This window comes from Photobacterium sp. TY1-4 (assembly GCF_025398175.1).
Classification (GTDB): Bacteria; Pseudomonadota; Gammaproteobacteria; order Enterobacterales; family Vibrionaceae; genus Photobacterium.
Genome location: NZ_CP099734.1, coordinates 457,955 through 512,329 on the forward strand (window position 1 = coordinate 457,955; position 54,375 = coordinate 512,329).

The window sequence follows — 54,375 nt, forward strand, 5'->3', positions numbered from 1 at the left end:
CAATGAGGCGAATACCTATCGTCCTCACCGGGTACTGCGATGGATGTGGTCAACTGACAGCACGCAAGAGCTGTTCCGGGAAGCCGATCTGGCTTGGATGGTGTCGATTTATCCGTCGACGTCAGGCCAGTATGTGCTGATCCAGAGTAACAATCACAACAGCAGTGAACAACATCTGGTGGACCGCAATACCGGTCGCGGGCCGGGCATGATCCGGGCGCGGGAACCCGGGGTGGAGTATTACGCCGATGTCCGTCATGACACTCTGTATCTGTCGAGCAACCTCGACGGCGACTTTGCGCTCTATCAGGCCGTGCTTACCGAACCGAACCAGCCCTGGCAGGCCATCTGGCAGACACCGCCGACGCAGCATTTGAAAAACTGGCTGCTGTATCCGCAGCACATTGTATTGGAAGTGACCCGACAGCAGCACAGCGATCTGGTCGTGCTGAACTATCAGGGGAAGACGCTGTACCAGCAAACCATCACGCCGTCCGGTGGGGTTGCCTGGTTGTCCGGTAACAGTAGTCGCTATGGCCAGTCGGTCCGGATCCGCCGGATGTCGATGGCGCAGCCGCCGCAGTGGCTGGCGCTGGATCTCGAAACGTTCGAGATGAGCGTACTGGGCGAAGACCGCTATCAGAATATTGAGCCGCAGCTGTATCGCAGCGAGCAGATCCAGGTCCTGCATGATGGTGTCTCGGTGCCGGTGTCCCTGGTATACCGGCCGGATCAACTGACGGCACATTCCCCGGTGGTGCTGTATGGCTACGGCGCTTACGGCACACCGATGCGACCTTACTTCATGTCTCAGGTACTGAGCCTGCTTGATCGCGGCATGATATACGCTATTGCCCACGTGCGCGGTGGCGGCTATCTCGGTCCGGCCTGGTACGAGCAGGGCAAAGGGATGAACAAACCTAACGCCTTCGCGGACTACCTCGCCGTGGCGCAAACCCTGAAGCAATACCGGGGCGGAAAAAATCGTCCGTTGCTGGCTATCGGCGGCAGTGCCGGCGGCACGCTGGTGGCGACGGCGCTCAATCAACAGCCGGCGCTGTTTAGTGCCGCAGTACTGCAAGTCCCATTCGTTGATGTGGTCGCGACCATGTCTGATCCGACGCTGCCGCTGACCCGCCAGGAATATGCCGAATGGGGCGATCCGAGCGATCCGGCGCAGCGTGCCGTGATGGCCGCTTATAGCCCGGTTGATAATATTGCCCGCCAAGCTTATCCGCCGATGCTGGTGACGGCCGGACTATACGACAGCCAGGTGCCTTACTGGGAGCCGGCAAAGTGGGTGGCCAAAGTGCGTGACCTGAGTGTCGACACCGGCCCCTATCTGTTGCAGACCGATATGCAGGGCGGCCATCGTCAGGATGCTCGCCAGGCCCAGCAGCAGCAGGCCCGGGAGTATGCTTTCTTACTCCGCCAGGCTGCTTCGCTGCGCCATACCGATACCCGATAACCCGAATTTGTGATGATCTTGCCGGCTGCCAGGCCGCCGGCAGGGATCCGTCATGCTGAAATTTGTCTTTCATCCCATTGTTCCGGAGAACCGACCATGCAATTAAAGCCCGTGCCATTGGCTTTTTTGTCTTTATTTGGCCTGAGCAGCCACAGCGCTGTTGCCGAAGATGTGACCGCGATTTCGACCATTGTTGTCACAGCCAACAAGATAGAGAAGCCGCTGTCTGAGACCAATGGCTCGGTGGCGGTGATCACCAGTGAAGCGATGGCCCGGGAAGGCGCAACTGAGCTGTACGATGCCCTCAATCATGAGCCGGGGATCAGCGTTTCCGGCGGGGCCGGGCGGCCACAGAATATTACGATCCGCGGGATGAGCGGTAACCGGGTTGCGGTGATCAAAGACGGCGTGCGCGTGGCGGACGGGTATGGCGCCGATGATCTCAATGATGTGGCCGGTCATAACAGTTTCGACCTGGGGGATGTTAAACAGGTTGAAGTCGTCAAAGGCGCCGGCTCGTCCCTTTATGGTTCGGGTGCGGTCGGTGGGGTGGTGGTGCTGACCTCGAAAGCGCCAAGCGATTATCTGGGGCAACGCGACAGTTACTGGGGCATTGAAGGCGGCTATGCCGGGATCAGTGACAAATACCGGACGACCTTGACGACGGCGCAGCGCTTCGGCGATGCCGATCACCTGCTGCGCCTGAGTTACTGGGCAGGGAATGAGTCGAAAAACCATGACGAATCACTTTACCTGCGTGATGTGGACGGCTTTCAGGCGGCACTGACCAGCGAATGGTTTGTCAGCCCGCAGTGGATGCTGAAGGGCAAACTCAGCTATTACCAGCAGGAGGCGTTGCGCGAGGAAGGCCAGCCACCGATCCAGCAGGATGGCAAAGGTTGGATGGCAAAAGGTTTTCATGAGCAAGGCCAGGTCACGACCCTGGAATCCCGCGTCGGTGCGGCATGGGAAGGGGCTGGGATGTTGGCCGATCAGGCCGATTTCAACCTGTATTACCGCCTGACAGAAAATGACAGTGATTTACGGGTCGCAATGGTGCGGGTACAGGAATCTCTATTGTTTAAGCGTCGTCAGATTGACAGCCGCCAGTTCCGCGATGCGCTGATGGGCGGCTCTGCCGAGATGCAAAAGCAGGTCTCCCTGGGAAGTGCCAACCATACGTTCGCCTGGGGGATGACACTGGAGTCGACCCGGCATGAGCGCCCGGTGGAAAAGCAGATCATCGACTGGAACGGTGAGCAGCGCACCGAATCGGCGCCGTTTGCCGAAGCAACCACGGAACGTTTTGGTGTGTATGTGCATGACGATATTGCTTGGGGCCGCTGGAATCTGACGCCCGGATTGCGGGTTGACTACCAGCGCCTGAGTCCGGGCGGCGCAGATTCGATCGGCACGGAAGCGTTGGGCAGTTATACGCTGGAAACTGCCGATCACAGTGAAGTCTCGCCAAGCCTGTCGCTGGCTTACCAGTGGACCGATGCGCTCAATACCTATCTGAGCTATACCCACGGCTTCCGGGCGCCATCCTATGCCAAGGCTTATGGTTTCGTGCCGCACCTGAACGGCGATTTGGGCAGCTTTGTGATCCTGCCGAACCCGGAGCTGGATGCAGAAACCAGTGACAATGTCGAGCTGGGCAGCAAATACGATGATGGCCGACTGGCGGTCTATGGTGCCCTGTTTTACTCCGTCTTTGATGACTTCATTGATGAACAAGTGGTGGGCTGGGACGATGCCAACCAACATGCCATGGTGCAATACCAGAACCTGAACGGGGTCAAAACCTACGGCGCCGAGCTGACGGTCCGCTATGCGTTGACCGACTCGCTGGCGATCAGCAGCAAGCTGGGGATTGTCGACGGTGAAGATGAGCAGGGTGAGGAAATTCGCGCGCTCACGCCGCTGGAAGGCAACACCCAACTGGACTACAAGGCCGAGGAGTGGGACGGCTTTGTTCGCGCCAACTATGCCGGGGCGATGGATCGGGTACCGACCTGCTACGGCGATTTGGGGATGGAACAGACCTGTGCCGAAACATCCGGCTGGCTGACGGTGGATCTGGGCGCGGGCTATTTCGTGACACCTGATTTTCGCATCAATTTAGCGGTTCATAACCTACTGGATCGGGACTACACCCGTTACCAGGATGTCGCCGGCGTTGCCGCCAAGGATACGACCTTCTCTAGCCAGCCGGGCCGTTACTTCAATATCAACGCCAAATACAGCTTCTAGGGGGCGTCATGAACCGATTGAATCTGGCGGCTTCTCTGGTCGCTGCCGTTGTCGCTGCGCCGTCCGTTGCGGCGCCGCACCTGGATTATCCTCAGCAGATGCCGGCGATTGGCTCTGTGGCAGAAGCGAAAGCTTATGTGCAGTCCCGCTATCCGCATACCGAGACTTTGGTCCACCGCTATACCCGTCATAGCTTGCTGGGGACCCACTATAACTTCGTGCAGCAGAATACAGACGGCCAGCCTTGTGAAGGCGCGGTTGTGGTGACCACGGATCAGGATGGCGTGCTGCATAGGGTGTTTCATACGCTGGTGGACAATCCGGCGTCCTGCTCCCTGAATCAGCCGCTGCCGCCGCGTGCTCACCGGCTGGCGGTGCCGCCTGCCGGTGAGGTTGTTCAAACTCAGATGCAGGTATTCGATCCGGATCCACGTACCGCCGTCGGCTGGTCCATTGAAGGTGAGCACAGCAATGTCGCTGAAATCACCATTCCGGCTGAAGCTTACCAGCGTGTTTCCGGAGTTGATGTCACCCGCAGTGACGGCCAGCTCTATCTGGCCAATTCGCGGGTGGTCGCGGTGGACTTTACCGAGATGCATGCGCTGGATCTGGGGCCGCAGCAGGGGGTGGTCACCGTACAGGCCGGGGACGGGTTTGATTTTACCCGCCAGGAGTCTGCGTTTCGCGATGTGAACGCCTTCTATCACTTAGATCATGCATTGCAGTATCTCGAACAATTGGGGTTTGTCGCCGATAAAGCCCTGTTCACTGTCCCGCTGAGAATTGATGCCCAGGGTCAAAGCACCAACAACTCCACCTACCTGAGCGATGTCGGGATGCTGGCGATGGGCGTCGGCGGGGTACCGGATAGTGAAGATGCCGATGTCGTGCTGCATGAGTTTGGCCATGCGATCAACGACAAGCTGGTGCCGGACTGGAAGGGGGGCGACAGCGAGGCCATCGGCGAAGGATTCGGTGACTACTGGGCCGGGGCATACAGCTTCTGGGTGCAGCGCGATCGCAGCACTCCCTTTGAACTGGATGTGTTTGCCAACTGGGACGGGGCTGCCGGGGCGAATAAGTCGATGCGCTCGCTCAATGACACCGAAGCCCGCTATTACCCGGAGATGGACTACCGGGCTCATGTCTCTGTTTACGGGACGCTGAGCGATCAGTTGTGGTCGACGCCGTTGTTCCAGACTCTGAAGCAGGGCGTGGCGATTTATGGCAACGGCGCATTTGACGAATTCAACCGGATCGTGCTGGAAGGGATGGCCGGGATGGGTTTCGGCATGAAAATGTCTGATCTGGCGCGCTCAACCGTTGATGCCGCGCAGCGCCTGTATCCGAATAAGGATTATGCCCGCCTGTTAGCCGCACGATTTAAGCAGCATGGGATTTTGCGTGATGTTGTGGTGCTGGCCCAGCATGATTCGGCAGTGACGCTCCCGACAGTGCAATCTGAAGCCCAGGCCGCAACTCTGACAGCAACCCTGGTCAACACCACCGATCAGCCATTGGAGAGTTACCGGGCCGAGTTGGCAATCCCAGCTGTCGGCTGGCACCGGGTGATCAGTCAGGAATCCATTGCCGCAGGCGCGCAACAGTCCATTCAAGCAGAATTGCCGCAGCCTTCGACCCTGCAGTGCGGGGAGCGCTTCGAGATGACGGCTGGCGTTGAAGTCCGCCATGATGCCAGCCAACGTGCGCAGTACAGCCAGCAGCAACTGACCTTCACCTACGGTCAGCCGGTGCTCTCACTGCCGCTGCAACAATCAGCCCGTCCTCTGGCTGATGCCCGACAAATCGATGAGAGCAGAATAGTTCTGGGTGAATCCTTGTCCGCGTTTAAAGCCGGGGATGCAAGCGGAGTCGTGGACGATGACTTTGCGGTGCACCTGTCTCTGAGCCATCCGCGGTTTGCTGAGCTGAAAGTGGTGCTACGGGCGCCTTCCGGTGCTGGTGTGAGCCTGATGGATTACCAGGATCATCCGCTATCTGACTTTAGCCATACCCTGACCCTGGCCAATACGCCCAAGCTGGCGACATTGCGCGGAGAGCCGCTGGCGGGGAACTGGATCCTTGAGATCACTGACCGGGTTGTCGGGTCGAGTGGTCAGCTACATCGTTGGGGGATCGGCCATGTGACCGGTTATCAGTGCGGCGAACACCAGGATACGCCGGTAACACCGACCACGAGTCAACCCGATGGTTCGGCGGGAGATTCAGGATCATCCGGTGGCGCTGCCGGATGGCTCAGCCTGTTGGCCGGTTTGGTCATCGGCGTCTTCAGACGCAAATCAAATCACATTAATACAATAGAGATAGCCTGATGAGAAAGTTTCAACTTGCGATGCTGCCGGTTGCGCTGACGGTTGCCCTGAGCGGCTGTAACAGTTCCAGCTCGGATTCGGCAACAAATGATGCCAGCTTTTTAAACTATGACGTTTCCGGTGAAGTGACTTCAACGGCGGTGCAGGTCCCGTATACGGTTTGCGCCGATATCAACCGTGACTGGGCGTGTGGCAGCAATGAGCCTGCGCTCAATGCCGAGCAATATCGTTTTACGCTCTCCAGTCCGGATATCCGGGTGACCACATCTCCTTTGGTGGTGAAGGCAAGCCTGTCCGCCGTGACCAAATCCGGCGCGAATGCTGAAGTGCTTCTGGCAGCGCCGGCTGCGATGGATAACGCCCATACCCTGATCAACGGTATTACAACGTTGGTGGTCGGGGAGATGCTGATCGGCTCCAGCCGGGAAATTGCCGTAGCGACGGTGACGGCAAACCTGAAGGCACTGGGGTTGGCACTGCCAGCGGATATTATGCACGACAGCAACCAGGCTGCTCTGGCTAAAATGGATTTGCAAATACTTCAGACCCTGACGGCACTGGCTGGAAGCGACCTGTCTTACGGGCAAGTGGTGGCCGGGATGGCCCGGGGCCTCAAGCTTTACGGTCAGGATATTCTTGACGGTACGCTGGAAAAAAGCCAACTGGAACATATGCAGGCGCTTGGCAAAGTCGCCTATAAGCCACTCAACGATACCGGTCTGACGCAACACCTGAACCTGGCTGCCGGCGGGATGGATACCCAAGCTGATCCGGATGCACCGGGTCAGGATGCCAGCTACGGCCTGGATGTGACGGACGGCGGATTCAAGCTAACCAAACTGGATGCGACCGGGACGCCGTTGGCTGAGGACAGCACAACCTGGGACTGTGTGAAAGATGAGCGCACGGGGTTGATCTGGGAAGTGAAGGCGGATGATCCGGCATCTTACCGCGATAAACACCGCCTGTTTGCCTATGAAAGCGAGACGCTCAAGCCTCATGCCGATGATCTGGCCCTGGCGTCCTGCCAGACCGATGGCGTTGGTGTTTGTACCACTCTGGAATATGCCAACAAGCTCAATACGTCCGGCTATTGCGGCAAAACCAACTGGCGGGTCCCGACGATGAACGAGCAGTTTGACCTGCTGGACTTTGGGGAAAGCGCCACAGACGAGGCCGGAAATACCTATGGTCTGCCGGCGAAGTACTTTAACGATCAATACATAGGCCATCCGGATTTGGCCTACGGCTATTACTGGTCATCGACTTTGCTGCGGACTGACCCGGGTTATACCTCCGGCCAAGCGATTGCTCACCTGACCCAAATGACCGTCAAGGACGGGACCGGGTTGGGGGAAATCACGGCTTATTACGCGCTATGTGCGCAAGGGCAGGCGTGTGATTCTCCAAACGCATTAACACTCCGTATGGTTGCAGAATAAGGGATCTAAGATGTTGAAAAAAGCACTACTTGCCGTGACTTGCTCTGTGTTGATGGCCGGCAATGCCGCCGCAAGCCTACAGAGTTGTTACAACGATTTGCCAAACAGCGCCCCGGATATTCGCTTTCAGGATAATGGCAACGGGACGGTGACTGATCTGCAGACCAAGCTGATCTGGCGTCGATGCCTGCTGGGCATGACCTGGAATACGACCACACAGCAGTGTGATGGTGAGCCAAGCGTGTATAGCTGGAAGCAGGCGCTGTTTCAAACAGCGCTGAACTATCAGGATACCGCTGACGGCGGCAAGTCCTGGCGGGTGCCGAATATCAAAGAGCTGGTGAGTCTGCGTGAAGTCGCCTGCATCTCTCCGGCGTTGAACCTCAAAGCGTTTCCTGGCTTGTTTCGGGAGGACGCGGATAAGTGGGAGATGAACAGAACGGTCTGGTCGGCAACGCCTCATGCACAGAGCCAGACGATTCTGACCTTTGGTCTGAATGACGGCATGACAACGCATTTTGGTCCACAAGACGTTGAGCTGGGGGTGTTGCTGGTCAAAGACGGCCAGTGATCACGCCGTAGTTTGAAACCGCACTGAGAATACCGCAGCACGACTGCGGTATTTTTTTCACCTTGATGTCGAGAGCAGGGCGGAGGGTTTGCGGGTAAATTTGCGAGTAAAAAACAGGTATAAAAAAAGCCTCGTCTTTCGACAAGGCTTTCAAAGTGGCTCCCCCTGCTGGACTTGAACCAGCGACATACGGATTAACAGTCCGCCGTTCTACCGACTGAACTAAGGGGGAATTGTTTGTTACTGTGTTGCTATCGTGATGAGCACCACATTGTAAAATGGTGCCTCGAGGCGGAATCGAACCACCGACACGAGGATTTTCAATCCTCTGCTCTACCGACTGAGCTATCGAGGCAAATGGTGCCGACTACCGGAATCGAACTGGTGACCTACTGATTACAAGTCAGTTGCTCTACCTACTGAGCTAAGTCGGCACACAAATTTGGCTCCCCCTGCTGGACTTGAACCAGCGACATACGGATTAACAGTCCGCCGTTCTACCGACTGAACTAAGGGGGAATTGTTTGTTACTGTGTTGCTATCGTGATGAGCACCACATTGTAAAATGGTGCCTCGAGGCGGAATCGAACCACCGACACGAGGATTTTCAATCCTCTGCTCTACCGACTGAGCTATCGAGGCAAATGGTGCCGACTACCGGAATCGAACTGGTGACCTACTGATTACAAGTCAGTTGCTCTACCTACTGAGCTAAGTCGGCACACAAATTTGGCTCCCCCTGCTGGACTTGAACCAGCGACATACGGATTAACAGTCCGCCGTTCTACCGACTGAACTAAGGGGGAATTGTTTGTTACTGTGTTGCTATCGTGATGAGCACCACATTGTAAAATGGTGCCTCGAGGCGGAATCGAACCACCGACACGAGGATTTTCAATCCTCTGCTCTACCGACTGAGCTATCGAGGCAACGGAGCGCTATTAAACGGTTTTTCGCCCTTGGCGTCAACCTCTTTTTTCACAAAAATGACCGCTTGCTCGCTTTTTGTACATGCGGGTAGGTTTACGCTATTTCATTGTCATTTCATCAGATTTTGCCGCGATTGAATTCCTGTTGGAACTTGGTCACTTTCTGCAAATAGCGGCGCGCTTCCGCTTTGGGGTGCTTGTTGGTCAGTGCCCAGTAAACCTGATTCGGTTGTAACTGGTTGAGATCCTGCATAGCGCGTTTGCGGTCGGTGTGGAATGTTCTCAACACCCCGCCGGTGCCACCGTTGTAAGCCGAGATCATGCTGTAGTGGAGTGACAGGGGATCGCGGACGGCCTTGAGGTAGCGGTTGCGCAGAATATAGAAATACGCGGTGCCGGTATCGATATTTCTGGCTGGATCGAACAGGTATTGCGGGGACGGCTGACCGGATTTGTTCTTCACGAGCTTAAATACGTCCGCCCCGGCCGTGTTGGGGACCACCTGCATCAGTCCATAGGCGTTGGCGTGGCTCACCGCATACGGGTTGAAACTGCTTTCGGTTTTGATGATCGCGTAGATCAGATCCTCAGGGATCCCGTAACGACGGGAGGCATCCCGGACAATATTGGCATACTTATAGCTTCGCTTGTTGACGTGATCAGCCACCATGGGGATCTCGACATAGTAGGCCTGCTGGTAGCGGACCTGGCGTTTTTGGAGCCGGGTGGCGATCAGGTGATCGGCAAACTGGTTGGCCCGCCAGGACCATTCAATCGGCTGTTTATCCTGATCCAGCACCTGACCGTAGAGAAACGGCTTGCCGTTGAATTCAATCCCCGAATCTGAGTAGAGATCGACGCCGGCCGGATCATCCGGGGTCAGCAGGGTGGTGGTGATGGCTTCTTTGAGATGCTTTTCGGGCTCGGTGGTGGCGACGGTTTCAACAACGATCACCCCGCGAACGAAATCGACATGGGCCCGGCTTTGGTAGCCGTCGGTATATTTCACATACTGGCGTTTGCCGGCCACCAGATTGTCATCGTCGCCCCAGTAACGGTGCACCTGGCCGCTGAAGCTGTCCATCAGGCGGTCTAAGGCGGCGGCATCTTTGGTAAACTGGCCGGGTAGGGGCGCCAGGTTTTTGGCAAAACGGTTGGTGGTGCCGTAGTCGACATCGTAAATATTTTCGACAAATTCTCGGCTGCAGCCGCTAAGCATCAGCAGTGATAAAATGAGGGCGCGTTTTTTCATAATCCCCGGAAAGAAAAATGACATCACTTGTTGGGCACAAATGATGTCATTTTCTGGCACTTAGCGTAAGTGTTTTTCACCCGAAAGCGGGGAAAGCGTGAGATGCTGGCTTATTTCTCGCTTGGCGGCGTGTAGCCGTCGATCACCACATCCTGGCCTTCGAACAGGAACTTCACCATTTCGGTTTCCAGCAGCTTGCGGTGCTCCGGATCCATCATGTTCAGTTTCTTTTCATTGATCAGCATGGTTTGCTTGCCTTGCCACTCAGCCCAGGCTTCTTTGGAAATGTTGTCGAAAATACGCTTGCCCAGCTCGCCCGGATACAGTTGAAAATCCAGACCATCCGCTTCTTTTTTCAGGCGGGCGCAAAATACGGTACGGCTCATCGGGTGGCTCCTTCAGTTAAATCTTCATGAATACGGCTCCATTTATACCAGAGAGCCGCTTGGGCTGCCAGATTTCCCCGGGGCGGGGCGCCGAGCCATGAACGGATGTGCGTTCGCCGGGCCCAGTCATGGACTGAGCCCAAGATGTCGGGGTTGGCGACTATGTTCTTGACGGCGTATTGCGGGTCAGGAACTTGCGGATTGGGGTCGGCAGACCCAGTTCATCGCAGGCTTCGAACGGAAACCATTGCTGGTTGTCCGTTTGTTCGCCTAAGCGGTCGACGTGCCAGACTTTGGCATCGAGCTTATAGTGGGTAAAGGTGTGCTTAAAGCTGCCTTTGAGCCGGACATGATCACCGAGCTGTTCGGGCTCGAGGTGAATTTGCGGCAGGCACCAGAGGGCGCCCCAAATCCCATTGTCGGCCCGTTTTTCCAGCAGTAGTTTGCCATCGGATTCAATCCACAGAAACTGTCCGGCCCGGGTCGGGATGGTTTTCTTCGGCTTCGGGGTCGGCAGCTGATCGACCCGGTTGCTCTGATAGGCGATGCACTCCGGCTGGAAACTGCAGTCATCACAGATCGGATTTTTCGGCTTGCAGACCGTCGCGCCCATATCGAGCAGCCCCTGGGCAAAGGCCCGGTTGTTTTCCGTTGGGGTAAAGGTTTCGGCCAGGTGCCAGAGGGTTTTATCGACCTGGGTCGTGCCCGGTACGCCCTCGATGCCGAAAAAGCGGCAGAACAGGCGCTTGACGTTGCCATCGACAATTGGGCCATAGGCGTTGTAAGCAAAGGAGGCAATGGCCCCGGCGGTATAGCGGCCGACGCCCGGGATTTTCAGCAGGCTCTCAAGCTGATCCGGAAACTGACCGCCGCATTCTTCGGTAATGTACAGGGCCGCTTTACGCAGATTGCGGGCCCGGGAGTAATAACCCAGGCCCTGCCAGTGATTCATCACTTCATCTTCCGTGGCGGTTGCCAGGGCCTCAATGGTCGGGAAACTGGCCATCCAGCGCTCGAAGTAGGGGATCACCGTGGCGACCTGGGTTTGCTGGAGCATAATTTCAGACACTAGCACCCGATACGGGGTCGGGTCCTGCTGCCAGGGGAGATCGTGGCGGCCGTGGGTCCGCTGCCAGGTGATGAGTCGTTGTTGAAAGCTGGTCGGTGTCAAAGGCGGGTGCATCATAAATATACTTCTTTGAATTGCTCACTTTACGGGCCGCCTGGGAGCGTGCCATGATGATGTTGGTTATCATTTTTGCTGCTGATTGCACCATAATCTGAGGGCGGTCGCAAACGATAGACTTGCACTCGGCGCGTATCTTTGGATAATGCCGACGCTTAGTTTTTATTCTTTTCTAGTTTAGGTAATACGATGAGCGAAGTTTCTAAAGCCTCTGGCGAAGTCACCCTGTCTGAATTTAACGAAGACGGTAAGCTAATCCGTAAAATTCGCAGCTTTGTTCGTCGCGAAGGTCGTTTGACCAAAGGCCAGGAAGCGGCCATGGAGAACAATTGGCCGGCGATGGGGATCGACTTTGCTCAACAGATGCTGGACTGGAAGGAAGTCTTTCATCGTGAAGCGCCGGTGGTGCTGGAAATCGGCTTTGGTATGGGTGCTTCTCTGGTTGAAATGGCGAAAAATGCCCCGGAGAAAAACTTCATCGGGATTGAAGTTCACAGCCCGGGCGTTGGTGCTTGTCTGATGGGCGCCGAAGAGGCCGAGCTGACCAACCTGCGCGTGATGTGTCACGATGCGGTTGAAGTGTTTGATTACATGATCCCGGACGGCAGCCTGGACACAGTACAGCTGTTCTTCCCGGACCCATGGCACAAAGCGCGTCACCACAAACGCCGTATTGTTCAGCCTGAATTTGTGGAAATGGTGCGCAAGAAGCTGAAAATCGGTGGTATCTTCCACATGGCGACGGACTGGGAAAATTACGCCGAGCACATGGTGGAAGTGATGAATGCCGCACCGGGTTATGAGAACACCGCCACTGACGGCGATTATATCCCGCGTCCGGACGAGCGTCCGTTGACCAAGTTTGAAGCGCGCGGCCACCGTCTGGGCCACGGCGTCTGGGATATGAAGTTCGCACGAACTGAGTAATCCCCCTTTTCAGGCCGGGCGGATGTCCGCGCCGGCCGTTATCAATCAGAATCCAGAAAGCCAGCCTCGTGTTGGCTTTTTTACCCTTGGAGAACATGAATGAAGCCGACAGAAGCATTGCTCAATGACATTCTGGATGAAGTCCGGCCGTTGATTGGTCAGGGCAAGGTCGCGGATTATATCCCGGCGCTGGCCAATGTCCCGGCCGACAAGCTGGGGATTGCCGTGTGCTATAACGATGGCGAAATCATCCAGGCCGGTGATAGCGAAGAAGGCTTCTCGATTCAGTCGATCTCCAAGGTGTTGAGCCTGACCCTGGCCATGACCCTGTATGAGCCACAGGAAATCTGGCAGCGGGTCGGCAAAGAGCCATCCGGCCATGCGTTCAACTCGATGATCCAGCTGGAGCTGGAAAACGGCATTCCGCGTAACCCGTTTATCAATGCCGGTGCCCTGGTGGTGTCGGACCTGCTGCACAGCCGCCTGTCGGCACCGCAGTACCGGATGCTGGAGCTGGTGCGCGAACTGTCGGGCGCCCTGCATGTTGTTTATGACAAAGACGTCGCCAACTCGGAAATGCAGCACAGCGATCGTAATGCCTCGATTGCCTACCTGATGCGCTCGTTCGGCAATTTCGAAAATGAGGTGATGCCGGTGCTGACCAACTACTTTAGCTACTGTGCGCTGAAAATGAGCTGTGTCGATCTGGCGCGGACCTTCAGTTACCTGGCCAATAAAGGGCTTCCTTTGGGCGCAAAAAAATCGATCATCAGCCAGACTCAGAGTAAGCAGATCAATGCCCTGCTGGCGACCTGCGGCCTGTATGACGGTGCCGGTGAGTTTGCCTACCGGGTCGGGATGCCGGGTAAATCCGGCGTCGGTGGCGGGATCATTGCCGTGGTGCCGGGGGAAATGACCATTGCCGTGTGGTCACCGGAGCTGGATCCGTCCGGCAACTCCCTGGCCGGGACCGCCGCGTTGGAGCTGCTGGCCGAGCGGATCGGCCGCTCGATTTTCTAAGCCAAGCGATGAGGCAGGGCATCGCTTTTGATTGAAGGGGATGCCTATGTTTGGTTGTGACTGGTTCGGTTGTAACCGGCGTGACACGCTGGAGAGGAAGAGGCCAGGGCGCAATGCGCTGGCTTTCTGTTTCATCGCAGCGCTGTGTTTACCCACTCAAGCAACAGCGCAAAACCAGTCTCAAATTCAAATTCAAGCGGAAGATCAGACTCAGCCTTGCCAGCCGCAGTGGCTCAATTCGGTGAGCCTGCAGGACGGTACCTTAACCCTGGCGATGGCCGGGGATCGTTTTAAGGTTGAGTCCGACGGCCAGCTCTATTACGACGTGCATAAAGTCCGGCTGAGCGCCCAGCAGATGGACGTGCTGTCTGACTACCATCAATTCATGCAGCAAGAACTTCCCTATGTCTTGTCCCACTCGCAGCGGGTAGATGACCGACTGTGTCAGCATCTGGTGATACGCCGGGCCAAAGAGCTGGCGATCCAGCGCCAGATCCCGGCCCTGAAGCACTGGCAGAGCGTCAGCCTGGTGTCGCAGAGGTCACAGAGCGAACCCTAAAAGAACGCCTGATGCGGTGCATCAGGCGTTCTTTTGTTGTGGCAGGGTAGGTTGTTTAGTCTTCGTCGACGAATGCGGCCAGCAGATCGTTGAGGAAGAGTTTACCGTGCTCGGTGATCTGCCATTCATCGCCTCGATCGGCCAGATAGTTCTGGGCCAGCGCCCAATGGATTGAGGCGTCAATCGCGCTGAGCGGTAAGCCGGTCCGCTCGACAAAGTCCTGTTTCGGACAGGCTTCCAGCAGGCGGAAACGGTTCATGAAGAACTCAAACGGCCGCTCGTTGTTTGCTACCTGGGTTTGCTGATCCAGATAGGGCTTTTGCGGGTTGAGATAGCCGCGCGGGTGCTTCACCTTGACTGTTCGGGTGATGGTGCCGTCGGCAAAGCTGATCTTGCCGTGGGCACCGCAGCCAATGCCTAAATAATCGCCGAAGCGCCAGTAGTTGAGGTTATGGCGGCACCGCACGCCGGGCTTGCTGTAGCCGGAGATCTCATACTGGACATAGCCGGCTTCACGCAGCAGTTGGTGGCCCTGCTCGAAAATATCCCACAGATCATCATCATCCGGCAGCGTTGGCGGCTTGGAGTAGAACAGAGTGTTCGGCTCGATGGTCAGCTGGTACCACGACAGGTGCGGCGGATCCAGCGCAATGGCCTGCTTGAGATCAGACAGCGCATCGTCAATCGACTGATCCGGCAGCCCGTGCATCAGGTCGAGGTTAAAGCTGTTCAGACCCGCTTCCTGTGCCAGCTGCGCGGCGCGCACGGCTTCACGGCTGCCGTGGATCCGGCCCAGGCGCTTGAGTTTGTCGTCCTGGAAGCTCTGGATCCCGATTGAGATCCGGTTCACCCCGACTGCCCGGTAAGCTTTGAACCGATCGGCTTCCACCGTGCCCGGGTTGGCTTCCATGGTGATTTCAATATTGTCGGCAAACGGGATCCGAACCTGGATTTCGCGCAGCAGGCGGCCGATCTCTTCCGGGGAGATCAGGCTTGGCGTCCCGCCGCCAATAAAGATGGAGTGGAGCGGCCGGTTGCCGTTGGCCAGCCGGTATGCGGCCAGATCGGTGTCCAGATCATCGAGCAGGGCATCAATGTAGTCCAGCTCCGGGATATCTGCTTTGAGCGCGTGCGAGTTGAAATCGCAATACGGGCATTTCTGCACGCACCACGGAATGTGGACGTACAGGCTCAGGGGGGGCGGGACTAGCATCAGGCGTCCTTCAGGGCGGCGAACAGTTGTTGCAGCGCCTTGCCGCGGTGCGACAGTTGCTTCTTGCGCGCCGGCTCAAGTTCGGCAGAGGCACATTGGTCTTCCGGCACCCAGAACACCGGATCATAGCCGAAGCCGTTTTCGCCGTGCGCCTCGGTCAGGATGCGGCCTTCCCAGGTGCCGTGGCAAACCAGCGGAGTTGGGTCGTTTTCATGGCGCATCATTACCAGCACGCAGTGGAAGCGGGCGGTACGCTCGGCTTCCGGAACTCCGTCCATTTCGGCCAGCAGTTTGTTGAGGTTATCCAGATCGGAAGCATTCTCACCGGCAAAGCGCGCGGAATAGATCCCCGGTGCGCCTTGAAGAAAGTCGACCTCCAGGCCCGAGTCGTCGGCAATCGCCGGCAGGCCGGTTTCTTTCGCGGCATGACGAGCTTTGATAATGGCGTTTTCGATAAAGGTGGTGCCGGTTTCGGCCACTGAAGAAACCTGGTAGTCACTCTGGGCAACCACATCGAAGCCGAAATCGGCCAACAGGCTTGCCATCTCTTTTACTTTGCCCTGGTTTCCCGTGGCCAGTACTAGTTTGCTCATCGCTATCCTCGCAGCGTCTGTATCGTCGTGGGGCGCTATGATAAACCCAATTGTACCGTGTCACCAGCCTGCCATCGGCGTGCAGCGGAGCGGGGGGAAATGGCAGGAGCCGGCTGGCTCCTTAACCGGTTGTTAATCGACGAAGAAGGTCTGTTTGAAGGCGATCTGGCCGCTGTTGCCGCCCTGGAACACATCAATGGTAAAGGTGAAGCTTTCTTCATTGGCGTGGCTGAGTTCGGCAATATAGTAAATGGCATCGCCTTCGCGAATTTCACGGAACGAGAGAGTGCGGATGGTGCCCAGCAGGTTTTTGGCCTCGCCGGACACGGTGGCGGTGATTGCCGGTTTATCCGCCTGGGCGGTATCGAGCACCGTGATATTGACCACGGCCGAGTAGCGGCTGCGCTGGATCCGGTAGGCATTAGCAATCTCCGGGGTCAGGAAGGTCGATGGAAAGCTTGAATAGTGCACTTCCAGATCACCGATTTTGGTCACTTGTTCGGCTTGTGCCGGCAGGGCCGTCAACAAGAGCAAAGCGAGGCTGAATAACCATTTCATTGTGATATCTCCAAGAGAAATTAGGGCTTTTGGCAACCCGATAGCATTATTGTCGGTCAGTTTTGGGTGATTCACCACAAGGAATGTCGGGGGGTATTCCATCGCCGTGGCAAAGTGCTGCCAGTGTAGCGGATTTTTAAATGCTTGTTTTAAATCGGATTGAAAAGGGAGATGTTCATCGCGGTGGAAGCGCGGCCGGACGCAGCTGCCCGGCCGGGGAATTAGTGGATCAGGGTTTCAATTACGGTTGGGATCTCGCGCGGGGATTCGATGCGGACCTGTTTGTGGCGTCCCAGCTCTCCTTTTTCGATCGCCACCTGGCCCTTGGCTACTTTGAACTGTTTGGCCAGGTATTTGGTCAGGTGCGCGTTGGCTTTCCCGTCCACCGGCGGGGCGGTGATGGCGACTTTGAGTTCGTCGCCATGCAGGCCAACCAGCTGGTCGCGGCTGGCCTTGGGCTGGATGTAGAGCCGGAGGATCAGATCCTCACCGTCCCGGGAAACCGCATGCTGACTCATAGCTGGTGCCAGATCGGACCGATCAGATCGCCCATCAGGAAGTTGGCAAACTGCAGGCCGATGAACAGCACCAGAACGCTCAGATCCAGGCCGCCCATCGCCGGGATAAAGCGACGGATCGGCGCAGTCATCGGCTCGGTCAACTGGTGCATCACGTATTCAACCGGACTGCGGCCCTGGCTGACCCAGCTCAGGATGGCACGCAGCAGCAGCACCCAGAACAGCAGGCCACCGGCCGCTTTGAGCATCGACAGGCCGCCGACCCAGAGGAAATCAGGGCTGAAAGCCAATGCGCCGCCGGTCAGGACCAGTTGCAGGGTGATGAATTTTGCAATACTCAGCACATAGGCAAACACCAGCGTTGCCAGATCGAGCGAGCCGATTGACGGGATCACCCGGCGCAGCGGGCCCACCACAGGTTGGGTGGCTTTGACGACAAACTGGGAGAACGGGTTATAGAAGTCGGCCCGGGCCCACTGGAGCCAGATCCGTAGCAGCACAACCATGATGTAGAGATCAAACAGGGTGTTGACCAAAAAACCGAGTGAATTCATAACGTAACCTTAAAATAATTTTTCCATTTCTTCAGCGCGGGCGATGGCTGCACGCATTGCTTTTGCTACGATATCACCAAGTTGATGTTCGTTAAACGTGCGCAGGGCTTCTGCAGTGGTTCCGCCTTTCGAAGTGACCTGCTCGCGCAGGGTCGACAGCTCGGTGTCCGGGTTGGCGACGACCATCGCCGCGGCACCGTTGGCGGCCTGCTGGACCAGCTGGCGGGCGGTCTGCGGATCAAATCCCTGGCGGATCGCTTCGGCTTGCATCGCTTCCATAAACAGGAAGAAGTAGGCAGGCGCACTGCCGGCTGCGGCAATCACGCCATTAATCCCGGATTCTTCTTCAACCCAGCAGACTTCGCCGACGGCTTTCATCAAATCCTCGGCAAACTGTTTGTCAGCCGCTGGGACCGTCGCCGGGGCGTACATGCCGCTCATCCCTTTACCGAGCAGCGATGGGGTGTTTGGCATCACCCGAACCAGCGTCAGCTCGGTATTGAGCATCTCGTTGAAGCGCTGGGCGGAGATCCCGGCGGCAATCGAGATCACCAGCTTGCCGGCAAAGTTAATCGCCTGGAGCGGACGGCAGACCTCTGCCATCAGTTGTGGTTTGACGGCCAGGACGATCACATCCGCCTGCTCGGTAGCCCGGAGGTTATCATCGGTGGTGTGGATCCCGTAATCACGGGCCAGCGGCTCCCGACGGGCCGGGCTGGGGGCCGTGGCGGTGATTTTGTCCGGCGCGTAGCCGCTGTGAACCAGACCGGCGATGATGGAGCGGGCCATATTTCCGGCCCCGATGAAGGCGATTGAACGTTGTTCCATGTCTAATCCTTAGTTAAATCCTGAATATTTACGCTTGGGCGTTGCTGTAATCACGCGCCCCGAAAATAGCGGTGCCGATCCGGACGATGGTACTGCCGGCGGCGATGGCCGCTTCCATATCGCCACTCATTCCCATCGACAGGGTATCGAGCTGCGGGTGTTTGGCCTGTAATTTTTGCTGTGCGTCGGCCAGGGCGCGAAAGGCCGAGAGCTGGCTGTCATAATCTTCTGCTTTTTGTGGGATCGACATTAACCCGCGCAGCACCAAGTTGGGCAGCGCGGCGATGTCATCGGCCAGGGCCGCCAGCTCGTCAAAACGGATCCCGGATTTACTGGCTTCGCCGCTGGTGTTGACCTGCAGTAAGACATTGAGCGGCGGCAGGTGCGCCGGTCGCTGCTCGCTGAGTCGGCGGGCGATCTTGAGCCGATCGACGGAGTGGACCCAATCGAAATGCTCGGCAATCGGGCGGGTTTTGTTGGACTGGATCGGGCCGATGAAATGCCAGCTCAGCTGCGCTGCTTGTGGATGATCGGCAAAATGCTGAATTTTGTCGACGCCTTCCTGCACATAGTTTTCACCAAAAGCGAGCTGCCCTGCGGCGATGGCCTCGTCGATAGCGGCAATCGGCTTGGTTTTACTGACGGCCAGCAACTGGACGGAATTCGCGGTCCGGCCGCATTTTTCAGAGGCCGCTGTTATCTCAGAGATGACCTGTTCAATGTTTTGTTTGATACTACTCATAATTGATTCTGTAGGAAAAATTAATGGATATCACCGAACTACTGGACTTTAGTGTAAAGCATAATGCCTCCGATCTGCACCTTTCTGCCGGAGTGCCGCCGATGATTCGGGTGGATGGCGATGTCAGAAAGCTCAGCCTGCCGGAACTGGAGCATGGGGAAGTGCACCGGTTGGTGTTTGATATTATGACCGACGCCCAACGCCGGGAGTTTGAAGAGAAGCTGGAAGTGGACTTCTCGTTCGAGCTGCCGCAGGTCGGCCGCTTCCGGGTCAACGCCTTTCACCAGTCGCGCGGCTGCGCGGCGGTGTTCCGGACCATTCCGGTCCAGGTGCCGTCCTTGAGCTCACTCAATGTCCCTGACATCTTTTATCGCATTGCCCAGTGCCAGCGCGGCCTGGTTCTGGTGACCGGTGCGACGGGCTCGGGGAAATCGACCACGATCGCAGCGCTGGTCGATTACATCAATGAAAATTTTAACCGTCATATTCTGACCATTGAAGATCCGGTGGAATTTGTCCATCACGGCAAACGTTGCCTGGTGAACCAGCGCGAGGTTCATCGCGATACCCACAGCTTCCACCAGGCATTGCGCTCGGCGCTGCGGGAAGATCCGGATGTGATTGTGGTCGGTGAGCTGCGCGATCAGGAAACCATCAGCCTGGCGCTGACGGCGGCTGAAACCGGCCACCTGGTGCTGGGGACGCTGCATACCAGCTCGGCGGCGAAAACCATTGACCGGATCATTGATGTGTTCCCGGGCAATGATAAGGCGATGGTGCGCTCGATGCTGTCGGAGTCGCTGCGGGCGGTGGTATCGCAGAACCTGCTCAAGTGTGTCACCGGCGGGCGGGTGGCGGCCCATGAAGTGATGATGGCAACCCCGGCGATCCGCAACCTGATCCGGGAAGATAAGGTGGCGCAGATGTACTCGATGATCCAGACCGGCTCTGCGCTGGGGATGCAGACCATGGAGCAGAGCGTCAAGATGCTGGTGGCCCAGGGGATTGTCGATGCCGAGGAAGGGCGCCGGATTGTCGACAGCGGCCAGTTGTAACGGAACGGAGAGGAAAGGGAACAGCATGACATTACAGCAGATCCTTGAAGAGATGGTGCGCTGCAAAGCCTCGGATCTCTATATTACGGTGGACTCGCCGGGCCTGCTTCGGGTTGACGGTCATTTGCATCCGGTCGGCGACGTGCTCGATCGCCGGGCGGTGGATGGGTTATTTGATGATGCGATGGACGATCAGCAGCAGCAGGAGTTTACGGCCACCAAGGAGGCGAACTTTGCCCTGGTGCGGGGAGAGCTGCGCTTTCGGATCAGTGCCTTCTGGCAGCGGGAAATGCCGGGGATGGTGATCCGCCGGATTGAAACGGAGATCCCGGATCTGCATGCGCTCAATCTGCCGATGGACATGCAAAAGATGGCCCTGGCCAAGCGAGGGCTGGTGCTGGTGGTCGGGGCCACCGGCTCGGGCAAATCGACCACCATGGCAGCGCTGACCGGCTATCGCAACAACAACCGCAGCGGTCATATTCTGACGGTGGAAGATCCGATTGAGTTCGTGCATAAGCACAAGCGTTGCATCGTCACCCAGCGCGAAGTCGGGCTGGATACCGAAAGCTACGATGTCGCGTTGAAAAATTCCTTGCGCCAGGCGCCGGATATGATCCTGATCGGTGAGATCCGGACACCGGAGACCATGGAGTACGCGATGAACTTCGCCGAAACCGGCCACCTGTGCATGGCGACCCTGCATGCCAACAACGCCAATCAGGCGCTGGAGCGGATCCTACACTTAGTGCCGAAAGAGCGACGGGAGCAGTTCCTGTTTGATTTGTCCCTGAACCTGAAATGTATTCTGGCCCAGCAGTTGATCCCGGATGCCAAGGGGATCGGGCGTCACGGTGCGTTCGAGTTGTTGCTCAATACGCCGCGGATCGCCGATTTGATCCGTCGCGGCGAGCTGCACGAGATAAAGGAAGCGATGGCGAAATCGACCGAGTCGGGCATGATGACCTTTGATCAGTCGCTGTTCGAGCTGTTTAGCCAGGGCAAAATTACCGAGCAGGACGCGCTGCACCATGCCGATTCGGCCAATGATTTACGTCTGATGATCAAAGTCGGCAGCAAGACCCAGCAGGCCAAAAACGCGCTTGATGGCGTGACCATTGATATGCGATAGCGCGTCTTTTTCAATTTTCCTATCACCAGACAAAAGCTTTAGGGTTAGGATGACCCTAAATCTTTTTTTACTGTTCAATGTTCACAACTCATTGATAAAAAAGAAGTTAACCTTGTGGTGAAATCAAGCGGTGCAGCTTGATGAGCTTTTGGGTTCCAGAAGTCCAAAAGCTGTACATGCTGATCAGACCCCGGATCTTCCGGGATCGCCGGATCGCGTGGCAAGTGTTCTTGAAATCCGGGGCCTTTTTGCTGTTATTGACGGGAAAAGCTGTACAGGGTGGCGAGTAAGGGTCAGAGGCGAGCGATTGGGATGTTTGGCCCTTGGCGGCCGGCTCGCCTCTGGTGACGGCGCTGACGGTTCATCAGCCGTATTGTTGTTCAAACCAGCTTTCGAGGATCACCACGGCGGACTGGGAGTCGATATTGCCTTTGCTCAGGTTGCGGTAGCCGCCCCGATCAAATAAATCGGCCCGGGCCTCTGCGGTGCTGAGGCGCTCATCATGCAGCTCGACCGGGCAGCCGAAACGGCCGTGCAGGCGGTTGGCAAACTTTTTGGCGCGCGGGGTAATGGCTTCGAGTTCACCGCCGTGGAGATCCAGCGGCAGGCCAACCACCACCAAATCCGGTTGCCATTCCTTTAACAGTTTCTCGATGGCTTCCCAGCTCGGGATCCCATCTCTGGCTTTCAGGGCGGCCAGCGGGGTCGCGGTGCCGGTCAGCTCCTGGCCGATGGCAACGCCAATACTGGTGGTGCCGTAATCAAATGCTAATACGCTGCGTGAATGGCTCATGCATGTCCTGCTTGTGTTGAAAGGTGAGCGGCGTTGATGCCGAGTTGTGCGACAGCTTTGCCCCAGCGCTCACTGATTGGGGTATTAAAGACCACCTCCGGATCGGCTTCCGTGGTCAGCCAGGTGTTTTCGGCCAGCTCCTGCTCAAGCTGTCCGGCATTCCAGCCGGCATAGCCGAGGGCGACCAGAAATTTTTCCGGTGCTTTGCTGGTGCCCAGCAACGCCAAGATATCTTTGGATGTGGTGACGGAGAGTTGCTCGGTAATATCGATGCTGGAGCTGAAGTCCTCATCCTGCTGATGCAGGTGCAACACAAAGCCCCGATCACCGGAGACCGGTCCGCCGTTAAACACAGGTTGCTCCAGGCTGGCCGGGTTTTTCAGCGGTAAATCGCGCTCGACGTCAATTTGATCCAGCATGTTGCCGACGGAAATATCAATCGGCAGATTGATCACCAGCCCCATCGCCCCTTCTTCATTGTGCTCGCAGATATAGACGACGCTTCCTTTGAAGTTCGGATCCTGCATGCTGGGCATGGCGACCAGAAAATGATTCGTCAGATTCATGAGTGTGCCCTTACAACCTATCCTGTTACTTACAGTATGCCGACTAATCGCCGGAAATGGTATGGAATGGAAAAGTTCAGCGGCGGTCTCCCGACCGCCGTGAATGCTTCCGACACGGGCTTGCCGGACCGGAAGCGGTATGGGAGTGTCAGGCCTTGACCATGCGTTCGATGGCATCCATCAGCTTACCGGTGATTGAAATATCAAAGGCGGCTTCAATCTCGCGGATACAGGTCGGGCTGGTGACATTGATTTCCGTGAGCTTGTCGCCAATCACGTCCAGGCCGACGAAGATCAGGCCTTTTTCTTTCAGTACCGGTGCGACGGCTTCAGCGATTTGGCGATCGGTGTCGCTGATCGGACGGGCTTCTCCGCGACCACCGGCAGCCAGGTTACCGCGGGTCTCGCCTTTGGCCGGGATCCGGGCCAGGCAGTACGGCATCGGCTCGCCGTCGACGACCAGAATTCGCTTATCACCGTTAGTGATATCCGGGACGAACGTTTGTGCCATGCAGTAGTGCTGGCCGTGGTTGGTCAGGGTTTCGATGATCACCGAGACGTTCGGATCGCCCTGCATCACGCGGAAAATTGAAGAGCCGCCCATGCCGTCCAGCGGTTTGAGGATCACATCGCCGTGCTCTTGCTGGAATGCCTTGATCTTGGCCGCGCTGCGGGTGACTACTGTGGTCGGCGTCAGTTCCGGGAACCAGGCGGTGAACAGTTTTTCGTTACAATCGCGCAGGCTTTGCGGTTTGTTCACGATTAGGGCACCTTCCTGCTCGGCGCGCTCGAGGATATAGGTGGCGTAGATGTATTCGGTATCGAACGGCGGATCCTTACGCATCAGCACGGCATCCAGTTCGGACAGGGCAATTTCCTGCTCGTTGTGGAATTCATACCAGCCGTTCGGATCTTCTTTCAGGCTCACGGTGCGGGTACGGGCCACGGCTTTGCCTTGCTCCAGTGACAGGTCATTCATTTCCATGTAATGAATTTCCCAGCCCCGGCGCTGCGCTTCCAGCAACATGGCGAAGCTGGAGTCTTTCTTGATATTGATGGACGCGATTGGATCCATCACGATACCCAGTTTGATCATAGGTTTCTCCTAAATGTGTTTTCCCTGAGGGTTAGCCGAGGTCGCCGAAGCGTACTTGCAGGGCGGTAATGGCCGTCATTGCCGTGGTCTCGGTGCGCAGCACACGCGGGCCGAGTAGGATTTCACTGAATTGATATTGCTCGGTCATCGCAATTTCTTCGCCGGACAGGCCACCTTCCGGGCCGATCAGCAGGCGGACCTTGGTGACCGGCGCTGGCAGGGTATTGATGCTGTAGCTGGCACGCGGATGCAGGTTTAGCTTCAGGCCATCGTATTCTTCTGCACACCAATCTTCCAGTTTCATGATCGGGCGGATTTCCGGCACGGTATTGCGGCCGCACTGTTCGCAGGCACTGATGGCGATTTTCTGCCATTGCGCCAGTTTCTTGTCAAAGCGATCGGCATTAAGCTTCACGCCACAGCGCTCCGAGATCAGCGGAGTAATGGTGTTCACTCCCAGCTCGACCGATTTCTGGATGGTAAATTCCATCTTTTCGCCCCGTGAAACCACCTGACCGAGGTGGATATCCAGCGGCGATTCGACGCTGTGCGCGTTGCGGCCCTGGATTTCGACTTCAACGCTTTTCTTGCTGGCGAGGGTGATCACTGCCGGGAACTCGGCATCGCTGCCGTCAAACAGCACCAGTTCCTGACCGGTTTGCATGCGCATGACGCGGCCAACATGGTTGGCAGCATCGTCGCTGAGCAGGACGTTGCCTTGGGCCGGCAATGGCTCGGGATGAAAAATACGGGGGATTCTCATGGCTATTTTAATAACCTGCTTGGGTTTTTGATTGGCTGCATTATATCAATACAGAGCTGATAGACACTACATGGTTGCCGCGGGGGGAAAATACAAGGCAAGGCCGGTAATTTTGTCCGGCAGCCGACGGGCAGGCTGCCGGAGAGAGGGGGGTCAGCGGCCTTGGGCCTGACAGGCACGCAACACATACGGATTGTGGCTGCGCTGTACCTTGGCGATGCGGCGGTCGCGCTCACATTCCCAGTCCGAGACCGGATGCTGGCGATCCCAGGCTTCCATCAGCTGGCGTTGCTGACGGGAGAGACGGAACGGATAGGTGTCGCTCATGTACAGGTAAATCCGGGCAATTTGTCCGCGAGCGCCCGCGGGCGGATCGGCCCGGCGGGATTGGAAGTCGATTTTCATCGCGCACTGGCCGTAATAGGCGCCGAGTTGATTGTTCCACGGCATAAAGCTGAAATTGGAACGGTCGCCGTTCACTTCGCCGATCGTCGGGGTCAGGTTATGCAAGTCGGCTTCCATGGTGCGAAACGCGGCGTTTTTCCGGCAGTTCTTCCGGCCGCCGTCCTGCCAGCATTGGAGCTGGTGGCCGAATTGCCAGGCCGGCACCACGTGTTCCCATTCAATCCGGCTGGCGCGCTGGGGTTGCTTGCGGATCTGATAGCCGCAACTTTCCAGATCGGGCACCCCTTTCTTGCCTTGCCAGTCAATGGCGCAGCCACAGTAAAAACTGACGGGATGATCCCGGTAAATCTGTACGGCAATTTTTTTTGCTTTGCTGAATGAGGCGGGCGGTGCGGCCAGCGCAACCGCAGGGGTGAGCAAGGCGAACAGCAGCACCTTGATAGAAAACTTCATAAATGGCCTTATCAATAGTAATTATCTGATAAGACTATCACTGATGATGATTTTTAGAAGTATCTCACACGGCTGCGGTATCTCCGGCAGACGCGACCGGAGTGATGTGAAGCGGGTTGCATTTTATAGAGCCTGCAGCGGCTGGCGGCAGGTGTGGCAGTGGTAGATCGCTTGCTGGCGACGGATTTTATTATGGCGGCGGACGGTAAGCTGGTGCTCCTGGCATTGACAGCGATAGCGGAACGTTTGGCCTTGAACCGATTGGATATCAAAGCTGTGGGTGGTTCTGGCCGGAATACCAAACACCTCGGTCATCACCGCTTGCCACTCTTTGCCATGGGGGCGGACTTTGCCGAAGCGATGAAAGGTCACCAGGTGGGCGATTTCATGTGGCACCACTTCATCGAGAAAGGCTTGCGGGTTTTCTGCCAGCAACACCGGGTTGAAGCGAACTTCCCAGCTTTGCAGCCGGGCACTACCGGCAATTTTCCCCCGTTGCCGGAAACTGACCACCGGCAGGGGCAGGTTAAGATGCAACTGCTGGTTGGCCCGGGCAATACACTGGGCAACGCGGGCGTTAATTTGGGACTGAAGCTGGGATTGGAGCGATGTCATGGCGAAAACTGGGTTGCGCGTGAAAGGCTTAGTATAAAAGGCGCGGCAATAAAAAAGGAAGCCGCAGCTTCCTTTTTCTGTCTGTTGCGAGCGTTTACTTCAGGTTGGCGAAGTCACGCAGCAGATCGGCTTTGTCAGTTTTTTCCCAAGGGAATTCTTCACGGCCGAAGTGACCGTAAGCCGCCGTCTTCTGGTAGATTGGCTGCAGCAGATCCAGCATTTCAATCAGGCCGTATGGACGCAGGTCGAAGTGCTGACGCACTGCTTCAACAATCACATCGTGTGCCACTTTCTCAGTGCCGAAAGTTTCCACCATGATGGACGTTGGATCCGCGACACCGATGGCGTAAGACAGCTGAATTTCACAGCGAGCAGCCAGGCCGGCAGCAACGATGTTTTTCGCCACGTAACGTGCGGCATACGCCGCACTGCGGTCAACTTTTGATGGATCTTTACCGGAGAAAGCACCGCCACCGTGACGCGCGGCACCGCCGTAGGTGTCGACGATGATCTTACGGCCGGTCAGGCCACAGTCACCCATTGGACCACCAATGACGAAACGACCGGTCGGGTTGATGAAGTATTTGGTGTCTTTGGTCAGCCACTCGCTTGGCAGCACCGGCTTGATGATCTCTTCCATCACGGCTTCTTGCAGCACAGGCAGCTCGATGCTGTCACAGTGTTGCGTTGACAGAACAACCGCATCGATCCCAACGATTTTGCCTTGATCGTATGCAAAGGTAACCTGGCTTTTCGCATCCGGACGCAACCATGGCAGGGTGCCGTTTTTGCGGATTTTCGCCTGACGCTCAACCAGACGGTGGGCGTAAGTCACGGGTGCCGGCATCAGCACATCGGTTTCGTTGGTCGCGTAACCGAACATAATGCCCTGATCGCCTGCGCCCAGTTCGCGCGGATCTTCACGGTCAACACCCTGGTTGATGTCCGGAGACTGTTTCCCAATCGCGCTCAGGACCGCACAGGAGTTGGCATCAAAGCCCATGTCAGAGTGTACATAGCCGATGTCACGAACTGTTTTACGGGTGATCTCTTCAATATCAACCCAGGCAGAGGTGGTGATTTCGCCACCCACCATCACCATGCCGGTTTTGACATAGGTTTCACACGCAACACGTGCCTTCGGGTCTTGCTCCAGGATTGCATCCAATACGGCATCAGAGATCTGATCGGCAATTTTATCCGGATGTCCTTCTGATACAGACTCAGAAGTAAACAGGTGCTTTGACATGTGTACACTCACTTAAATATGGCTTGTCGATTGATTAAGAGGGGCTCTGGTGTAGAAGCATTCATCAATGATGCATATCAATGTCCGTGTTGATGGATAGAGCTACCTCCGTCTAGACGTCTATAATACCTGCACCCTGTTTTAAATCAATACCGTAATTCATGTGGAGATTGTTGAATGGTGCAAGCAATCGTTTACGTTTCATCGGGTTAATGACAGGAAAGGGCGGAAAAACCAGAGCAGGCACTTGATATGGATGAGATTTTTGCGGGAAATCGTTTGCAGAGGCAGGGCAGACTTTGCGACAATGCTCACCCGCCGATTTCAGATGCAACCCCTGCATCTATTGCTGGACAGACACCCACAATTATTATTGTCGATGAATTTCTGGAGCAGACATGCCTTCTCGTAAAGATCTTGCAAATGCAATCCGTGCCCTGAGCATGGACGGTGTACAACAAGCCAACTCCGGTCACCCGGGTGCCCCGATGGGGATGGCTGACATCGCCGAAGTCCTGTGGCGCAGCCACATGAACCACAACCCACAGAACCCGAGCTGGGCTGATCGTGACCGCTTCGTGCTGTCTAACGGCCACGGCTCAATGCTGATCTACTCGCTGCTGCACCTGACTGGTTACGCGCTGCCGATCGAAGAGCTGAAGAACTTCCGTCAGCTGCACTCGAAAACCCCGGGCCACCCGGAGTACGGTTACGCGCCGGGCATCGAAACCACCACAGGTCCGCTGGGTCAGGGCATCACCAATGCTGTGGGCATGGCAATTGCTGAAAAAGCCATGGCTGCGCAATTCAACCAGGACGGCCACGACATCGTCGATCACTTCACTTACGTGTTCATGGGCGACGGCTGTCTGATGGAAGGGATCTCGCACGAAGCCTGCTCCCTGGCCGGTACCCTGGGCCTGGGCAAACTGATCGCGTTTTGGGATGACAACGGCATCTCAATCGACGGTGAAGTGGAAGGCTGGTTCACCGACGATACTGCCAAGCGTTTTGAGTCTTACGGCTGGCACGTGATCCCGGCGGTTGACGGCCACGATCCGGAAGCGATCAACGCAGCGATTGAAGCAGCGAAAGCGGAAAGCGGCAAACCAACCCTGATCTGCACCAAAACCATCATCGGCTTCGGCTCACCAAACAAAGCCGGCTCGCACGACTGTCACGGCGCACCACTGGGCCACGACGAAATCGCTGCAGCCCGTGAATTCCTGGGCTGGAACCACGGTCCGTTTGAAATCCCGGCTGACATTGCGACAGCATGGGATGCCAAAGATGCCGGTGCTGCCAAAGAAGCAGCCTGGGACGAGAAGTTTGCAGCCTACGCGGCGGCATATCCTGAGCTGGCGGCTGAGTTCAAACGTCGCATGAACGGCGAACTGCCGGCAGAGTGGGAAGCGCAGGCAAGCCAAATCATCGCTGATCTGCAAGCCAACCCGGCCAACATCGCCTCACGTAAAGCGTCCCAAAACGCGCTGGAAGCGTTCGGCAAACTGTTGCCTGAATTCATGGGCGGCTCGGCTGACCTGGCGCCATCGAACCTGACCATGTGGTCTGGCTCGAAATCCCTGACTGCCGATGACGCGTCTGGGAACTACATCCACTACGGTGTGCGTGAGTTCGGCATGACCGCGATCATCAACGGTATCGCCCTGCACGGCGGTTTCGTACCGTACGGCGCAACCTTCCTGATGTTCATGGAATACGCCCGTAACGCCATGCGCATGGCTGCGCTGATGAAAGTGCAGAACATCCAGGTTTACACCCACGACTCGATCGGTCTGGGCGAAGACGGCCCGACCCACCAGCCGGTTGAGCAAATCGCGTCACTGCGCCTGACTCCGAACATGAGCACCTGGCGTCCTTGTGATCAGGTTGAATCTGCTGTGGCGTGGAAACTGGCGATTGAACGCAAAGACGCACCGACCGCGCTGATCTTCTCGCGCCAGAACCTGGCCCAGCAAGCACGCAGCGAAGCACAGGTGGCTGACATTGCCAAGGGGGGTTACATCCTGAAAGACAGCGACGGCAAACCTGAGCTGATCCTGATTGCGACCGGCTCTGAAGTTGAGCTGGCGGTGAAAGCTGCCGACGAGCTGACGGCTGCAGGCAAGCAGGTTCGCGTGGTCTCGATGCCATCGACCGATGCCTTCGACAAGCAAGATGCGGCTTACCGTGAGTCTGTGCTGCCATCTGACGTCACAGCGCGGATCGCGATTGAAGCCGGCATCGCCGACTTCTGGTACAAGTACGTCGGCTTTGACGGCCGCATCATCGGCATGACCACTTTCGGTGAATCTGCACCGGCCGGTCAGCTGTTTGAGATGTTCGGTTTCACCACGGAAAACGTGGTGAGCACCGCCAAAGAACTGCTGGCTTAAGCCACCGTTTGATTTATTTCGGTAAGTGAAATAAAGGCCTCCGAATGGAGGTCTTTTTTATACAAAATGGGATCTCACTCACAGTGCTATCGGGGTGAAAAGTTTGCGACGATGCTGAGCTGGGACGTTTAATTGTTTGTTTTATCTGGGTTTAGTTTGCCGGGTGACCGCGTTCACATTTATCGTGATTCTCATTCTGGCTTGGTATACACTAACCCAGCTTATCAATTTTGTAGCACGGATATGACACTAAGAGTCGCAATCAATGGATTTGGCCGTATCGGACGCAGTGTGCTTCGCGCCCTGTATGAGAGCGGTAAACATCATCAGATCAAAGTCGTGGCAGTGAACGAGTTGGCCGAGCCGGAAGCGATGGCCCACCTGTTACAGTATGACACCAGCCACGGCCGCTTTCGTAAGCCTGTCTCCCATGATCAGGAGCACCTGTTTATTGCCCACGACAATGGCGAGCAGGACAGTATCCGGATCCTGCACCAGTCTGATATTCACCTGTTGCCGTGGCAGGATCTCGAAGTCGATATTGTGCTTGACTGTACCGGGGTGTTCGGCTCGCGCGATGATGGCGAGGCGCATTTGAAAGCCGGGGCTAAAAAAGTCCTGTTTTCCCACCCGGCCGGCAATGATATCGATCACACCATCATCTACGGTGTGAACCACGACTCCCTTCGCCCGTCACACAAAATTGTTTCCAACGGCTCCTGTACCACCAACTGTATTGTTCCCGTCATCAAAGTGCTCGATGAAGCCTTTGGGATTGAATCCGGGACCATCACCACGATCCATTCCGCGATGAATGACCAGCAGGTCATCGATGCTTACCACGGCGATCTGCGTCGTACCCGCGCTGCCAGCCAGTCCATTATCCCGGTTGATACCAAACTTCATTTAGGGATTGGTCGAATCTTTCCGAAATTTTCTGACAAATTTGAAGCCATCTCTGTGCGCGTGCCCACAATTAACGTTACGGCGATGGATTTAAGTGTCACAGTGAAAACAAATGTGAAAGTTAATGACGTAAATCAATCACTGGCAGAGGCGTCTCGTTGTACATTAGGCGGTATTGTGGACTATACCGAAGCCCCGCTGGTTTCCATCGATTTCAATCATGACCCCCACAGTGCCATTGTGGACGGAACGCAAACCCGGGTAAGTAACCAGCATTTGCTCAAGCTCCTGGTCTGGTGTGATAACGAATGGGGATTTGCCAACCGGATGCTGGACACCGCGTTAGCAATGCAGGCGGCCGATACGCTGCCTGAAACAACTGAGTAGTAAGAATTAGCGGGCCGGGCAGTGACGCCGGGCCGACAAAAACTTTGACTTTAAATTAATCAATGTTGAGAGGACAAACCATGTCTGTAATCAAGATGACTGATCTGGACCTTGCAGGTAAACGCGTTTTCATTCGTGCAGACCTAAACGTGCCAGTGAAAGACGGCAAAGTAACTTCTGATGCACGTATTCTGGCATCACTGCCTACAATCAAGCACTGCCTGGAAGCGGGTGCGAAAGTCATGGTGACATCTCACCTGGGTCGCCCGACTGAAGGTGAGTACGCAGAAGAGTTCTCTCTACAACCGGTTGTGAACTACCTGAACGACGCCCTGGATTGCGACGTGAAGCTGGCCAAAGACTACCTGGACGGGATTGAGCTGAACGCCGGTGAGCTGGTGGTTCTGGAAAATGTTCGCTTTAACCAAGGCGAGAAGAAGAACGAAGAAGCACTGTCGAAGAAATATGCAGCCCTGTGTGATGTGTTCGTGATGGATGCCTTCGGTACGGCGCACCGTGCACAGGCCTCGACGCACGGCGTTGGCATGTTCGCACCAATCGCGTGCGCCGGTCCGCTGCTGGCCAACGAGCTGGATGCCCTGGGCAAAGCGATGGATAAACCAGCGCGCCCAATGGTAGCGATTGTCGGTGGCTCTAAAGTGTCAACCAAACTGACGGTGCTGGAGTCACTGTCGAAAGTGGCTGATCAGCTGGTTGTCGGTGGCGGTATCGCCAACACCTTCATTGCTGCTGCGGGCCACAACGTGGGTAAATCCCTGTACGAAGCGGATCTGGTCGGCACTGCCAAGAAACTGATGGAAGAGTGTGCGATTCCGGTCGCGACGGATGTTGCGTGTGCCAAAGCGTTTGACGAGAACGCAGAAGCCGAAATCAAACATGTTTCTGAAGTGCAGGACGATGACATGATCTTCGACCTGGGTCCAGAATCCACAGCAGCACTTGCAGAAATTCTGAAGAACGCGAAAACCATCCTGTGGAACGGCCCGGTTGGTGTATTCGAGTTCAAGAACTTTGAAGCCGGCACCAAAGGTATTTCTGAAGCCATTGCCGCTTCTGAAGGTTTCTCTGTTGCAGGGGGTGGTGACACCCTGGCTGCGATTGACAAGTTCGGTATCAAGGCGGATGTTTCTTACATCTCAACGGGTGGCGGCGCATTCCTGGAGTTCGTGGAAGGCAAAACCCTGCCGGCAGTTGCGATGCTGGAAGAGCGTGCTAAAGCTTAATGACACATGGGCGGGAGCCAATCGCTCCCGCACTTTAATTGTTTGTTAGCAAGGCCCCGATTTTGTAGAATGTCGGCTTGAAGCAAACGATTGCAAAGATTTATCTTTCATACAGACAACAAGGCAAATAGGACTATTGTTATGTCTAAGATCTTCGATTTCGTAAAACCTGGTGTAATTTCTGGCGACGACGTACAGAAAGTATTTGAAGTTGCAAAAGAAAATCAATTTGCACTTCCTGCGGTGAACGTAGTGAACACTGACTCGATCAATGCTGTCCTGGAAGCGGCTGCCAAAGTGAAAGCGCCAGTTGTGATTCAGTTCTCAAACGGCGGTGCTGGTTTCTTCGTCGGTAAAGGACTGAAACTAGAAGGTCAGGAAGCACAAATCAAAGGTGCGGTTGCGGGTGCGAAATACGTGCACGCGATTGCTGAGTCTTACGGTGTGCCTGTCATTCTGCACACTGACCACGCTGCGAAAAAACTACTGCCTTGGATCGACGGCCTGCTGGATGCGGGTGAAGCGTTCTTTGCACAAACCGGCAAGCCACTGTTCTCTTCTCACATGATCGATCTGTCTGAAGAGTCACTGGAAGAAAACATCGAGATCTGTGCTCAGTACCTGACGCGCATGGCGAAGATGAACATGACGCTGGAAATCGAACTGGGTTGTACCGGCGGTGAAGAAGACGGCGTTGACAACTCCGATATGGATCAGTCTGAGCTGTACACATCTCCGGAAGATGTTGCTTACGCTTACGAAAAACTGAATGCCATCAGCCACCGTTTCACCATTGCGGCGTCTTTCGGTAACGTACACGGTGTTTACAAGCCAGGTAACGTTGTACTGACTCCGACGATTCTGCGTGATTCTCAAGCATACTGTTCTGAGAAATTCGGTATTGCGTCAAACGCGCTGAACTTCGTCTTCCACGGTGGTTCAGGCTCATCTCTGGAAGAGATCCGCGAGTCTATCTCTTACGGTGTGATCAAAATGAACATTGATACCGATACGCAGTGGGCGACTTGGGACGGTATTCGTCAGTACGAAGCTGAAAACCACGATTACCTGCAAGGCCAGATCGGTAACCCAACCGGTGAAGATGCACCGAACAAGAAATACTACGACCCACGTGTATGGTTGCGTGCGGGCCAGGCATCTATGGTAAAACGTCTGGAGCAAGCGTTCTCTGATCTGAACGCGATCGACGTACTGTAAGACAGCCTCTGTTGTCCTTGAGAAAAGCCCGCCTTGTGCGGGTTTTTTTCGGCCAGGGGAAATGGAATGTGATCTGAGTCGGGTTTTTGTTGGTGTTTTCAATCGGCAACGGTATTATCCGGCCCGATGAGACTTGCGAATGATTCGCCTATGAAATGAAATCACTGTTATAGTGGTTGTAGCATAAGTCATTCAATTGCGTTGAAGAAATAAACAAAATGCCGCTCCCGCAAACTGAAACACCGCGGGAAAGTCGATAACTACTAGCAGAGTAAGATAGGTATGAGTGAGAGTGTTGCAGAAACGGTCGTAGATACGATTAAGGATAACGAGTTAACCAGTGGTGTCCTGAATGCCGGGACCTGGATTGCGGACAACCAGGACTTGCTGATCCAGTATGGGGTGAACCTCATTTCAGCGCTGCTGATCCTGTTTATTGGTAATATCATCACCAAGGTCATTGCCAACGGCGTTGCGAAAATGCTGCGGAAAAAGCAGATGGACGGTGCGGTAGTCGAGTTCCTGCACTCTCTGGTTCGCTATCTGCTGTTCGTGATTGTGCTGATTGCCGCCTTGGGCCGGGTTGGCGTGCAAACGGCCTCTGTGGTTGCCGTGATCGGTGCCGCCGGCTTGGCCATCGGCCTGGCCTTGCAGGGCTCGCTGTCGAACTTCGCCGCCGGGGTGCTGATTGTTGCGTTCCGTCCGTTTAAGTCGGGTGATTATGTTGAGGTAGGTGGTGTTGCCGGTTCGGTTGAATCGATCCAGGTGTTCTCGACCGTGTTGAATACCCCGGATAACAAGATGGTGGTGGTGCCGAACGCGGCCGTCATTGGCGGTCCGATCACCAACTATTCGCGCCATCAGACCCGCCGGATTGATTTTGTGATCGGTGTTTCCTATAAATCTGATTTGAAGAAAACCAAAGCGGTGCTGAGCCGGGTAGTGGCGGCAGAGCCGCGTGTCCTGCAGGATCCGAAGCCGACGATTGGCGTCGTGGCGCTGGCCGATTCATCCGTTAACTTCGTGGTACGTCCTTGGGTCAAAACGTCGGAGTACTGGGCGGTTTACTTTGACTTGCTGCAGGCGATCAAAGAAGAGCTGGATAAAGAAGGGATTGAAATTCCGTTCCCGCAAATGGATGTTCACCTGAACAAGGTTGAAGATTAATCCCGCAGGTCTGAATGACGACGATGCGAGCATGACAAATGGAGCCGAAGCGGCTCCATTTTTTATGCCTGCCGCCAGCAGCTTTATCTGAGGAGTCGGATCACCGGGTTGGGTAGTGTGGCGAGCAGGGTGTCGAGATCTGCGCTGGCAAAGGCGAACGTATATTCCGGCTCGCCCGGGGTATACATCAGTTCCGGATGCCGATAGAGCACCGGATCAACCAGCAAGACGATCGCTTCGTCGAGTCCAAACGGACAGACCGCGCCCGGCGCGCAGCCGATGACAGCAACCATTTCTTCATGGCTGCAGACCGAGACCCGTTTGCCCAGCGCCTGCTTGACTTGTTTACTGTCGAGCCGGCTGTCTTTATGGGTCAGCAGCAGGCTGTGCCCGCCGCCTTTGACCTTCAGAAACAGACTTTTGGTTGGTGCCGCCGTCCAGCCCAGTGTTTCGGCCAGTTTGGCATCTGTTTCATAATCTAAAATCGGTTCGTGCTGCCAGGATTGATATCCTACGCCGGCCTGTTGAAACAGGCTCAGATTGTTCTGGTATATGACGGCTTGTCTATCCGAGGGCATAGTCGCTCCAGAGTTGCTGCGCCAGATGGCTGGCAATAAAAAACATCATCGCCGCAACGGCCAGGTCAATACCACGTTTAACGGCTGGTTTTGACAGGGTTGGCCCCAGCTTGGCGGCTCCGATTGAAATGGTATAGAACCAGACGAAGGAAGCCAGGATGGTCCCAATCGCAAAGGCGATCCGATCATGGCCTTCAAACTGCCCGCCGATAGAGCCCAGGATGACCACCGTATCGAGATACATATGCGGATTCAGGACGGTCACCGCCAGCGCACCGAGGATCACCGCGCGGCGGCCGCGGGCCAGCTTCTGGGCTGATAGCTCTTCGGCATTGGCCGGACGCAGGGCACTGCTCAGGGACAGCGCGCCGTAGAACAGCAGGAACAAAATACCGCCGAGAGTGACGCCGGTCAGCAGGGTTTCATTGCTGGAGAGCAGGGCGCCACCGCCAAAGATCCCCAGGCTGATGAACAGGGCATCCAGCAGAATGCAAATCGTCGCTGTGGTTAGGTGATGATTGCGTTTAATTCCCTGATTCAACACAAATGCGTTCTGCGCTCCGATCGGGATAATCATACTGGCCCCTAAACCGAAGCCTTGTAATAGCGCCCAAATACTCATAATCGCGGTGGTTCCTTTAATTGATTGAATTGACGGTGGTATGGATTGGCGCAAGCTTACGCTTCACGCTAGGATTAAGTACAGCTAATAATGTTTATCTATCATTAGACACTCTTATAAAGGCAGGGAGGGGCAATGAGAGGACTGGATTACCGGTGGATTGAAGCGCTGGATGCGGTGATTTCCCAGCGCGGGTTTGAGCGCGCAGCCGAGGATTTGTGTATTACCCAATCAGCGGTGTCGCAGCGGATCAAGCAATTGGAAAAGCTGATGGCCCAGCCGATGCTGGTGCGAGAACAGCCGCCCCGGCCGACCCCGGCCGGGCAGAAACTGCTGGGACTCTATCGACGGGTCCGCTTGCTGGAGCAGGAGTTGCTGCCGGCCCTGGCAACCGATGCTGACGATCAACCGATGTCGGTGGCAATTGCCACCAATGCTGACAGCCTGGCTACCTGGTTGTTACCGGCGCTCAGTCCGTTGCTGAAATCCCGCCGGATAGAGCTCAACCTGTTGGTCGAGGATGAAGCCCGGACGCTGGATAAGCTGCGCAGCGGCGAAGTGGTGGGGGCGCTCAGTATGGAAAGCCGCCCGTTGCCGGGGTGTGTGGCGGAATATCTGGGGCGGGTCGACTATCTTTGTGTGGCCAGTCCGGCATTTGTCAGGCAGTATTTTTCTGCCGGGGTGACGCGTACGTCCTTGATGTCGGCACCCGGGGTGACGTTTGATCCCCATGACGACATGCATGAGCAGTTTGTGCACCAGCATTTTAATCTGCCGCCGGGCCGTGTGATGAAGCATACGGTCCGCTCGTCGGAAGCCTTTGTGCGTCTGGCTCTGGAAGGCATTGCGTTCTGCCTGATCCCCCGGGTTCAGATCCAGCAGGAGCTGGCACAGGGACTGCTGGTCAATGTTACCCCGGAGATCATGCTCAGCCGCCGGATGTACTGGCATCACTGGGTGCTGGAAAGCGGGGTGCTGTCTGAACTCACCCAGCAGTTGACTCAGTATGCCCGGCACATTCTGCCGCAGTAGGGCAGGAAGTACAGTCGGCTGAGGTTGTTAGATTAAAAACGTTGTACAAAATTTTATGTGCGGCGACGGATAGTTTGCGGTTCTTCGTTGTCCAACCTTTCAGACTCAATCAATGTTATGAACTGGAGAGCTTATGAAGAAACATCTACTGGCGGTTGCCCTGGGGATTGCTGCACTGGGCGTGACACCGGCATTTGCTGCCAATCTCACGGTGCCGCACCTCGAAACCGTCGGCCAGGGTGAAGTCACAGCGCAGCCGGATATGGCCGAGTTCTCTGTGGCGGTGGAAGAAACCCGTGCCAGCGCGAAAGAAGCCAAGCAAGCGGTGGACAAAGCGGTCACGGCGTTTGTTGAGCGACTGGTCGCCAGCGGGGTTGAGCGCAGCGATATTCTCAGTGCGAACATCAGCCTTCACCCGCAATATCATTATCCGAAAGACGAAAAGCCCGAGCTGATCGGATACCGTGCCAGCCGCCATATTACGGTGATGGTGCATGATCTGAGCAAGCTCAATGAGTATCTCGATAACGCATTGGGCGACGGGATCAACCGGATCAACAATATCCAGCTGAAACTCAGCAACGAGGCGGAGTATCTGGAGCAGGCGCGTCAGGCCGCCATCAAGGACGCACAGGCGAAAGCCGAATCACTGGCCAAAGGTTTCGGTACCCGATTGGATGGCGTCTGGCAGATCACCTATCAGGTTGCACAGCCGCGCCCGGTGATGATGATGAAGATGGCAATGGATGCGGGGGCACCGGAAATCGCCGCGACCTACCAGGATACGGAAATGACGATCCGGGATCGGGTTGAGGTGGTCTTTAAGCTGGAAGAGTAAGCGCCAGCGATTTGAATAAAAAGCGGCGAGAGGGAGATCTCTCGCCGTTTTTTTGGCCAAGGATGAGCGGTTGATTAGTGCAAAATACGGGCGCGGATCGTGCCGTCGATCGCTTTGAGCTTGGTCAGGGCTTCTTCGGCGCGCTCGGTTTCGACATCAATCACCACATAGCCGATTTCCGGACCGGTTTGCAGGTATTGGGCGGCAATGTTGATCCCATCTGCGGCGAAAATCGTGGTGATCTGGTTCAGGATCCCCGGGCGGTTTTCGTGAATATGCAGCAGGCGTGAGCAGTTACGGTGCTCCGGCAGCGAGACTTCCGGGAAACCGACGGCCGACAGGGTCGAGCCGTTGTCTGAATACTTGGCCATCTTACCGGCGACTTCGATGCCGATGTTCTGTTGGGCTTCCTGGGTGGAGCCGCCGATGTGCGGGGTCAGCAATACGTTGTCGAATTTGGTCAACGGAGACTCAAACGGGTCGTTGTTGGTTTTCGGCTCAACCGGGAACACGTCGATGGCCGCACCGGCCAAGTGTTTGCTTTCCAGGGCGCTGCACAGGGCGTCAATATCGACGACCGTTCCGCGGGCGGCGTTGATAAAGATTGCCCCCGGCTTCATGCGGGCGAACTCTTCGGCACCCATCATATCCTGGGTGCCCGGGGTTTCCGGTACATGCAGGCTGATCACGTCACATTTATTGAGCAGTTCGCTCAGGGAAGGCACCTGGGTCGCATTGCCGAGCGACAGCTTGTTCTCGATATCGTAGAAATAAACATCCATCCCGAGGTTTTCAGCCAGGATCCCCAGTTGGGTCCCGATATGGCCGTAACCGATGATCCCCAGTTTTTTGCCGCGGGCCTCAAACGAGTGGTCGGCGGATTTCTGCCATTCACCGCGATGCGCCATGGCATTCTTTTCCGGAATGCCGCGCAGCAGCAGCAGGGTTTCCCCGAGCACCAGCTCAGCGACACTGCGGGTATTGGAGAACGGGGCGTTGAAGACCGGGATCCCGCGTCGCATGGCGGCATCGAGGTCGACCTGGTTGGTTCCGATACAGAAACAGCCGACGGCGATCAGTTTTTGTGCGGCATTGAAAACTTCTTCGGTCAGTTGGGTGCGGGAGCGGATCCCGACGAAATGTGCATCCTGAATGGCTTCCAGCAGCTCATCCCCGGCCAGGGAGCCTTTGTGGTACTCAATATTGGTGTAGCCGGCTTGCTGCAGAACTTCAATTGCTGACGGGTGGACCCCTTCGAGCAAGAGAATCTTAATTTTGTCTTTATCCAGTGAAACTTTAGCCATTGGGTTCTCATCCTTAAAAACATGAGTCGGCGCGCTCAGGCGGGAAACCAGCGTGCGGACAGAAACGGCTAGCATGTGGAGATTTCCGGCATACTGGCGGCCCTGGGCCCTGACTCAAACGTTTGCTACATGCTGGTATTAAAGTATCAAAAAATAATCACCATGGGTAAGAATATTACAATAAAGATAAGAAAAAACGGCATAAATTATGCCGTTTTGTAATCAAATAACAGGATTCAGCTGCGCAGGCTGAAGCACGGATTATTTTTCAAACTTTTTCACGCCTTCCGGAGAGCCGACCAGCAGGACGTCCGCGCCGCGGTGGGCAAACAGGCCGACGGTGACTACGCCCGGCAGGGCATTGATTTGATCTTCCAGCAGTTTCGGATCCGTGATCTGCATGTTATGCACATCCAGGATGATGTTGCCGTTGTCGGTCACGCAACCTTCACGGTAGACCGGGTCGCCGCCCAGTTTCACCAGCTCGCGGCCGATGTAGGAGCGTGCCATCGGGATCACTTCAACCGGGAGCGGGAACTGACCCAGGACGTCGACTTGCTTGGTGTCGTCGACAATGCAGACAAACGTTTTGGCAATGGCAGCGACAATTTTCTCGCGCGTCAGCGCAGCACCGCCGCCCTTGATCATGTCGAATGCGCCGTTGATCTCATCTGCGCCGTCGACGTAGATATCCAGGCTGGAGACTTCATTGGCATCGAAGACCGGGATCCCGAGCTCTTCCAGGCGTTGGGTGGACGCGACGGAGCTTGAGACCGCGCCTTCGATTTCTTCCTTACGGGTTGCCAGTGCATCGATGAAGTGATTCACGGTTGAGCCTGTGCCGACCCCGACAATGCTGCCTTTCTTGACGTAATCCAGAGCAGCCCAACCGGCAGCTTTCTTCATTTCATCTTGTGTCATGCCTTTCTCCTAATGATGACAAACGTTGCGCGGAGCGCTGATTATAGCGGACGGGAGAGCAGGCGTCAGGCGAATTCTCGGCGCTGCTGCGCCGTTACTTCCAGCTGAAATGGCAGCTCGGGGTCAGAATTTCCGGTAGCGGCACATCCCAGGCTTCAAACGGCAGGACATCCACCTGCTGGCAGTCATGGGCCAGGCCCAGCGGCTGCGGTCCCTGCCGTTCATGGTGCCAACGGTTGAGGGTGCGATCATAATAACCGCCGCCCATGCCCAGGCGCTGTCCGGTGCTGTCAAATGCCACCAGCGGCGTACAGATCAGATCCAGCTCATGAACGGGTTTGACCAGGCGAATATCCAAGCGCGGCTCTTCAATCTGGTACTTGTTGGTGGTCATCCGGGTGGCCGGTGTGTAGTGGAGAAACAGTAGCTGCCCCTTGCTGAACGGGTGGAGTACCGGCAGGTAAACGGATTTTTCCTGTTGCCAAAGCCATGCAATCAGCGGGCGGGTATCAATTTCCCCGTCATTTGCCAGATACAGGGCAATATGCCGGGCCTGCAAGGCGCTTTCTGCTTGCTGGAATTGCGTCAGGAGATCCTCGCTGGCTTGTTGCTGCTGGGCCGGAGTCAGGGCTCGACGGCGCAGACGAATGTGTTGACGGATATGCTGGCGTGGTGAAGAAGGCTGAACAGGCTGTTTCATAAGTCATCCGGTGACGATGAGAGATTCAGCAGGGAGAACAAAACAGTGTTGAAAAACAGTGTCGAGAAGTGCGCATCCGTTGCCGTTTCTCGGAAGTGATAGGGATGCCCCAAGGTGCCGTTGTGAATTGTGGCCCTTGAACCAGACGTTCAAGGTGGATCGGCAACATTAACCGTAGGCTTCTCAGTACGAGCTGAGCATGCTCAGTAGCTAATAAAAGCAGATCCCGGTTTTTTGCTTATCGGCTCGGGGACGTTAATCCACTGACGTACACCCCAGGGTCAATTCATTATCAACGCTTTGGTTGAATTTGCAATGCCTTATCCAATGTTTCTGATAGTTCATTGATTCTATTGGATAAATTTGCGTCATTCTGGTGTTGTACCTGACGCTCGCTATGCAGCTCGTTACAGATGTTCAGGCCGGTAAACATCAACAGCTGCTCGGCGTTATTGATGTTGGTCCGTTCGGACAAGTCCTGCAGACGTTGATCAAAATCTTTGGCCGCGGCTCGGAGCGCATCTTCCTGGCCGAGCGGGCAATTTACCTTTAGGTTACGCCCTAAAATCTGAATTTCAACAGCCTGAGTACTCATAAATTTATTATTTTGCTCCGTGCCAGTTGGCTGTTTCAGCCAGCGCCGACGATCCGCGATAGGGGCTAAATATAGAAAAAGCATTTTCAACATGCAAGCCCGCGCGCCATGCTTTGCCGCAAGTGGTCAGGGACTAGCCAGTTGATGATTGGCACCTGCTGGTCGCGGCGACAGTCATCGATGGCGACACGCCCGAAAAGGGGGATGAAGCCTGCGAATTGCGGCCAGGTCATTAGCCTGTTTTGCGCCTTAGTGGTAGCATACCACAATTAGATTGAGCACCAATGAAATTAAGGTAAACGCCCATGAGCAAAGTGACATTACCCGCGTATACGGCGGTGGAAGCGGCATTGAAAGATCATGGTCTGGCGGTTACGCCGTCAGAGCTCCATGGTTTGCTGAGCGGGATGATTTGTGGCGGGATGTCGGTTGAAGATAACAGCTGGGTCGGCCCGATTAGTGACTATGCCAATGAGGGCGCGCCACTGACTGACGGTGCCAAAGCTGTGGTCAGCAGTGTCTATGAAGCGGCGGCTGCGGAGCTGGGCGGATTGGTGACCCTGTTAACCACCTCGACTGCGACCGAGCTGGCCGATGCGGAGTTTCATGTGTCGCTGTTGTTGCCGGAAGCCGGGACCGATTTGATGCTGCGTGCAGAGAGCCTGAGCGAGTGGGCGACCAACTTTATTTCCGGGCTGGGCCTGATGGGGATCGAGAAACACAAGCTGTCACCGGAGGTGGCGGAAGCGGTCTCCGTGCTGGAAGAAATCGCACAACTGGGGATCGATGAAGACGATGATCTGGCCGAGCAAGCGGCATTGTTTGAAAACGTGCTGGCCTATGTGCCGGAATGTATCCTGACCTGTCTGGTCGAGCTGAGCCAACGTCCGGGCGCGCAGGAAGCTGCGGATGAGGCAGAGCCTTATATTCCGGGGATCAGCCCGGATCAGAAGCCGACCCTGCATTAATCATTAACACATAGGGACTGGATGTGAAGCAGTATGATGTGATCATTGCCGGCGGGGCCATGGCGGGGGCAACCCTCGCCATGGCGTTGGATAAGCTGGGGCACGGGCAATTGCGCATTGCCGTGGTGGAGGCGGTTGCACCGCGTTTGGATCAGCATCCGGGCTATGACGCCCGCAGTATTGCGCTGTCGCTGGGTTCGGCGGAGATCCTGGCACAAATCGGTGTATGGCAGCCCCTGGCTGAGCTGGCGACTCCGATTTCAGAGATCCATGTGTCGGATCAGGGCCATGCCGGGATGGTACATATGGATGCCGATGAGCAGGCGGTGGCTGCCCTGGGGTATGTGATCGAGCTGGCCGATGCCGGTGCCCTGTTTCATCAGCGCCTGGCCGCGTTAGCCCAGGTTGATTTGCTGTGCCCGGCAACGATTACCGGGATCGAGCGCCAGCAGGATGGGATCACGCTCCAACTGGAGCAGGGCGATCCGATCCGGGGCAAGCTGCTGGTGGCGGCTGACGGTGCGTTGTCTGCCTGCTGCGAGATGCTCAAGATCGGCCGCCAGGAGCAGGATTTCAACCAGGTGGCGATTATTGCCAATATCACCACGGCGCAGCCGCACCAGGGCCGCGCCTTCGAACGCTTCACTCCGAGTGGTCCGGTAGCATTGCTGCCGATGTCGGAAGGGCGCAGTTCGCTGGTATGGTGTATCCGTCCGGAAGATCAGCATCAAGTCCTGGAATGGAGTGATGCGCAGTTTCTCCACCAGCTCCAACAGGCTTTCGGCTGGCGGTTGGGGCGGTTGGTGAAAACCGGGGCCCGCTGTGCCTACCCGCTGTTGTTGCGTCAGGCGCAGCAGCTGACGTCCCACCGGGTTGCCGTGGTCGGCAACGCCGCCCAGACCTTACACCCGATTGCCGGTCAGGGGTTTAACCTGGGTCTGCGGGATGTGATGACGCTGGCGGAAGAGGTGGTTCGTGGGCTGGACCGGGGCGAAGACCCGGGCAGTGTAGCGGTACTGAGCCGCTATCGCCAACGTCGACAGCCGGATCGGGAGGCAACCGTCACCCTGACCTCCGGTCTGGTCAGCGTGTTTGCCAATTCCAGCTTTCCGTTAGCGGTGGGCCGCAATTGCGGCCTGATGGCGATGAGTTTGCTCGATACAATCAAGACACCGCTGGTTCGGCGGGCAATGGGACAGGTAGAAAGATAATCATGATGCAGAGTGTAGATGTTGCCATTATCGGCGGCGGGATGGTGGGCCTGACGTTGGCTGCTGCCCTGGCGGAGACCGAATTGCGGGTTGCGGTGATTGAAGGCCGGTTGCCGGAGACGGAACTGGGTCCCTTACCGGATATTCGCGTCTCGGCATTAAGCCGGGCTAGTGAGCGAATTTTGCGCCGTATCGGAGCCTGGGAAGGCATTGAAGCCCGTCGTCTGAGCCCGTATGACAAAATGCAGGTCTGGGAGCAGGACAGCTTTGCGGGGATCGCCTTCGAGGCCGAGCGACTGTCGCAGCCAAACCTGGGGCATATTGTCGAAAACCGGGTGATCCAACTGGCGTTGCTGGATCGCGTTGCCCAGTTGCCTAATGTAACCCTACTGGCGCCCGAGCGATGTCAAAGCATTGCCTTTGGTGAGCGTGAAGCCTGGTTGAGCTTGGCCTCCGGCAAGAGCCTGACGGCCAAATTGGTGGTCGGCGCCGACGGTGCCAACTCCTGGTTGCGCCAGCAACTGGATATTCCCCTGACCCATTGGGATTACGGCCATAGCGCCGTGGTGGCCAACATTCGCTGTGCGGAGCCGCACGGCATGACGGCCCGTCAGATTTTCCGCCCGCAAGGGCCGTTGGCGTTCCTGCCATTGCCGGACAGCGATTTATGCTCGATTGTCTGGTCAGTTGCACCGGAAGAAGCCGAACGCCTGGTCGCGTTGTCTGACGAGGCGTTTAACAAGGAACTTACCAGTGCCTTTGACCATCGCCTGGGGCTTTGCCGGGTAGAAGGTGCGCGCCAGGCATTTCCGCTCAAGATGCGCTATGCCCGTGACTTTGTCCGCGATCGGGTGGCGCTGGTTGGCGATGCTGCCCACACCATCCATCCGCTGGCCGGGCAGGGCGTGAACTTGGGTCTGCTCGATGCCGCCAGCCTGGCCCAGGAGATCAAGGCATTGTGGCAGCAGGATCTCGACATCGGTCAGCAAGCCCACCTGCGTCACTATGAGCGCTGGCGCAAGGCCGAGGCGGCCAAGATGATCACGGCGATGCAGGCGTTCCGCGATCTGTTTGCGGGCAGCCATCCGGCGAAAAAGCTGCTCCGGGATCTGGGCATGCTGCTGGCCGATAAGGCACCGGGCGTCAAAGATGAGTTTATGCGTCGTGCCTTAGGTCTGAGCGGGGAATTGCCGGAGCTGGCCCAATACACGCGTTAAGCGTTTGGGAGATGCCGTAGCCTTGTGAACGAAAAACCGCCGGTTGGCGGTTTTTCTGTTTCTAACGCTGCGCTAACCCACTTTGACTGAAGGCAATCCACTGGTTACTGAGCGAATGCTATGAATTTTTTGCGTACCTCTTGGTTTATCTCCTACAGTAAATAACGAACGTCTGGCGGCTGTCTGAACCGTTGAGAAGTTGACGCTGTGTTAACCGTATCTGCTTTCATCGCATGGTTGGAGTCAAGGGCGAGAGGCAGGCTTTCATAAGGAAGTTTCACGATGAGCTATATTCCCTCTGAATTGAAGTTTACCAATACCCATGAGTGGGTCCGTCCGGAAGGTGATGGAGTCTATACCGTTGGCATAACCGATCATGCCCAGTCGATGCTCGGCGATATGGTGTTTGTTGAGCTGCCTGAAGTGGATTCGGAGACAGAAGCCGGAGAAGACTGCGCGGTGGCTGAGTCGGTCAAGGCGGCTTCCGATATCTATGCGCCGCTGACGGGCTATGTTGTGGCGGTTAATGAAGAGCTGGAGAGTTCACCGGAGCTGGTCAACAGCGATCCGTACGGGGACGGCTGGTTGTTTCAGATCAAGGTCGAAGATGACAGCGAATTTGCCGATCTGCTGGACGCTGACAATTACCTGGATCTGGTGGATGATTCCGAATAACTGAGAAAGCCCGGCCGGGCTTTCTCAAGGATCGATCTGTGGATGATCGATCGGCGCATCATCCTTCGCGGCGAACAATCACTCGGTGCTTTAGGAAGTGCGGTCTTTCATACGTTTAATCTCCTGATTCACTTCATTGACGGTCTGGAAGTGGCGTTGTTGGGCTTTGACCGGCACCAGAAGGATGCCGTTGTTAAATTCATAGCCCCCGCGACCGTCGATGTAGATCCTTCCACTAAATAAACGGCTAACGTGTTTTGCTATCAGTTTGGGCACGTAGCGTTTGAACATGCGCATAAAAGCCAACCTTGTCTGCTTTGTGAATCCGTGTTTGAACGGCGCTGATTATATAAGATCGGCTATGAAACTTTTGTGACACTTACAGCATAATAATAATGTTAAATTGGTCATTACGGAGTAATTTTTTGCGCTACTGCGATCAGGTCAGAATAATATTCTGGTCGGTTGGCCGCGGTGCTCTGGGCGCGATCTTTGGGGGAGTGAATGACTCCGCTGAAAAATATGCATTATTTTCCGGATTTTTATGAGCTTAGCGGCGTTTGTGCAAGCGAGGTGCATGATCTGTTGTGGTTTAACCGGGCTGCACTTGTCCGGTATTTTAGTCGTAAATTGTAAAGTTCAGGTCAGGAAATAGCATCTTGTGCTATATCGGTGGGCTGGTCTGAGTTGTCGGCTTTTTGCTGGGTTTTCATGAGCCAGATCAATACAGGTTATTGGCATATGCCAATAATAAAGGCTGTGAATGATGACGGAGTCCCAATGCCAAGACCTCAGAAGCCCCGCCGGATCGGTTGTCGCCCGGCTTATGACTGCTTTAAACCCAATGGCGTGCCGGTGGCTCGCCTAGAGACACTGGTGCTGGCCGCAGATGAGCTTGAAGCGCTCAAACTGGTGGATCAGCAAGGGCAGCAGCAACAGGCCGCCGCCGCGGAAATGGGGATTTCCCGCCAGACCCTGGGCAACATTCTTGCCCGGGCCCGGCACAAAGTCGCTTCGGCTCTGGTCAATGGCATGGCAATCGTGCTGGCTCCGCCCCATGAGAAGGAATAACCGATGACAGTCGCCATTGCAGTCACCGCCCACCAGACCGTGGCCAACCATTTCGGCAAGGCCGCCGCTTTTCTTATTGTCGACCCGCAGGGAACCCCGCTTGCCCGGGTGGAAAATGCCGATGGACGCCAGCCGGGTTGCCGGCATAAAAAACAATTGCAGCAGGCACTGCTGGCGTATGGCGTCACCACCCTGATACTCGGCAATATCGGTCAGCGTTCGCTGGGACGGTTGCTCCGGGCGGGGCTGGCCGTGTACCGGGTGCCTGCCCGGACGCTGGTTTCAGCGGCGCTGGCCGCGGAAACTCCGAAAGAAGCCTTAACGGATCCGGCACAGGGGCGCGCTTGTTCGCGGGAAAAAGGCAGTTGTGGTTGCGGTTGCGGCAAGCCGAAACCGCCGACAGCCGCTAAAATTGGGGTACGGGGGGCGAACGCAACGGCAGGGCTGATCCGCTTGGGAGGCTGGAAATGATGACTTATGTGCTGAGCGTGTTGATTTTTCTTGTGGTGATCGGTGCGATGGCGATTGGTTGGATCGTGAAAAAGAAAACCATCCGGGGGAGTTGCGGCGGCCTGGCCAATGTCGGGATAGAAAAAGCCTGTGACTGCAAGTCGACGTGCGATCGCCATGGGCTGCATCAGATCCAGGAGCCGGGTCAACACGACGCGAAGAGATCCTGAGCGCGCGTGTTTAGGACGGCATACCTTGCTTCGCCTGCTCACCGGGATCTTGCCCGCGCAGGCCGTGGACACGGGCCGTGACCGTTTGTTGGATACACTGCCGCAGCCAGATCAGGCGGGGGTGATTGGCATTGCGTTTTTGCCAGATCAGGTTGATATCAAAGTCCGGAATGCTCACCGGCGGTGGGCATTGGGTGAGCTGATCGTCAAAGATCGCGATCCGGGCCATCAGGGTGGAAACCACGCACAGCAGGTTGCGCCCGGTCAGCAGATGGCGGATGGTCAGAAAGTTTCCGGAGCCGACGGCAATGTGGCGCGAGAGTCCCTGCGCCCGGAGTTGCTGATCGACAGCGCTCGCCAGTTGCCCGTCAGGCGTTACCAGCGCCTGGGGCGTTTTAATATATCGCGCCAGATCGATGGGCGCGCGCAGGCCGGTCGCCTGACTGTCAAACAGGCAGACATGATCCTCGGTATAGAGATACTGGCTGTCGAGTTCCCGGGGGAGCTGGGTCATGGATCCGATCACCAGGTGAATATCGTGATCGTCCATCATCGCCTGATAATTATGGCGGTCCACCTTGTAGAAGCTTAACTGGCACTGCGGCGCCTGGCTGAGAATGGCATCAAACAGCGCCGGGGCGAACAGCAGCTCGGCGTAGTCGGTCAGCCCGAGGCGAATGGTGCCCTGGTAGTTCTCGGGGCTGAACGCTTTGGGTTGTAGGATCTCGGTGGTGATCAGCCCCAGAACCTGTTCAATGATCGGCGCCAGCTCTCTGGCTTTGTCTGTGGCGACCATGTGGTGTCCGCGGCGCTCGAACAACGGATCGTTGATCAGCGTCCGTAGCCGGGACAGATTATGGCTCATCGCCGACTGGCCGATCGACAGCTTGTCTGCGGCTTTGGTGACACTGCCGGTCTCCATCAGGGCGGCAAAGGCAATGAGCAGGTTCAGATCGACCCCGCGCCAGTTAATCGTGTCCACATCGTCTCCTAGCGGCAGATATCCGCGAACAGCGGATCACACAACAGCAGAAGATCTTCCATACTGAGTTCGATCCCTGCCATGCGATCCCCGCTGCTGATGTTGACGATCGCGTACTGCAGGATCGTGTGGTCAAAAATGATCGGCATCGGCGTTTTCAGGCCAATCGGCGCCACCGTGCCGATCCGCAGGCCGGTCACGTCCTCGACATCGCGGGCGTCGGCACAGGTCATCCGGCGACACCCGAGCAGGGCGCGGACTTTTTTCGGATCAACCTGCGCCGGTCCCGGTACGCAGGCCAGCACATGAAAGCCGCTCATATCCCGCAGCAAAATCGATTTGACCATCTGCTCCGGCGCCACCCCGCGCTCGCGGGCGGCTTCGTCGATGGTTTTGGCCGGTTTGCTGTGGGGCAGAAGCCGGTAGTCGACGCCTTCCTGCTCCAACAGGAATGTCACAGGGGTTTGCATCTCGGGCTGCCTGTTACTTGTCTTCGTCCAGTGCGTACGGCAGCGGCAGCTTGTGCCAGATCGCTTCGTGTCCGGCAAGGCGGAACTGGCTGTCCTCATCCAGATCGTTCGGCAGGCCGACCAGGGCAATCGCCCGGCCATCGGCAAACTGGTAACCGGCGATGATGGTGCCGCCTTTGCGCCAGTTGTCGCCGACACTGCGCTCCAGCGCGTCCCCGGCCTGCGGGCACTGCTCGGCCGGGCCGCTGACGATATACATCGCACGCTTGTTGATCCCCCGATACTTGGCGCGGGCGACGGTTTCCTGGCCGGTATAGCAGCCTTTGGTAAAGCTGATCGCATCCAACGCCTGCAGGTTCATCGCCTGCGGGATGAACTCCAGCGCTGTGGCGTCATCGACCCGTGGGATCGCCTGGCGGATATCGTACAGATCCCACAGTGTGCTGTCGGACAGCACGGCATTCGCAGCCAGTTGACCGGCAACGGTTTCAGCGTGCTCTGGGCTGAGGATCAGCAGCCAGCGCTCGGCATCAATCTTCACCACGGTGCCGCCTTCGATTGCTCGTACCTCGCCTTCGCCGCCGAAGACCTGGTCGATGGTGGCGCCGGCATCGATGCCGGTCAGTCCCAGCAGGATCGCGTCACTTTGTTCGATATCCACCTTGGAGAACACGGCATATTTCTTCAGCTCCGGCAGTTGGGTCGCCATCACGCTGCGGCGCTGGAAGAACCCGTAGCCGTCGCGGTGGTGGAACAGGCGAAAGATGGTGCGCATTTTTCCTTTGGCGTCACAGTGGGCACCGAGGGTGGATTGATCTTGGGCCAGTGAAACCACGTCACAGGTGACCTGGCCGTGCAGGTAAGATTTTTTGTCGTCGCCCACCAGGGTGATCAGGCCCCAGTCGGCGAGGTCGACCAGCGCCAGCGCCGGCGGGGTATCTTGTTCAGTTAAGGCAATCTTGTTGAAGTTCAGAACATTTGACCAGGTGCTCATAGGATTTCCATGATGTGCGGTAACTTGCCCGGACTCAGCCTCTCGGGTGAGCGGCACGTTACTGTGGATGAATTTCGATATTACCTGCTATGTTAAATCGCGCGCGCCAGTTTGTCAGCCCAAATACTTGATTCATCGAATCAGGTATTCGCCCTACCGGTCAGTGGCGTCCGTCAGGAGACGGTGGCCGGCCGCTCTTGGTCGTTTCAGCGGGTAAAAATGCGGCGCCCCGGCGGATGCTGCGGGCATAAACCGGCGCTAGCTCTCATCTTGATGTTTTGCTCGGGCACGTCCGTAGGCGCGCCCGGTTGCGGCTGATAAGATTGTGGCCACTGGAGTCAAGGCAAGCGCGATTGGCTGTGCCCGGTATTGCGCCGCGGGCCTGCGCGTTTGAGGTTAGTACATTGAGGTTGATATGTTGAGTGCAGAAGAAAAAGCACGCGTGAAATGGGCATGCCGTCGCGGGATGCTGGAGTTGGATGTCATTATCATGCCGTTTTTCGAAGAATGCTTTGATGAGCTGAACGCGCAGGAGCAGCAGGACTTTATTTCGCTGTTGCGTTGCGATGATCCGGATCTCTTCACCTGGGTGATGTCGCACGGCCGTAGTGACAACCCTGCCCACGCCGCGATGGTGGATCGCATTGTCGCGCACAACAACAGCAAACTTCGCTGATTTTGCGGTTTATCCTTCCCGGCTGTCCGTTGCCGCACTGACGATTTTCTATCTTGGTGCGGCAGGCGGCCTGCTGCTGGCCTGGGGCCGCGGCGCGCTCCCTGTTCCGCTTTTCCTGATTGGTTGCGAGCTGCTATGGCTGGAGTGGATCGGCCGGTATCACGCCGTTTATCGTCACCAGGGGCGTCTGATCCTGAAAGCGCCGGATCGTCTTTTCTGGCAGCAACGCTGGTGGTCCCTCAGCCGTATCAAAGTCCATACCCGGTATCTGATGCTGATCGAGTTGCGCCAGGCGACCCGGCGGCGCTGGTTGCTGATCTGTCATGATGCCTGTGACGTGTCCGGTTATCGGGCCTTGTCGCTGCTATGCCATCACTTGAATAGAATAAAATAAACATCGTCTTTGCTGTTGCGGTTTAAAAGAATTAAATGTGATGTATATTCAGTATTTTATCTCTCATATGGCCGCTGAAGCGCGTTAATGTAACGCTCTTTTCCTAAAGTTTTTCGCTCATCGAACGATATCAAACTCAGATCTTTACCCCCTTGATTGTCAGGTGACAGCCCATGCCTAGGGTGCTCTGTTAGGCAGGAAGTAGTGGAAATGAAAATCAAACATAAGTTAATCGGATTAACCGTTTTGGCCGTTACGGCGTTGGTGGCCGTGTTGGGCATGAGCCAGCTGGCCAACAAACGGGTGATGATGATTAATGACTCAGCCGCCATGGTGGCGCAGCTGGAAGTCACTTTGCTGAATCTGCGTCGCAATGAAAAAGACTTTCTGATGCGGATGGACGTGAAATATCAGAAAAAATTCCAGGATAATTATCAGCGTTTCCAAACGCAGCTCACGACGCTGAAACAGGACCTGCACAGCCTGTCGATCGAGATCCCGAGTCTGGCGACGTTGCCGGGGGTCATGAACAATTATCAACAGGGGATGATGGCTTTGATCCAGGGCTATCAGCAGTTGGGGCTGACTCCGGCCGACGGGCTGAACGGTCGATTCCTGGCGGCATCTGAACACTTGATCCATGCGGCGAGCGAGCAGCAGCAGGACGTCCTGGCTGTCTTCAGCCTGGATGAAGCGGCGAAGCTGTTTATGATCACCGGCGAGCAAGCGTATCTGGATGCGTATCAGGTGGCGCAGACCCGCTATGCGGCACAGTTGCAGGCTGATTTCAGTGCTTTGTTCAGCCAGTTTGAGCAGACCTTTTCCCAGATCATCGCCCAGAAAAAGACCATTGGCCAGACCCATAACCTGGGGCTGCGCGGCGAGATCCGTAACCAGTCTCACCAGGTGGAGGCGGTGTTCGGCGAGTTGGTGGAGCAGCTCGAAGCCCAGGTGGCGGCAGAATACCGGTTGGTTAATCAGTTGATCGTGTTGGCGGTGCTGGTGGTCGTGGCGCTGCTGGTCGGTATTTCCTGGGTGATCAGCCAGTCGATCCAGCGTCGGGTGAAAAACCTGAGTCAGTTGATGGCGGCGATCGCGGAGAGCCACGATCTGACCCGCACGGCGGATCAGGAAGGCAACGATGAGCTGGCCGAAGTCGCCTCGAATTTCAACGGCCTGTTGGCGAGTCTGCGCTACCTGGTCGGGAACGTGCAGACGGCGGTCAACGAGCTCGGGGCCGCGTCGTCTCAGTTGCAGCACCGCAGCCAGGAATCGGAAGCGGCGATGGAGCAACAGTTGAGCGAGACGGACTCCGTGGCCACGGCCGTGACGGAGATGGGCGTGACGATTCGGGAAATTGCCTCAAATACCGAAAGCGCGGCCGGCAATGCTGAGCAGGGCTATCAGGGCGCGGAAGCCGGACTGAACGAGGTGAGTGCCACCAAAGAGCGGATCCGGACGTTGTCTGAAGGGCTGGCGCACACCGGCGAGGAAGTCTCCAGTTTGTCGAGCCTGTCCGGGAATATCGGCTCGGTGCTGGATGTGATCAAAGAGATCGCGGAGCAGACCAACCTGCTGGCGCTGAATGCGGCGATTGAAGCGGCGCGTGCCGGCGAGCAGGGCCGGGGATTTGCCGTGGTGGCCGATGAAGTGCGCTCTCTGGCACTGCGGACTCGTCAGTCGACTGAGGAAATCAGCACCATTATTGCCTCGCTGCAGGAGCAGACGGCCCAGGTGGTGAGCCACATTGGTCGCTGTCAGGCGCAGGGGGAGGAAAGTGTGATTCAGGCCAACAGTGCCGAGGCGAAAATCAACCAGATCATGGCCGATATGCAGCTGATCATGGATACCAGTACCCAGATTGCGGCGGCGGTTGAGCAGCAAAGCCTGGTGTCGGAAGAAATTGGCCGCAACATCACCTCGATCCGCGACATCACCAACCAGAACTCGGCGGTGGCGCATGAGAACGCCCAGGCGGCGAATGCCGTTGCTAGCCAGGCGGGCTCCCTGGATCAGTCGATTGCAGCTTTTAAGGTCTGAGTCAGCGTCAGACGGTCGGACAGACAAAAAAGCGAGCGGGGGATCCCGCTCGCTTTTATTTGATTGGGCGCTGTCCGGCGCTGGATGATCCGCGGGTTAGCACGGCTGATCCGGGGTCAGGATGGTCGGCTTGAGCGTATCGAGCTGCTCCGGGTAATCCAGGGTATAGTGCAGCCCGCGGCTTTCCTTGCGCTCCAGGGCGCAGCGGACAATCAGCTCGGCCACTTGCAGCAGGTTCCGCAGCTCCAGCAGGTTGTTGGAGACCCGGAAATTGCCGTAGTACTCGTTGACCTCTTCCTGAAGCAACTGGATCCGGCGCATGGCGCGCTCCAGACGCTTGGTGGTGCGCACGATGCCGACGTAGTCCCACATAAACAGCCGCAATTCATGCCAGTTATGCTGGATCACCACTTCTTCATCGGAATTGCTGACTTGGCTTTCATCCCAGTGCGGCAGGCTGTCGGGTAGGCTGATCTGATCCAGTTTGCTCGTGATACTTTCGGCAGCGGCCCAGGCATAGACCACGCACTCAAGCAATGAGTTGGAAGCCATCCGGTTGGCGCCGTGCAGGCCGGTATAGCTGACTTCGCCAATGGCATACAGTCCGTCGAGATCGGTTCGGCCTTGTTGATCGACGATCACCCCGCCACAGGTATAGTGGGCGGCCGGGACAATCGGGATCGGCTCTTGGGTGATATCAATACCGTAAGTCAGCAATTTTTCATGGATCATCGGGAAGTGCTTTTGGATGAAGTCCGCCGGCTTGTGGCTGATATCCAGGTACATGCAATCCGCCCCGAGGCGCTTCATTTCATAGTCGATGGCCCGGGCAACCACATCCCGCGGCGCCAGCTCGGCCCGCTCGTCAAAATCCGGCATAAAGCGGCTGCCGTCCGGGCGGCGCAGATAGGCGCCTTCACCTCGCAGGGCTTCGGTCAGCAGGAAGTTCCGCGCTTCCGGATGGAACAGGCAGGTTGGGTGGAACTGGTTAAATTCCAGGTTGGCCACCCGGCAGCCTGCCCGCCAGGCCATCGCGATACCGTCGCCGGAAGAGACATCGGGGTTGGAGGTGTACTGATACACTTTGGAAGCGCCGCCGGTGGCCAGCACCACAAACTTGGCGCGCACGGTTTCGACCACTTCCTGGTTGCGGTTCCAGATATAGGCGCCTAGTACCCGGTTGGGTTGATGGGTGTTGCCCAGTTTCTGGTTGGTGATCAGGTCCAGGGCATTGTGTCGCTCCAGCACCTCAATATTGGGGTGGTTGTGGACATTGTCCTGGAGTGTGTTCTGAACGGCCATCCCGGTCGCATCAGCAGCATGCAGGATCCGGCGGTGGCTGTGGCCGCCTTCGCGGGTCAGGTGGTAGCGCGGGGCCTCGTCGCTGTCGCTTTCTTCGCGATCAAACGGCACCCCGCCGTCGATTAGCCACTGCACGCAATCCTTGGCATTCTCGGCGATAAAACGCACCACGGCTTCATCGCATAGGTCAGCCCCGGCAATTTGGGTGTCCTGGACATGGGATTCAACACTGTCTGACTCGTCAAAGACAGCGGCAATCCCGCCCTGGGCGTAGTAAGTTGCCCCTTCGCTGCTCGGCCCTTTGCTCAGGACGATGACTTTCCCTAAT

Annotated in this window: 55 protein-coding genes, 8 tRNA genes and 1 other RNA gene (2 of these 64 only partly in view); 27 read left to right on the forward strand and 37 right to left on the reverse strand. The window is 56.4% G+C overall.

Annotated elements, in window-relative coordinates; translation table 11 throughout:
• The 5 genes from NH461_RS02225 to NH461_RS02245 form a co-directional block, all read left to right on the forward strand.
• A protein-coding gene (locus tag NH461_RS02225; RefSeq protein WP_261601711.1) for a prolyl oligopeptidase family serine peptidase crosses the window boundary here: on the forward strand, positions 1-1,468 show its 3' portion. 587 nt of this gene lie to the left of the window's left edge; 1,468 of the gene's 2,055 nt are visible here — the last part of the coding sequence; its start codon lies beyond the left edge, outside the window; its stop codon occupies positions 1,466-1,468.
• 96 nt (positions 1,469-1,564) lie between these two features.
• On the forward strand, positions 1,565-3,721 hold the full coding sequence (locus NH461_RS02230; RefSeq protein ID WP_261601712.1) for a TonB-dependent hemoglobin/transferrin/lactoferrin family receptor: 2,157 nt from the start codon (positions 1,565-1,567) through the stop codon (positions 3,719-3,721).
• Positions 3,722-3,729: 8 nt separating this feature from the next.
• Positions 3,730-6,054 carry a proprotein convertase P-domain-containing protein gene (locus tag NH461_RS02235; protein ID WP_261601713.1) on the forward strand — a complete coding sequence of 775 codons (2,325 nt, stop codon included), beginning with the start codon at positions 3,730-3,732 and terminating at the stop codon, positions 6,052-6,054.
• Positions 6,054-7,496: a DUF1566 domain-containing protein gene (locus NH461_RS02240; RefSeq protein WP_261601714.1), complete on the forward strand. Its 1,443-nt coding sequence runs from the start codon at positions 6,054-6,056 to the stop codon at positions 7,494-7,496. The genes NH461_RS02235 and NH461_RS02240 overlap by 1 nt, the downstream gene beginning before the upstream one ends.
• 10 nt (positions 7,497-7,506) lie before the next feature.
• Positions 7,507-8,067, forward strand: a complete 561-nt coding sequence (locus tag NH461_RS02245) for a DUF1566 domain-containing protein (protein WP_261601715.1) — start codon at positions 7,507-7,509, stop codon at positions 8,065-8,067.
• 156 nt (positions 8,068-8,223) lie between these two features.
• On the opposite strand, the gene NH461_RS02250 is transcribed toward NH461_RS02245, so the two are convergent.
• From NH461_RS02250 to mutY, 11 genes are all read right to left on the reverse strand, one after another.
• Positions 8,224-8,299 (reverse strand) — tRNA-Asn (locus tag NH461_RS02250).
• 47 nt (positions 8,300-8,346) lie between these two features.
• Positions 8,347-8,422 (reverse strand) — tRNA-Phe (locus NH461_RS02255).
• Between the two features lie 3 nt (positions 8,423-8,425).
• A tRNA-Thr gene (locus NH461_RS02260) sits at positions 8,426-8,501 on the reverse strand.
• Between the two features lie 9 nt (positions 8,502-8,510).
• Positions 8,511-8,586, reverse strand: a tRNA-Asn gene (locus NH461_RS02265).
• A 47-nt stretch (positions 8,587-8,633) separates the two neighbouring features.
• Positions 8,634-8,709, reverse strand: a tRNA-Phe gene (locus NH461_RS02270).
• Positions 8,710-8,712: 3 nt separating this feature from the next.
• Positions 8,713-8,788: transfer RNA gene (locus NH461_RS02275), tRNA-Thr, on the reverse strand.
• Positions 8,789-8,797: 9 nt separating this feature from the next.
• A tRNA-Asn gene (locus NH461_RS02280) sits at positions 8,798-8,873 on the reverse strand.
• A gap of 47 nt (positions 8,874-8,920) precedes the next feature.
• Positions 8,921-8,996, reverse strand: a tRNA-Phe gene (locus NH461_RS02285).
• A gap of 118 nt (positions 8,997-9,114) precedes the next feature.
• Complete coding sequence (gene mltC, locus NH461_RS02290) at positions 9,115-10,248, reverse strand: membrane-bound lytic murein transglycosylase MltC (protein ID WP_261601716.1); 1,134 nt, start codon at positions 10,246-10,248, stop codon at positions 9,115-9,117.
• Between the two features lie 110 nt (positions 10,249-10,358).
• Positions 10,359-10,634 (reverse strand): oxidative damage protection protein, encoded by a 276-nt coding sequence (locus NH461_RS02295; protein ID WP_261601717.1) that lies wholly within the window; start codon positions 10,632-10,634, stop codon positions 10,359-10,361.
• Positions 10,635-10,794: 160 nt separating this feature from the next.
• Positions 10,795-11,820, reverse strand: a complete 1,026-nt coding sequence (mutY, locus tag NH461_RS02300) for an A/G-specific adenine glycosylase (protein ID WP_261601718.1) — start codon at positions 11,818-11,820, stop codon at positions 10,795-10,797.
• A gap of 189 nt (positions 11,821-12,009) precedes the next feature.
• Between mutY and trmB the strand changes: the two genes are divergently transcribed.
• The 3 genes from trmB (at position 12,010) to NH461_RS02315 (ending at position 14,326) form a co-directional block, all read left to right on the forward strand.
• Positions 12,010-12,747, forward strand: a complete 738-nt coding sequence (gene trmB, locus NH461_RS02305; protein ID WP_261601719.1) for a tRNA (guanosine(46)-N7)-methyltransferase TrmB — start codon at positions 12,010-12,012, stop codon at positions 12,745-12,747.
• Between the two features lie 99 nt (positions 12,748-12,846).
• Positions 12,847-13,767, forward strand: a complete 921-nt coding sequence (glsB, locus tag NH461_RS02310; protein WP_261601720.1) for a glutaminase B — start codon at positions 12,847-12,849, stop codon at positions 13,765-13,767.
• A gap of 46 nt (positions 13,768-13,813) precedes the next feature.
• Complete coding sequence (locus NH461_RS02315; protein WP_261601721.1) at positions 13,814-14,326, forward strand: YggN family protein; 513 nt, start codon at positions 13,814-13,816, stop codon at positions 14,324-14,326.
• 55 nt (positions 14,327-14,381) lie between these two features.
• Here NH461_RS02315 and hemW read toward each other — a convergent pair whose 3' ends face one another.
• The 7 genes from hemW to NH461_RS02350 all read right to left on the reverse strand — a co-directional run bounded on the left by hemW (position 14,382) and on the right by NH461_RS02350 (position 19,332).
• The gene (gene hemW, locus NH461_RS02320) at positions 14,382-15,539 is read right to left on the reverse strand and encodes a radical SAM family heme chaperone HemW (protein ID WP_261601722.1); all 1,158 of its coding nucleotides are present in this window, start codon (positions 15,537-15,539) and stop codon (positions 14,382-14,384) included.
• Entirely contained in the window at positions 15,539-16,132 is a 594-nt protein-coding gene (locus NH461_RS02325; protein WP_261601723.1) for an XTP/dITP diphosphatase, read from the reverse strand. The genes hemW and NH461_RS02325 overlap by 1 nt, the downstream gene beginning before the upstream one ends.
• 132 nt (positions 16,133-16,264) lie before the next feature.
• Complete coding sequence (locus NH461_RS02330) at positions 16,265-16,690, reverse strand: DUF4426 domain-containing protein (RefSeq protein ID WP_261601724.1); 426 nt, start codon at positions 16,688-16,690, stop codon at positions 16,265-16,267.
• A 221-nt stretch (positions 16,691-16,911) separates the two neighbouring features.
• Entirely contained in the window at positions 16,912-17,208 is a 297-nt protein-coding gene (yggU, locus tag NH461_RS02335) for a DUF167 family protein YggU (RefSeq protein ID WP_261601725.1), read from the reverse strand.
• Positions 17,205-17,762: a YggT family protein gene (locus NH461_RS02340; RefSeq protein ID WP_261601726.1), complete on the reverse strand. Its 558-nt coding sequence runs from the start codon at positions 17,760-17,762 to the stop codon at positions 17,205-17,207. The genes yggU and NH461_RS02340 overlap by 4 nt, the downstream gene beginning before the upstream one ends.
• Positions 17,763-17,771: 9 nt before the next feature.
• Complete coding sequence (gene proC, locus NH461_RS02345) at positions 17,772-18,590, reverse strand: pyrroline-5-carboxylate reductase (RefSeq protein ID WP_261601727.1); 819 nt, start codon at positions 18,588-18,590, stop codon at positions 17,772-17,774.
• A 28-nt stretch (positions 18,591-18,618) separates the two neighbouring features.
• Positions 18,619-19,332, reverse strand: coding sequence for a YggS family pyridoxal phosphate-dependent enzyme (locus NH461_RS02350; protein ID WP_261601728.1), 714 nt, complete (start codon positions 19,330-19,332; stop codon positions 18,619-18,621).
• A gap of 23 nt (positions 19,333-19,355) precedes the next feature.
• Here NH461_RS02350 and NH461_RS02355 point away from each other — a divergent pair, with 23 nt between their 5' ends.
• Together NH461_RS02355 and NH461_RS02360 are read left to right on the forward strand one after the other, a co-directional pair.
• Entirely contained in the window at positions 19,356-20,387 is a 1,032-nt protein-coding gene (locus tag NH461_RS02355; protein WP_261601729.1) for a type IV pilus twitching motility protein PilT, read from the forward strand.
• Positions 20,388-20,412: 25 nt separating this feature from the next.
• A complete protein-coding gene (locus NH461_RS02360; RefSeq protein ID WP_261601730.1) occupies positions 20,413-21,519 on the forward strand; it encodes a PilT/PilU family type 4a pilus ATPase in 1,107 nt (368 codons plus the stop codon).
• 364 nt (positions 21,520-21,883) lie between these two features.
• Here NH461_RS02360 and ruvX read toward each other — a convergent pair whose 3' ends face one another.
• The 7 genes from ruvX to metK all read right to left on the reverse strand — a co-directional run bounded on the left by ruvX (position 21,884) and on the right by metK (position 27,459).
• Positions 21,884-22,312 (reverse strand): Holliday junction resolvase RuvX, encoded by a 429-nt coding sequence (gene ruvX / locus NH461_RS02365; RefSeq protein WP_261601731.1) that lies wholly within the window; start codon positions 22,310-22,312, stop codon positions 21,884-21,886.
• Positions 22,309-22,878: a YqgE/AlgH family protein gene (locus NH461_RS02370; RefSeq protein WP_261601732.1), complete on the reverse strand. Its 570-nt coding sequence runs from the start codon at positions 22,876-22,878 to the stop codon at positions 22,309-22,311. Before NH461_RS02370 ends, ruvX begins: the two co-directional genes overlap by 4 nt.
• A gap of 148 nt (positions 22,879-23,026) precedes the next feature.
• Positions 23,027-23,974: a glutathione synthase gene (gene gshB, locus NH461_RS02375; protein ID WP_261601733.1), complete on the reverse strand. Its 948-nt coding sequence runs from the start codon at positions 23,972-23,974 to the stop codon at positions 23,027-23,029.
• A gap of 31 nt (positions 23,975-24,005) precedes the next feature.
• Positions 24,006-24,737 carry a 16S rRNA (uracil(1498)-N(3))-methyltransferase gene (gene rsmE / locus NH461_RS02380; protein ID WP_261601734.1) on the reverse strand — a complete coding sequence of 244 codons (732 nt, stop codon included), beginning with the start codon at positions 24,735-24,737 and terminating at the stop codon, positions 24,006-24,008.
• 153 nt (positions 24,738-24,890) lie between these two features.
• Positions 24,891-25,595, reverse strand: coding sequence for a deoxyribonuclease I (gene endA, locus NH461_RS02385; RefSeq protein ID WP_261601735.1), 705 nt, complete (start codon positions 25,593-25,595; stop codon positions 24,891-24,893).
• A 123-nt stretch (positions 25,596-25,718) separates the two neighbouring features.
• Positions 25,719-26,210 (reverse strand): SprT family zinc-dependent metalloprotease, encoded by a 492-nt coding sequence (locus NH461_RS02390; RefSeq protein WP_261601736.1) that lies wholly within the window; start codon positions 26,208-26,210, stop codon positions 25,719-25,721.
• A gap of 94 nt (positions 26,211-26,304) precedes the next feature.
• Positions 26,305-27,459 carry a methionine adenosyltransferase gene (gene metK / locus NH461_RS02395; protein WP_261601737.1) on the reverse strand — a complete coding sequence of 385 codons (1,155 nt, stop codon included), beginning with the start codon at positions 27,457-27,459 and terminating at the stop codon, positions 26,305-26,307.
• Positions 27,460-27,857: 398 nt separating this feature from the next.
• Between metK and tkt the strand changes: the two genes are divergently transcribed.
• The 5 genes from tkt to mscS all read left to right on the forward strand — a co-directional run bounded on the left by tkt (position 27,858) and on the right by mscS (position 34,777).
• Positions 27,858-29,855, forward strand: a complete 1,998-nt coding sequence (gene tkt / locus NH461_RS02400) for a transketolase (RefSeq protein ID WP_261601738.1) — start codon at positions 27,858-27,860, stop codon at positions 29,853-29,855.
• Between the two features lie 243 nt (positions 29,856-30,098).
• On the forward strand, positions 30,099-31,148 hold the full coding sequence (gene epd / locus NH461_RS02405) for an erythrose-4-phosphate dehydrogenase (protein WP_261601739.1): 1,050 nt from the start codon (positions 30,099-30,101) through the stop codon (positions 31,146-31,148).
• An 80-nt stretch (positions 31,149-31,228) separates the two neighbouring features.
• Positions 31,229-32,392 (forward strand): phosphoglycerate kinase, encoded by a 1,164-nt coding sequence (locus tag NH461_RS02410; RefSeq protein WP_261601740.1) that lies wholly within the window; start codon positions 31,229-31,231, stop codon positions 32,390-32,392.
• A 141-nt stretch (positions 32,393-32,533) separates the two neighbouring features.
• On the forward strand, positions 32,534-33,610 hold the full coding sequence (gene fbaA / locus NH461_RS02415) for a class II fructose-bisphosphate aldolase (protein WP_261601741.1): 1,077 nt from the start codon (positions 32,534-32,536) through the stop codon (positions 33,608-33,610).
• 282 nt (positions 33,611-33,892) lie between these two features.
• Complete coding sequence (gene mscS / locus NH461_RS02420; RefSeq protein WP_261601742.1) at positions 33,893-34,777, forward strand: small-conductance mechanosensitive channel MscS; 885 nt, start codon at positions 33,893-33,895, stop codon at positions 34,775-34,777.
• Positions 34,778-34,860: 83 nt separating this feature from the next.
• Here mscS and NH461_RS02425 read toward each other — a convergent pair whose 3' ends face one another.
• The gene (locus tag NH461_RS02425; protein WP_261601743.1) at positions 34,861-35,355 is read right to left on the reverse strand and encodes a YbaK/EbsC family protein; all 495 of its coding nucleotides are present in this window, start codon (positions 35,353-35,355) and stop codon (positions 34,861-34,863) included.
• Positions 35,342-35,977, reverse strand: a complete 636-nt coding sequence (locus tag NH461_RS02430; RefSeq protein WP_261601744.1) for a LysE/ArgO family amino acid transporter — start codon at positions 35,975-35,977, stop codon at positions 35,342-35,344. Before NH461_RS02430 ends, NH461_RS02425 begins: the two co-directional genes overlap by 14 nt.
• Positions 35,978-36,112: 135 nt before the next feature.
• Between NH461_RS02430 and NH461_RS02435 the strand changes: the two genes are divergently transcribed.
• Both NH461_RS02435 and NH461_RS02440 read left to right on the forward strand, forming a co-directional pair.
• Positions 36,113-37,009, forward strand: coding sequence for a LysR family transcriptional regulator ArgP (locus NH461_RS02435; RefSeq protein WP_261601745.1), 897 nt, complete (start codon positions 36,113-36,115; stop codon positions 37,007-37,009).
• Positions 37,010-37,142: 133 nt separating this feature from the next.
• Positions 37,143-37,847: an oxidative stress defense protein gene (locus tag NH461_RS02440; RefSeq protein WP_261601746.1), complete on the forward strand. Its 705-nt coding sequence runs from the start codon at positions 37,143-37,145 to the stop codon at positions 37,845-37,847.
• Positions 37,848-37,921: 74 nt separating this feature from the next.
• Here the strand turns inward: NH461_RS02440 and serA are convergent, their stop codons facing one another.
• The 5 genes from serA to zapA form a co-directional block, all read right to left on the reverse strand.
• Positions 37,922-39,151: a phosphoglycerate dehydrogenase gene (serA, locus tag NH461_RS02445; RefSeq protein ID WP_261601747.1), complete on the reverse strand. Its 1,230-nt coding sequence runs from the start codon at positions 39,149-39,151 to the stop codon at positions 37,922-37,924.
• A 261-nt stretch (positions 39,152-39,412) separates the two neighbouring features.
• Entirely contained in the window at positions 39,413-40,072 is a 660-nt protein-coding gene (gene rpiA / locus NH461_RS02450) for a ribose-5-phosphate isomerase RpiA (RefSeq protein WP_261601748.1), read from the reverse strand.
• 94 nt (positions 40,073-40,166) lie between these two features.
• Positions 40,167-40,772 carry a 5-formyltetrahydrofolate cyclo-ligase gene (locus tag NH461_RS02455; protein WP_261601749.1) on the reverse strand — a complete coding sequence of 202 codons (606 nt, stop codon included), beginning with the start codon at positions 40,770-40,772 and terminating at the stop codon, positions 40,167-40,169.
• Between the two features lie 102 nt (positions 40,773-40,874).
• Positions 40,875-41,057, reverse strand: a non-coding RNA gene (gene ssrS, locus NH461_RS02460) — 6S RNA.
• Between the two features lie 7 nt (positions 41,058-41,064).
• Positions 41,065-41,367 (reverse strand): cell division protein ZapA, encoded by a 303-nt coding sequence (gene zapA / locus NH461_RS02465; RefSeq protein WP_261602811.1) that lies wholly within the window; start codon positions 41,365-41,367, stop codon positions 41,065-41,067.
• Positions 41,368-41,672: 305 nt separating this feature from the next.
• Here zapA and NH461_RS02470 point away from each other — a divergent pair, with 305 nt between their 5' ends.
• The 4 genes from NH461_RS02470 to gcvH all read left to right on the forward strand — a co-directional run bounded on the left by NH461_RS02470 (position 41,673) and on the right by gcvH (position 45,438).
• Positions 41,673-42,335 (forward strand): UPF0149 family protein, encoded by a 663-nt coding sequence (locus NH461_RS02470; RefSeq protein ID WP_261601750.1) that lies wholly within the window; start codon positions 41,673-41,675, stop codon positions 42,333-42,335.
• Between the two features lie 23 nt (positions 42,336-42,358).
• Positions 42,359-43,546 carry a 2-octaprenyl-6-methoxyphenyl hydroxylase gene (gene ubiH, locus NH461_RS02475; protein WP_261601751.1) on the forward strand — a complete coding sequence of 396 codons (1,188 nt, stop codon included), beginning with the start codon at positions 42,359-42,361 and terminating at the stop codon, positions 43,544-43,546.
• Positions 43,547-43,548: 2 nt separating this feature from the next.
• On the forward strand, positions 43,549-44,763 hold the full coding sequence (locus NH461_RS02480; protein ID WP_261601752.1) for an FAD-dependent 2-octaprenylphenol hydroxylase: 1,215 nt from the start codon (positions 43,549-43,551) through the stop codon (positions 44,761-44,763).
• Between the two features lie 291 nt (positions 44,764-45,054).
• Positions 45,055-45,438 carry a glycine cleavage system protein GcvH gene (gene gcvH / locus NH461_RS02485; protein ID WP_315903243.1) on the forward strand — a complete coding sequence of 128 codons (384 nt, stop codon included), beginning with the start codon at positions 45,055-45,057 and terminating at the stop codon, positions 45,436-45,438.
• Positions 45,439-45,528: 90 nt separating this feature from the next.
• On the opposite strand, the gene NH461_RS02490 is transcribed toward gcvH, so the two are convergent.
• On the reverse strand, positions 45,529-45,735 hold the full coding sequence (locus NH461_RS02490) for a DUF1107 domain-containing protein (protein WP_261601754.1): 207 nt from the start codon (positions 45,733-45,735) through the stop codon (positions 45,529-45,531).
• A 483-nt stretch (positions 45,736-46,218) separates the two neighbouring features.
• Between NH461_RS02490 and NH461_RS02495 the strand changes: the two genes are divergently transcribed.
• Genes NH461_RS02495 through nqrM form a run of 3 tightly spaced genes read left to right on the forward strand, consistent with a single transcriptional unit; the run spans position 46,219 to position 47,189 of the window.
• Positions 46,219-46,509, forward strand: coding sequence for a DUF134 domain-containing protein (locus tag NH461_RS02495; RefSeq protein ID WP_261601755.1), 291 nt, complete (start codon positions 46,219-46,221; stop codon positions 46,507-46,509).
• A gap of 3 nt (positions 46,510-46,512) precedes the next feature.
• The gene (locus NH461_RS02500) at positions 46,513-46,980 is read left to right on the forward strand and encodes a NifB/NifX family molybdenum-iron cluster-binding protein (protein WP_261601756.1); all 468 of its coding nucleotides are present in this window, start codon (positions 46,513-46,515) and stop codon (positions 46,978-46,980) included.
• Complete coding sequence (gene nqrM / locus NH461_RS02505) at positions 46,980-47,189, forward strand: (Na+)-NQR maturation NqrM (RefSeq protein WP_261602812.1); 210 nt, start codon at positions 46,980-46,982, stop codon at positions 47,187-47,189. Before NH461_RS02500 ends, nqrM begins: the two co-directional genes overlap by 1 nt.
• 10 nt (positions 47,190-47,199) lie before the next feature.
• Here the strand turns inward: nqrM and NH461_RS02510 are convergent, their stop codons facing one another.
• Genes NH461_RS02510 through ygfZ form a run of 3 tightly spaced genes read right to left on the reverse strand, consistent with a single transcriptional unit; the run spans position 47,200 to position 49,635 of the window.
• Positions 47,200-48,171 carry a LysR substrate-binding domain-containing protein gene (locus tag NH461_RS02510; protein ID WP_261601757.1) on the reverse strand — a complete coding sequence of 324 codons (972 nt, stop codon included), beginning with the start codon at positions 48,169-48,171 and terminating at the stop codon, positions 47,200-47,202.
• A gap of 8 nt (positions 48,172-48,179) precedes the next feature.
• On the reverse strand, positions 48,180-48,641 hold the full coding sequence (locus NH461_RS02515; protein ID WP_261601758.1) for an aminoacyl-tRNA deacylase: 462 nt from the start codon (positions 48,639-48,641) through the stop codon (positions 48,180-48,182).
• A gap of 13 nt (positions 48,642-48,654) precedes the next feature.
• A complete protein-coding gene (gene ygfZ / locus NH461_RS02520; protein WP_261601759.1) occupies positions 48,655-49,635 on the reverse strand; it encodes a tRNA-modifying protein YgfZ in 981 nt (326 codons plus the stop codon).
• A gap of 415 nt (positions 49,636-50,050) precedes the next feature.
• On the opposite strand from ygfZ, the gene NH461_RS02525 reads away from it, so the two are divergent.
• The 3 genes from NH461_RS02525 (at position 50,051) to NH461_RS02535 (ending at position 52,745) form a co-directional block, all read left to right on the forward strand.
• Positions 50,051-50,311: a succinate dehydrogenase assembly factor 2 gene (locus NH461_RS02525; RefSeq protein ID WP_261601760.1), complete on the forward strand. Its 261-nt coding sequence runs from the start codon at positions 50,051-50,053 to the stop codon at positions 50,309-50,311.
• Positions 50,280-50,705: a protein YgfX gene (locus NH461_RS02530; RefSeq protein ID WP_261601761.1), complete on the forward strand. Its 426-nt coding sequence runs from the start codon at positions 50,280-50,282 to the stop codon at positions 50,703-50,705. The genes NH461_RS02525 and NH461_RS02530 overlap by 32 nt, the downstream gene beginning before the upstream one ends.
• Positions 50,706-50,915: 210 nt before the next feature.
• Positions 50,916-52,745 (forward strand): methyl-accepting chemotaxis protein, encoded by a 1,830-nt coding sequence (locus NH461_RS02535; RefSeq protein ID WP_261601762.1) that lies wholly within the window; start codon positions 50,916-50,918, stop codon positions 52,743-52,745.
• Between the two features lie 96 nt (positions 52,746-52,841).
• Here the strand turns inward: NH461_RS02535 and nadB are convergent, their stop codons facing one another.
• On the reverse strand, positions 52,842-54,375 hold the 3' portion of the coding sequence (nadB, locus tag NH461_RS02540; protein ID WP_261601763.1) for an L-aspartate oxidase. Its footprint extends 86 nt past the window's final position; 1,534 of the gene's 1,620 nt are visible here — the last part of the coding sequence; its start codon lies beyond the right edge, outside the window — the gene reads right to left on this strand; it ends in the stop codon at positions 52,842-52,844.

What these genes read in the sequence shown, in the direction of transcription:
- NH461_RS02535 (WP_261601762.1), top strand. Translation starts at nt 50,916, where the DNA reads ATGAAAATCAAACATAAGTTAATCGGATTAACCGTTTTGGCCGTTACG.
- NH461_RS02315 (WP_261601721.1), top strand. Translation starts at nt 13,814, where the DNA reads ATGTTTGGTTGTGACTGGTTCGGTTGTAACCGGCGTGACACGCTGGAG.
- rsmE (WP_261601734.1), bottom strand. Translation starts at nt 24,737, where the DNA reads ATGAGAATCCCCCGTATTTTTCATCCCGAGCCATTGCCGGCCCAAGGC.
- NH461_RS02235 (WP_261601713.1), top strand. Translation starts at nt 3,730, where the DNA reads ATGAACCGATTGAATCTGGCGGCTTCTCTGGTCGCTGCCGTTGTCGCT.
- NH461_RS02425 (WP_261601743.1), bottom strand. Translation starts at nt 35,355, where the DNA reads ATGCCCTCGGATAGACAAGCCGTCATATACCAGAACAATCTGAGCCTG.
- nqrM (WP_261602812.1), top strand. Translation starts at nt 46,980, where the DNA reads ATGACTTATGTGCTGAGCGTGTTGATTTTTCTTGTGGTGATCGGTGCG.
- NH461_RS02455 (WP_261601749.1), bottom strand. Translation starts at nt 40,772, where the DNA reads ATGAAACAGCCTGTTCAGCCTTCTTCACCACGCCAGCATATCCGTCAA.
- NH461_RS02480 (WP_261601752.1), top strand. Translation starts at nt 43,549, where the DNA reads ATGATGCAGAGTGTAGATGTTGCCATTATCGGCGGCGGGATGGTGGGC.
- NH461_RS02410 (WP_261601740.1), top strand. Translation starts at nt 31,229, where the DNA reads ATGTCTGTAATCAAGATGACTGATCTGGACCTTGCAGGTAAACGCGTT.
- NH461_RS02230 (WP_261601712.1), top strand. Translation starts at nt 1,565, where the DNA reads ATGCAATTAAAGCCCGTGCCATTGGCTTTTTTGTCTTTATTTGGCCTG.
- yggU (WP_261601725.1), bottom strand. Translation starts at nt 17,208, where the DNA reads ATGAGTCAGCATGCGGTTTCCCGGGACGGTGAGGATCTGATCCTCCGG.
- NH461_RS02245 (WP_261601715.1), top strand. Translation starts at nt 7,507, where the DNA reads ATGTTGAAAAAAGCACTACTTGCCGTGACTTGCTCTGTGTTGATGGCC.
- ygfZ (WP_261601759.1), bottom strand. Translation starts at nt 49,635, where the DNA reads ATGAGCACCTGGTCAAATGTTCTGAACTTCAACAAGATTGCCTTAACT.
- NH461_RS02325 (WP_261601723.1), bottom strand. Translation starts at nt 16,132, where the DNA reads ATGAGCAAACTAGTACTGGCCACGGGAAACCAGGGCAAAGTAAAAGAG.
- NH461_RS02355 (WP_261601729.1), top strand. Translation starts at nt 19,356, where the DNA reads ATGGATATCACCGAACTACTGGACTTTAGTGTAAAGCATAATGCCTCC.
- NH461_RS02430 (WP_261601744.1), bottom strand. Translation starts at nt 35,977, where the DNA reads ATGAGTATTTGGGCGCTATTACAAGGCTTCGGTTTAGGGGCCAGTATG.
- rpiA (WP_261601748.1), bottom strand. Translation starts at nt 40,072, where the DNA reads ATGACACAAGATGAAATGAAGAAAGCTGCCGGTTGGGCTGCTCTGGAT.
- NH461_RS02350 (WP_261601728.1), bottom strand. Translation starts at nt 19,332, where the DNA reads ATGAGTAGTATCAAACAAAACATTGAACAGGTCATCTCTGAGATAACA.
- tkt (WP_261601738.1), top strand. Translation starts at nt 27,858, where the DNA reads ATGCCTTCTCGTAAAGATCTTGCAAATGCAATCCGTGCCCTGAGCATG.
- NH461_RS02330 (WP_261601724.1), bottom strand. Translation starts at nt 16,690, where the DNA reads ATGAAATGGTTATTCAGCCTCGCTTTGCTCTTGTTGACGGCCCTGCCG.
- endA (WP_261601735.1), bottom strand. Translation starts at nt 25,595, where the DNA reads ATGAAGTTTTCTATCAAGGTGCTGCTGTTCGCCTTGCTCACCCCTGCG.
- serA (WP_261601747.1), bottom strand. Translation starts at nt 39,151, where the DNA reads ATGGCTAAAGTTTCACTGGATAAAGACAAAATTAAGATTCTCTTGCTC.
- metK (WP_261601737.1), bottom strand. Translation starts at nt 27,459, where the DNA reads ATGTCAAAGCACCTGTTTACTTCTGAGTCTGTATCAGAAGGACATCCG.
- gshB (WP_261601733.1), bottom strand. Translation starts at nt 23,974, where the DNA reads ATGATCAAACTGGGTATCGTGATGGATCCAATCGCGTCCATCAATATC.
- NH461_RS02435 (WP_261601745.1), top strand. Translation starts at nt 36,113, where the DNA reads ATGAGAGGACTGGATTACCGGTGGATTGAAGCGCTGGATGCGGTGATT.
- NH461_RS02240 (WP_261601714.1), top strand. Translation starts at nt 6,054, where the DNA reads ATGAGAAAGTTTCAACTTGCGATGCTGCCGGTTGCGCTGACGGTTGCC.
- NH461_RS02440 (WP_261601746.1), top strand. Translation starts at nt 37,143, where the DNA reads ATGAAGAAACATCTACTGGCGGTTGCCCTGGGGATTGCTGCACTGGGC.
- glsB (WP_261601720.1), top strand. Translation starts at nt 12,847, where the DNA reads ATGAAGCCGACAGAAGCATTGCTCAATGACATTCTGGATGAAGTCCGG.
- NH461_RS02525 (WP_261601760.1), top strand. Translation starts at nt 50,051, where the DNA reads ATGTTGAGTGCAGAAGAAAAAGCACGCGTGAAATGGGCATGCCGTCGC.
- NH461_RS02490 (WP_261601754.1), bottom strand. Translation starts at nt 45,735, where the DNA reads ATGCGCATGTTCAAACGCTACGTGCCCAAACTGATAGCAAAACACGTT.
- NH461_RS02515 (WP_261601758.1), bottom strand. Translation starts at nt 48,641, where the DNA reads ATGCAAACCCCTGTGACATTCCTGTTGGAGCAGGAAGGCGTCGACTAC.
- NH461_RS02495 (WP_261601755.1), top strand. Translation starts at nt 46,219, where the DNA reads ATGCCAAGACCTCAGAAGCCCCGCCGGATCGGTTGTCGCCCGGCTTAT.
- NH461_RS02390 (WP_261601736.1), bottom strand. Translation starts at nt 26,210, where the DNA reads ATGACATCGCTCCAATCCCAGCTTCAGTCCCAAATTAACGCCCGCGTT.
- NH461_RS02470 (WP_261601750.1), top strand. Translation starts at nt 41,673, where the DNA reads ATGAGCAAAGTGACATTACCCGCGTATACGGCGGTGGAAGCGGCATTG.
- fbaA (WP_261601741.1), top strand. Translation starts at nt 32,534, where the DNA reads ATGTCTAAGATCTTCGATTTCGTAAAACCTGGTGTAATTTCTGGCGAC.
- proC (WP_261601727.1), bottom strand. Translation starts at nt 18,590, where the DNA reads ATGGAACAACGTTCAATCGCCTTCATCGGGGCCGGAAATATGGCCCGC.
- NH461_RS02500 (WP_261601756.1), top strand. Translation starts at nt 46,513, where the DNA reads ATGACAGTCGCCATTGCAGTCACCGCCCACCAGACCGTGGCCAACCAT.
- mscS (WP_261601742.1), top strand. Translation starts at nt 33,893, where the DNA reads ATGAGTGAGAGTGTTGCAGAAACGGTCGTAGATACGATTAAGGATAAC.
- mltC (WP_261601716.1), bottom strand. Translation starts at nt 10,248, where the DNA reads ATGAAAAAACGCGCCCTCATTTTATCACTGCTGATGCTTAGCGGCTGC.
- ruvX (WP_261601731.1), bottom strand. Translation starts at nt 22,312, where the DNA reads ATGAGCCATTCACGCAGCGTATTAGCATTTGATTACGGCACCACCAGT.
- NH461_RS02360 (WP_261601730.1), top strand. Translation starts at nt 20,413, where the DNA reads ATGACATTACAGCAGATCCTTGAAGAGATGGTGCGCTGCAAAGCCTCG.
- NH461_RS02295 (WP_261601717.1), bottom strand. Translation starts at nt 10,634, where the DNA reads ATGAGCCGTACCGTATTTTGCGCCCGCCTGAAAAAAGAAGCGGATGGT.
- NH461_RS02370 (WP_261601732.1), bottom strand. Translation starts at nt 22,878, where the DNA reads ATGAATCTGACGAATCATTTTCTGGTCGCCATGCCCAGCATGCAGGAT.
- epd (WP_261601739.1), top strand. Translation starts at nt 30,099, where the DNA reads ATGACACTAAGAGTCGCAATCAATGGATTTGGCCGTATCGGACGCAGT.
- mutY (WP_261601718.1), bottom strand. Translation starts at nt 11,820, where the DNA reads ATGATGCACCCGCCTTTGACACCGACCAGCTTTCAACAACGACTCATC.
- trmB (WP_261601719.1), top strand. Translation starts at nt 12,010, where the DNA reads ATGAGCGAAGTTTCTAAAGCCTCTGGCGAAGTCACCCTGTCTGAATTT.
- zapA (WP_261602811.1), bottom strand. Translation starts at nt 41,367, where the DNA reads ATGAGTACTCAGGCTGTTGAAATTCAGATTTTAGGGCGTAACCTAAAG.
- NH461_RS02340 (WP_261601726.1), bottom strand. Translation starts at nt 17,762, where the DNA reads ATGAATTCACTCGGTTTTTTGGTCAACACCCTGTTTGATCTCTACATC.
- hemW (WP_261601722.1), bottom strand. Translation starts at nt 15,539, where the DNA reads ATGCTAGTCCCGCCCCCCCTGAGCCTGTACGTCCACATTCCGTGGTGC.